Consider the following 56,327-nt stretch of genomic DNA (forward strand, 5'->3'; position numbering starts at 1 on the left):
TCGTACATGGCTAGATTGGCTCCTTCGCCCGATGGCGCCATTAGGTGCGCCGCATCGCCAAGCAGCGTCACGCCGGGTACCCGGTTCCATCGGTGTTCGCACGGAAGCGAATAGATTGGGCGAGGCACTGGCGCTGTTTCGCCGTCGGTGATGAGCGCAGTCAGTTCGGGGGCCCAGCCATCGAACTGACTGGCAACGCAGGCCACGGCGACCGCTGGATCAGAGAAGTCGATGTTGGAGATCCAGTTCTCGGGCTGCTTCAACGCCACGTAGGTATGCAGTACGCCATGGGGCTCGCGATGCGCCATAATGCCTTTTCCCGGTGCCATGGCAAACATCCCACCCCCGCCCACCGCTGCGGCGCTGGCCTTGTGATGCAGGTCGCTGTCGTAAAGGTAAGTCTCGACATAGGTGATGCCGGCATACACCGGTCTTGCCTCGGAAAGCAGTGGGCGGACCTTCGACCAGGCACCGTCTGCTCCAATAAGGAGTTCGGTTGTCGCAGTTGAGCCGTCAGCAAAGGTCAACTCGTGCCGGCCATTGCAGAGTGAAGTCACCACTGTGAGTTTGTGTCCCCACCGCACCGCGTCAGCAGGAAGCGATTCGAGCAATATACGGCGGAGCTCTCCGCGAGGCACCTCGGGACGACCGCCTGTGCCGTCATCGGGGTCATCGAATAGCACGTTGCCCTTCTTGTCGAGGACACGGCTTTGCTGACCGCCAGGATGAATAAGATCAAGGAATTGATCGAAGAGTCCCGCAGCCTTGAGAGCTAACTGGCCATTCTGTTCGTGGATGTCGAGCATGCCGCCTTGAGGACGGGCCGTTGGAGAAGCGTCGGCTTCGTAGACAGTGGCCGCGATGCCGTGAACGTGGAGGACCCGCGCAAGTGTCAGGCCTCCGAGCCCGGCTCCAATAATTGTGACTGGTGTGTTCATCGTGTCTCCTAAAGCCGGACCATAGAGCGGCTGCCATAGGTCCGTGGAACGCAATTCCATTATATGTGGAATTGCGTTCCATTTGTGTAAAGATAGAGCATGGCCAAAAGGGCACGCGTCCCGAAACGAACCGACGAGTCGCTCTCTCGGGAACGCATTATCGAAGCGTCGATTGAGCTTCTGGACAGCTACGGAGAAGAGGGTCTTACGTTCCGGGCGCTGTCCGAACGGCTCGCCACCGGCCCTGGCGCAATTTACTGGCACATCGCCAACAAGAGTGACCTGCTAACCGCCGCCTGCGATGCCGTGATCGCGCGTACGATCCCCGAAAGTTGTACTACGGCGCCGGAAGACGCGATTCGCGCTATAGCGCTCGCCCTGTTTGACGTGATCGACGACCATCCTTGGGTAGGCTCAGCGCTCACCAGCGCCGCGGTGCTGTCGCCCATCGTGCGCATTCTTGAACGCATCGGCCAGCAGATTCGCGCTCTGGGCGTGCCGGACGAACAACAATGGGCGACGGTAGGTGCGTTGATTGCGTTTATCCTCGGGGTCAGCAGACAGAATGCTGCGAATCGCCAGTTCGCAAAGACGCAGAGCCTTGATCGATCTGACTTTCTCGAAGCGATCTCAAACGCCTGGTCACTGCTCGATCCGAAGCAGTATCCGTTTACCCGGAGTGTAGCCGCACAGTTACGAGATCATGACGACCGGGTGGACTACCTTACCGGGATTGATCTCATCTTGAAAGGCATTGACGCACGGCAGCGTCGCTCACGCTCTCAACCCAAACAGACACCTCGCAACGTGTAGACGAGCTTGTCGTGCTGCCTCGTGTCGGCCAGACGCGGTCTCAACGAGTGCCAAATCGCCGATTCACTCAGCGAACTCTGCGAGTTCTTAGGATCTTCCTTCACGCATGACAATGTCCTCTAAATGCTTGGAATTCATTGACGTTCGACCACCGGGCTGCGGAACAATGAACGCCCAGAAATCCAATGCGAGATGCGCCAAGAAAGATCTTCGCGCGTAAGAGGCGATCGAAGGAGGCGCCCCTATATCCTTTCGGCGCTCAGCAGCGCCAAAGCGTGGGGTGGAAATACGGGCAGCTCAGCGGGATGAAAAATATCTACTTGGTAATTGACCGGTGACCCGCTTGAACATAGCAGTGAAAGCCCAGGCTGTTTCATAGCCGAGTTCATCCGCGATTTCTGAAAGAGTTCTATTGTTCGCGATCATCGGAAGAGACACGAAGGTGCGGATTTGATCCCGCCACCTCTGAAAGGAAAGGCCTGTTTCTTTCAGCAAGAGTCTTGCCAGTGTCCGTGAAGAGCAATGAAGCCGCGTTGCCCAATCTTCGAGCGTGCGTGTGCTGCCAGGGTTCTTCGTCAACGTTGCTTCCACAAGCTGCAAACGTTTGTCGTGAAGCCGTGGCAGGCTCACAGGATGGAGCGCAGTCCAGTCGATCTCACCTAAGAAGGTCTTTACGATCTGCCCGTCCTGACCGCCTTCATCATATTCGACGGGCATTTCCATCAGCCGCAAGACCAGTTCTTTGAGGAACGCGGAGACTCCAAGCATTTGCGGCATGCTCGGAGCAGGGGGCGGACAGATGTCCTCCCGAATGTATAGCGTCCGTAATTCAACAGGACCAATCGTGGTTGGTTGGTGCGGATAGTTCGCAGGCATCCAGACCGCCCGCTGGGGAGGAATGATCCAGCGACCGAGGTCCGTGGCGATTTTCATTGATCCGGATACCGCATAAAGAAACTGTGCCCGATCGTGGGCATGCAATGGTGTCTTCGCTCCAGCGGGGACAGAATACGCAAGCGTCGCGAGCGGGCGAGGTACGTGCTTCAAAGACCTGAGATTGGTAGAACGCCGTTTTGCCATTTCAGTCTTGTATTCCGGGGCCAGCGATGTGCATGAGGCGCAACAATCCTCATGCACATCCAGCTTTGGTATGAGGCCCATATCCCCTCACAAGGTTCGCGATAACCTTTGTCTTCAGTTGACTCCTCGCTGATATTCGCTATGCAACCGGGCCGCCGTGGGGGAGTTGAACAAGTTATCGAGACGTGCGCGTGCAGTCATCTGACGAAACTTACCGTGCTGCGTAGGATCACCGGCGTCGTGCATCATATCGGTCATCCAGACTGCGAAATCCTGATAATTCCAAATATGAGGCAGGCACGTTTCGGAGTACTTATCCAAGGCAGCTCTGTTGTGGTCCCGCACGGCGCTTAACAGTGCCTGGGCGAGAACGTCTACGTCGAAGAGAGCAAGATTCATTCCCTTAGCGCTTGTAGGAGGCACAAGATGTGCGGCATCGCCAGCTAGAAAGAGGTTCCGGTATTGCATGGGAGAATGAACGACGCTCCGCAACGGAACGAAAAGCTTGTCATGAACCAAGGCATTCATAATGCTGTGATCGTTGAGCCGTAGCCGCACTTCATCCCAAAGCCGCTCATCCGGCCAGTCTTCGGGGCCATCACTGAGCGCACATTGCAAGTAATACCGGCTCCTTTGAGGGCCGCGAGGAAGCTGCCCAACGAAGCCGTGATCACTGACGCCCATAATCGGATGTCCCGTGACGGGAGCCTCGACGAGCGCGGCCAGCCACGCGTACCCGAACTCATGACTGTACGTAGTCAATACGCCATGCGGGATCGACGAGCGACTGACGCCGCGGTCACCGTCGCATCCTACAATGTAGTCGCAGGTAAGCTCGTGTGAACCACTCGCATCCGAGTATCGAACCTGCGGACGGCGGCCCTCTTCGTTCTGGATCGTTACATCACTGACCTCGAACCGGACATCCCCCGCCATGGAGTCAATGAGTTCTTTCAGCAGGTTATTGATGAGCATCTGTTGGGTACAGAAACGGCCTTCACTGCCGTCGTCTGCGATAACCTCGAAAACGCGGCCTGCCCCGTTGACTCGATAGTCGATTGTTGTGGCGATGGGACCGGCGAGGAGCTTATCTGTCAGATCCCATCGTTCGAACATGCGCACTGCACGCGCATCGACGACGCCGGCTCTCTGCCGTACTGCAATGTAGTCGCGATCGCGCCTCTCCAAAACGACGCAAGCTATTCCAGACTTCTGCAGAAAAGTCGCCAACGTCAAACCGGACACGCCTGCGCCAATGATGGCAACTGCGGTCTCTTCGTGAATCGATGTCATAATCTGTTCCTTCACTTATCTTGATTTCTTGTTTACGAGAGTTGGGCGTAGACGCTGCGCTCTATGCGGTCCGGAGGGAGAGCTCGACGTCCTCTCCGAATGGAATTGAGAGATAGCCGTTGGCCGACTCACGTACGTAAGCTTCGTAGTCCGGACAATAATTCGTGTTGTCCGCGACGATGAGAGAACCTGGGACCAGACGCCTTTCAAGCAAGTTGAGGACTTCCAGGTAGATGCCTTTGGCCCCGTCGAGTAGGATCAGGTCGATCTTCTCTGGCAGGTTGTCTCTCAACGTCAGAAGAGCGTCGCCCTCGCGGAGTTCGACGAGATCGATGAGACCGGCGTCTGTCAGATTTTGCCGGGCGCGAGTAATCTTCGAGGGTTCGAACTCGGTGGCGATGAGACGGCCGCCTCCGTTATCGCGCAAAGCGGATGCAAGAAAGATGGTCGAGATACCGAACGACGTCCCGAATTCGACGATTGTCTTAGCGCGGGACGCGCGCACCAGCATATGGAGAAGGGTGCCGATTTCGCGCGAAACAGCGAGCGGCATATCTTTCATGGACCGATAGAAATCCAGATAGCGCGTTTTGGTACGCACAGGGTGAGCATCGTCATACTGCAATCGACTGTGGTTGCCCGAGGGCCGGATCGATTGGGACGAGGCGTTTGGCAATCCTAAGAGGCCATGCAAAACGTCTGCTACCGGTTTCGAGTCGAGATTTGTCATTTGTGCTTCTCCTGTTTCGTTACACCTGCGCCATGCCGCCGTCGACGTACAGCTCGGCACCAGTCACGAAACTCGATTCGTCGCTAAGTAGGAACATCGCTGCCGCCGCGACTTCTTCCACACGTGCCATGCGACCCAGTGGGATCTGACTCACGATTCCCGCACGCATCTCTTCGGAAAGCGTAGCCATCATGACGGTATCGGTGGGGCCGGGGCTCAGGACGTTGACGCGGATGCCTCGCGGTGCGAGTTCCACCGTCCAGCTGCGTACATAGGAACGTAATGCTGCCTTCGTCGCGGCATAGGTGCCATAGGGAGGCACACCTTTCACATCTGCAATCGATCCCAGAAACAGCGCGGCGCTGCCTGCCGCCATGTGCGGCGCACCGGCCCGCATGGTGAAAAGGGCGCCACGCACGTTTACCGCGAAATGTTGGTCGAAGTGCTCCGGCGTGGTCAGCGCAAGGTCCGCCGGTTCCATCATGCCGGCATTGAACACCAGCGCATCGATGCGCCCACGCTCCGCGACGACTGTCGCGATGACCCGTTCAATATCCTCTGGATCACTCGCGTCGGCCACCAGGCCGCGCGCTTCGTGGCCGGTCTTGGTGACCGCCTCGTCAACGTCAGGCGCGCGGCGGCCCGTCAAGAAGACCGAAGCGCCTTCCTTTGCCAGCCGCTCGGCGATCGCCCTTCCGATGCCACTTGCTCCGCCCATCACTATCGCCACCTTGCCTGTCATCGCCATAGATTTCACGATAAGCGGTATAAGTAATGGCGGCAATGCGAAATCCTGTCAATGAATTCGCAAATGTTGCCAATCTGCGATCGAGCAGGACCGAGATGACGAAAGCACGCGCTGGCGGAGTTCGCATCGGCAGGGAGTTGGATATAGGCGACTCTGATGAAACTTAGGGCTTTCCCGAACGCTCTGCCATATAGCGCGCTGGCGATGTTCCAAGTGCCTTGCGAAACATGGTGACGAAGCTACCGACGCTCTCATAGCCCAGATCGAGAGCGACCTGCTGCACGCTGGCTCCGTTTGCCATCCATTGCAAAGCGAGGATGATGTTCAGATGTTGTCTCCACCGACCGAAGCTCATCCCGGTTTCAGCGGCGATGACCCGCGCCAGGGTCCGTTCGCTAAGACCGACGCGCCTCGCCCAAGACTCGATGGTCCCGCGATCGGCCGGATTTGCCATCATCCTCTGGAAGATTTCGCGAAGCCGAGGATCAGAAGGCATCGGCAAGTGCAGGCCTCCGACCGGAGCTGTCGAAATCTCATCCAGTAGCAGGGTCATAATGTGGGATTCCACTCCACCCCGCTTACAGTCGGTTGGAAACTGTGCGGATCGGATGATCAATTCTCGAAGGAGCGGATTGACGTTGATCGTGGTGCACTTGGAAGGCAGTCCCGTGGCTTCGTCGGGTTCGATGAACACGGCATAGCCTTCGATCTTTCCCGCAGTAGTGACCCGATGCACCATTCCACCAGGGACGAAGAGCGCGCATAGCGGGGGGACAAGCCAGATTCCTCCCTCCGCCTCGCAGGTTCCGACACCAGAAAGAGACAACATGAGCTGTGCCTTCTGATGCGAATGGGACTCTAGTTCCCAGCCCGCTGTCTCCATCTCGACGCCGACCGTAACGACCTTTTGGGGGGTAGCCAATACCTCGCCCATGAGTTCTACGAAATCGATATGTGGATTACGAAGTATCGGCATAGTGGAACATCCAGCATTATGGCAGGATCAGCGAATAGTTTGACAGGATTTCGCATTGCCGCCAAGCCTCTGCTGCCAGTATGTTGAGCGAAGGATGCCAATCATAAGAGACCGGTAGCAATTCCCATAATTCTGCGGTTTGGCATCAGAGCAAGCTTCAACAACCCCAGATCGTGATGACTCCAGTCGTCGAGAGTCAGACGACTCGGAACCGCTGGGACGGGACGGGGCGACCATCGTCTGTAGCCGAAGGAACGAGCATCGCTCCGTTCTTGGAGATCGATAGGCATGCAAGATGAAGAAGCCATAAAGCTTCAACGCGCGACACGGGTCCTTCAGCTCTTGCAAGGTAAATGGACTCTTGAGATTCTCTTCGCAATGCGTGACCGCCCCGTCCGCTTGAGTGAACTAAGAAGAGTTTTACCGTCTGCGTCCAAAAAGGCCCTCACGTCTAGCCTTCGGTCTTTGGAGGCGGGTGGCGTCGTTATACGAAGAGATCTCAGTGCCAACCTGTTGCACGTCGAATACAGTCTGTCGGCAGCGACTAAAGCTTCTGTCATTGCTTTGTTGGACCACATCATTGCCTGGGGTGCAGAGTATGAAGACCGACTTCGCCGTCACTCCTTCGGAGTAGAGTCGCCCGCAGCCATTCCAAAAGCTATGGTGCGTTCGTGGTGAGAACAATCCGAGGAGTTGCGCTGTTAGCCGACCATGCCTCTCCCACCTGGCTTATGGGAAGTTCTCTTGTTGCTATCTGAAAGCCAACCTGGGATGCGGCCTGCATCAGCTTGGAAAGGACCAGAACGATCTCTTCTAATGCGACACTTCCAATTCCGCTACCCATCAGTTGAATCGCCGAAGATCTCAGGACGGCTCCAGGAAGTGTGATCTCGGGAGCGCTCGTAGTTCCAATCTGAACGAAGCGAATGGACGTCGCCCATTTGGCAGCGCTAGCCGCCGCGAGTATTTGCTCGGCACTTGGCCCCCCAGAGATAGTCGAGCACAACATCAATTCTTTGCGCGAACTGCTCTCTCAATTCACCTTCCGATGCCTTGCCGTCGCGATCCAGCGAAATCACCTCGTCAGGCCCGATGGACAACAAGCCAATCAAGACTTCCCGGTTTCGCCCGGTCGCAACAACTTTCTTGGCTCCGAGGTACTTTGCGATTTGAACGGCCATCCTGCCCGTCGATCCTGTCAGACGGTGGTCCTCATGAGCAGCATCAACTCCTACACGCAGAGCTTCGTCATCGAAGAGTAGGCTGTTTTAACGGGACCAGGAGAGCGATCGGCGCAATGCGACCTCGCTGCAAGAAAAGCGGCGCTTGAAGGGAAGGGCTACCGACCCTGATACAGAGCGGTTCGATATTGTTCGACCAGCTCAACCGGCGTTATCGGGAAGGTCTCGATCTCATCGTTCACGGAGCGCGGCCCGAATGATGAGCCGCTCGGATCCTACGAATACGGTAGGATTCACAATCAACGTGCCAAGTGGGCTTCTACAGAGATGGCTTTGGGGACCCGACCCCAGAAAGAGCCTGGTTGCTAGCTGCGTCCTCGGTAGATGACGCAGCTAGCAACCAGGCGTCCAGTCCGAATCGCAAACCGCTTGCGGGCTTCCGCTCTCCAAAGACCTGGTTTGCCTCCAAGGCGGCTGCCCCATGAAGAAAAGCCCAAAGAGCCACGGCTGCCTCGGGAGCTCGCCTTTCTCCTGTAACCTGCTGCACCTGCTCAAGGGTAAAGAGCCATAAGCTATGCCGGGGCGTGGCATCATGCTCGGGCGCACGGTGACTCATCAAGAGTTCGTACAGGTGTCGATGGTTTTTCGCGAAGGCGGCATACGCGCTCGCCATCTGCCGGATAGCTTTCTGCGGACTGCGCGAATTAGCTGCTTTGCGCAAGTCCATCTCTAACTGGTCGGATGCCTCATTTGCCAAAGCCACTTCCAGAGCCGCGCGATCCGGAAAATAGCGATAGATCGCATTCGATGCAAGTCCCAGGCTAGCGGCCACGTTCCGTAAAGAGAGATCGCGAATCCCTCCTGTTGCAAGCTGCGCAGCGGCCACAGCGAGGATGGCTTTTGAGTTGGTCTTCGATGGGTAAGGCATGAAGATCACTGTACATCTTGACGCAGGCTGGAGAAAACCGTAGAGTCGTCTGTATTGAAGGTAATCAGTGATTACCTTCAGCGGGGCTACGAGAAACAAGGAGGAATCATGGCTGCAACAGTGCTCATTACGGGGTGTTCATCAGGTATAGGAAAATCGACCGCGCTGAAGTTTCGGTCGGCAGGCTGGAATGTAGTGGCGACTATGCGTGATGCGGACCGCTGGACGGAGCCGGCTATCGACGGGCTCCTGCCTCTCTCACTCGATGTGTGTGACGGGGATTCCATCAGTGTCGCTTTGAAAACGGCCTTCGAGCGATTCGGCACGATGGATTGCGTGGTGAACAATGCTGGAGCCGGCCTCTTCTCCGTATTCGAAGCGACCCCAATGCAGACGATGCAGGACGTCTTCGAAACCAATTTCTTCGGGCCATTAAAGGTCATGCGTGCGGCTATCCCTTATTTCAAGCAGAGCGGTGGTGGCCGATTCATCAATGTGACGTCGGCATCGTCGATCTCACCAGACCCGCTGATGACGATTTATGGAGCAAGCAAAGCCGCGCTGGATTCCTTCAGCGAATCTCTTCGCTACGAATTAGGACCCTCGAAGATCGATGTCAAGGTGGTGATTCCCGGTTTCGTTCCGACCACATCGTTCATTCGACAGACCCAAAGCGCAGCTGAAAGCATTCCGATTCCTGAGCCTTATCAAGGCTATGTTCACCAACGCCTGCAGGCGTATACGACCAAACTTTCTTTCACCCCGATCAGCGAGGAAGACGTTGCGACCGCGATCCTCATCGCGGCTGCGGATGATACGGACCGGTTACGATTCACCGTCGGAGAAGATGCCGAAATGATGGCGCACATGCGCTGGGAGACATCCGAGAAGGCTTACAACGAATGGACCAACGCTCGGTTTTCTCCGACGTCCTCGTAATGAATGATCAGCGGAGTTTTGGCGGAGCACGGCTTACGTAGGGACATGCTCCCGCCTCCAAAAGAGCTATGCAGACTCAGCCGGTTTTGCTTCAGTATCCGTGCGAGTGACGGGCCAACTTTCCGGGGACTTCCACGCTGAAAGCGCGTGATATCTGGTCGTAGAAGTGGCGCACCTGTGCAAAGCATGGAAGACGCCGGTTAAGCTCGCTCACGGAGGACGGCCTTGTAAGCAGCACCGTCTATCCGACCATTCCGCCGCGCGTCGACTACGAACTGACCGAACTCGGAATCGGTCTTCGAGCAGCTCTTATCCCGCTGAGAGATTGGGCCTCGAAGAACATTGGCGTTCTATCCGCTTGCAGGTCAAGGAATCGGGATCAAGGCCCGCAGTTCTCGTAAATGGGCTTGTCGATAGAGACGGCGCTTCAGATGACAATCACCGAGTCAGTCGTTGAGGCAGATGGGCTGGAAAGGCGCATTACACCTTTCGAACCCCATTTCCGTCGGCGTCCCTTATTCGTCATAAAGTGAGTGCGGCCAAAGCTGTCGGATGCATGCCGTGCCACTCCTCGGGCTGAACCAGACAAATCCAGGTTGTGGCAGTGGATTCCTTCAAGAAGAGGCCGAGATTCGAGAGTGCGAACCAGATACCCGGTTGCCGAACATGAGCGGCCAGCACCGGTATTAGGCTTCGGTCACACGGGAAACCTTCAGCATCTTCCACCCAGTGCTTCGCTTCGCGACGGAAGATCGAGGCTCCGCCCTCCACGTGGGCCCTTTGTGGGCTCTGCGAGGCTGCTATACGAACATCCTCGGGATCGCTGGGGTGAATGGCAAGGCCGTACAAATATGGCGCCGTTTCCAAACCCTTGCCGGAGTAGATCCATGTGTCTCCACCGTCCAGGCTTTCAGCAAAGGATCTTCCTTGCCTCAGCAGTGCATCACCCAGGGCCGCGTAGAGGCGCCATGGAGCGAGAGGATGAGTGAGCAGCACGTGTGTATCCACAGGGCTATCGGGCAACCGGTCTTCAAATGTCCTGCCGTTATCGCGGGAGCGAATCATAGCACCCGCCTCGATAGCCACATGCATGCAACCGTCGCTGGTGTGGGCGATGCACTGGACGTGGTGAGTTCGCGGGCGTGGAGGAAAGGACCAGCTACCACGGGACGGCAAGTCGAGAGTGGACACAAGTTCAAACGTGTCGCCATGATCCGTCGAACGGTATAAGCTACTCGGCTCCGTGCCGACCCACACAGCATGCCGGCCATCTGGCCCAGGAACGGGATCGACCGACACGGCGGTCGTCTCGCGCGGCTCAATCGCACCGCCCGCCGGGCCGCCAAAGAAGCCCTGCGGGGTTCCGACAGGACACCACGTCTCACCCGCATCCTCGCTGCGCCAGAGCCCCCGGTTGTAGGTAGCGCAATACACTCGTGCAGGCTCCCCCGGGTCTATGGCGAATGCGATCGGCTGGAGGCCGGGAAGTTTCGGCTTTATACCTCCGCTCGTACCCAAATCGAATGTATAAAGTCCGCCCGTAAGTCCAATCAGCAACCTAGTCATCATCTACCTCTGAATTCCACCATGGGATAGGAATTCCCCGCCATTTCCCCTTATGGACAAGTCGGCCAGCAGGCTCGGACCGCTGGGAGTCCAGGCGAGTTTCCGACGAGTGAGCTCCCCAGATGCGGCGAGATCGAGGGTCGCGAGTTGCGCCAATGCGCCGAAGTATTCGCTCGCCTCGCCTGGCGTGATCGATTTTACCGGCATGCCTAGGCGGTCACCGATTGCCTCCGCGATTTCGCGCATTGCGATGCCTTCCTCGGCTACGGCATGGTAACGCGCCCCAGCCTCGCCCCGTTCCAGCGCAAAACGGAAGAGCTGTGCGGCATCGGAAACATGAACAGCGGGCACCCGGTTTGCTCCGTCACCGATGTACGCAACCCACCCTGTCTTTCGCGCCAACTCTACATGCAGCGAGATCCTGCCTTGCTTCAGAGTGTCATGCACCTGCGGAAGCCGAACCACGACGACATTCGCCCCGTCCTCTATCAGGGCATCCGTTGCCTCCTCAGTCGCCGCGCGCGCAAATTGGGCCGATGTGAAATGGGGATCGGTTTCGAGCGCGATGCCACCACTCGCCGAGTGAACCAGGCCCGTGCCCGAAGTGACAACGAGTCGGCGGCCCGTCCGCTTCAGCAAATCGCCAAGCGTTTCAATGACTTTGCGGTCATTTTCACTGCTCTCCTTCAACTTGGAGAAGTCATGATTGAAGGCCGCATGGATGACCGCGTCTGCCGACTGTGCGGCAGTGCGCAGATGATCCAGGTCATTGACGTCACCACGAGAGACCTCTACGCCCGCACGAACGAGCGCTTCAGCGCCTGCGTCTGAGCGGCAAAGCCCGACAACATGGTGACCGGCCTGGACCAGTTGTGGAACAAGAGAGTAGCCAATGAAGCCGGTTGCGCCTGTAACAAACACTCGCATGATTGAACCTCCTGGATGTAGAAACCGCGTCCTTCGAGTGCGGCATTCTCGATCCTTAGTCCAGTAGATGGGTGGCACCAGGTGGACGATCTATATTCATAGTCCAAATGATTGGTTCGATCGTCTCACCGCATAAAACTTCGAGACCGGAAGAGCGACAGGCTGCACCAGAACCAGCTGCCTTTGCGAGCAAACGCAGTATGGACCCGCTCTCCGACGTTCTTGCACTCATGAAGCCGCAGCCGTATGTCGCCGGCGGCTACCCGATTCCGGCCGACGTAGCGATCCAATATCCCAAACACCCCGGGATTAAGTGCTACGCGATGCTCGCCGGTGCCTGCTGGTTGATCGTCGAAGGTGTCTCCCAGCCAGTGAAGCTGAACACTGGCGATTGCGTGGTGCTGGCGCATGGGCGCCCCTTTCGATTCGCAGCAGAGCTCACACTCAAGCCGATGGATCGCGCTGAGGTCCATGCACGTAGAACCTCCGGAAACGGACCGCTTGGTACGCCGAACGCGCCACGCTTTATTGCAGGAGGCCATTTCGCGCTTAAAGGGGGACCTGCGCGGTTACTCCTAAGTGCGCTGCCGCCGGTCGTACATATCCGCAACGAAGTCGGGAAAGCCGTGATGCGATGGTCGATCGAGCGCATGGGCGAGGAGCTCTCTCAAGCGCAGCCGGGCAGTTCGCTGGTGACACAGCACCTCGCATCCATGATGCTCATCCAAGCTCTTCGTCTGCACATGGCGGATACCTCTGAAGTTCATCGAGGATGGCTAGCTGCACTGGCGGACAAGCAACTGAGTGTGGTCATCGCTAATATGCACGACAATCCTGGTCGTCCCTGGACGGTGCTTTCGCTCGCGGGGAGTGCCGGCATGTCACGCGCCGGATTCGCACGGCGTTTTAGCGACGTCGTTGGTACTGGGCCGCTCGAATACCTTACCCGTTGGCGGATGCTGCTGGCCGCGGATCGGCTGGAAAACTCTGCTGAGAGTCTGCTTGCAATTGCGCAGTCGCTGGGCTACGGGTCTGAGAGCGCCTTCGGGAAAGCATTCCGAAGGGTGATGGGTTGTTCTCCTCGACAGTACATCTTGTCGCCCTCCCAGGGTCGAGTTAGCGGGGGACCTAAGTGAGGTCAATGACGATTTTCGCAGCGGATACACCCCTCCTCTGAACATCGAAGGCGGTTTGGATGTCGTGGAGAGACTTGCCCACGACCTGCGCCGGGGGCGCCGGCCGAAAGCTACCGGAGGCGAGCGCTTTGCCAAGATATTCCTGATAGATGTAACGGCCAATCTCGTTATCAATCATCGAGCTAGCATCATAGAACTTGACCGTGATCCCGTGGCGGCGCGACTTCAACCAATTTTTGACACTCGAACTCAGCATTGCCGGGACAAGCTTCAAAATAACCCCGAGAGTCATCCGTCTACCCGCAGGTATGGCATCGAAGGATATCGGTGAACTGAGGTTGGCCACAAACTTCCGACCCTCACAAAGAGCAAGGATATCGATACAGGCGGAGGTCGATCCGGCGCCAATCGACAAAGCGCCCGCGACGTTTTTGCCCTTCAGCGCCGCGACAACATCGTGAACAAGATTTCTGCTGTTGTAGTCGAACGCGAGGGCAGCGCCAAGCGACCTTACATACTCGAAGTTCTTTGGCGAAGAGGTAGTCACAACAATGTAGCCGGCGGCTACAGCGAGTTGGATCGCGTTGCTGCCCACGCTCGTCGCTCCTCCCGCGATGATCACCCATTGGTCGAGTGGCTCCGCAGGTATGGACGGCCGCTTCAGAGCAAGAGCATTGCTTTGAAACAAGCCGCAAGCCGCAGTCGTCAGGCCGAGGGGAACCACGGCTGCGTCGACAAAAGAAATATGTTCGGGGATGATCGTTGTGAGTTGCGGCAAGACGATCGTATAGGCCTGGAACGCGCCTTCACTCGCCCGGTTCCGTGGTTTGGCGGCCCCGGCAGCCATGGCCAGCACACGGTCGCCGATCTGTACATGGGTGACGTCACTTCCTACTGCTACCACCTCCCCCGCCAGGTCAGAGCCCAGGACGAAAGGATATTTAATCCAGGAAAACAGTCGCTTCCCAAGGTACTGGATCATCCAGTCGACTGGATTCACGGCGACCGCGTGGTTCTTGACGAGGATTTCACCGGCTCGGGGTTCGGTATAGGGTGCCACTTTCACCTCAAGAGGTTCGTGTTCCGCGACCAACCATGCGGCTTCATTCTTAGGCATAGGCGTCCTTCTTATCGTTGTTTGGTGATATGTAATTTAGGGTCTATCTTCAGCTCCGGTCATTGGACCGTTTCGCCGCCGAGGGGCAGCAAACATATCTCTACTAGACAAGCTATGCCTGCGGGATATGCTAGTAAAGTAGTGACGTTATCGTAGTAAAGAGGCTAATAGGATGAGCGATCAATCGGCGGAGAAGTTCCTTGGAACCTATTTGAAGGAACGCCGAGCCAGGCTCGATCCCGCTGCTTTTGGCTTTCCCGCTGAGCGTCGTCGGACTCCCGGCCTCCGTCGTGAAGAGGTCGCACAACGGGCTCATATCAGCACGACCTGGTACACGTGGCTCGAGCAAGGGCGTGGGGGCGCGCCCTCATCTGACGTCTTGGATCGAGTTGCCCGCGCTCTCATGCTCACGGACGTGGAGCGCGAACACGTGTTTCTGCTCGGTCTAGGCCGACCACCGGAAGCCCGCTATGAAAAGAACGATGGAGTCACGCCTCGATTGCAGCACGTGCTCGATGCCTTGGATCCCAGCCCTGCGTTTATTAAGACCGCGACATGGGATGTGATCGCTTGGAACCGGGCGGCGAGTGCGATGTTGATGAACCCAGAGTCACGGCCACCCGACCAGCGGAACTTATTGCGTGTCATGTTCCTGGATGCCCGCGCCCGCGTTTGGCATGACGACTGGGAGAGCATGGCCCGGCTCGTCGTGGGTGGGTTCCGGCTGGACGCGGCCCGCGCAGGAGCCTCGGAGAACGTAGAGGCTCTTGTCAACGAACTATGCCAACGTAGTCCCGAGTTCAAAGCAATCTGGCATGCGAACGATGTTCCGGCCGCACACAACGAAACAATCAAACACCTTCACCACCCCGTGTTCGGATCGGTCTCGCTCGAATACTCCGGCTTTGCGGTGGATGGTCGTCCGGACCTAATCCTGGCGGTCTACAATCCGGCGACGGCAGAGGACAGGGGACGCATCGCGTCCCTGCTGTAACGCCATTAGCCATCATTCGCTAGATAAGGTCAGCAACGGATAAGGGGCTCTGGACAGTAGTCCTGATCATCCGATGATAGGTAGATCTCAATGGCCCATCCGGACGCTCACCCTCGAGCAGCCCGGACGGCCAGGTCTGCTGTGATCGAGGCCGGAAAGCAGCTATGCGATGGTCGATCGAGCGCATTTGCGAAGAGCAGTCTCAAGTGCAGTCGAGAAGTTCGCTGGTGTCAAAGCACCTCGCATCTACGTTGCGCATACAGGCACTTCGTTTGCGCCGTAGCGGATGTGCCTCCTTCAATTCAATCTGCCGTGCCTTTTTGCAACATGGACAATGCGCCGGAGCAGACCTCGTTGTCGTCCTCGAATGAGCCTCCGGCAGCACTGATCGCACCGATGACCTGGCCATCGAAAACGATGGGATGAGCGCCGCTTACGGGCGTCACGTTTGGCATCTTGAGGAATGCATAAATGCCGGAGTTGAGCATTTCCATCCACCATTGTGTGGGTTTTCTGGTGATTGCCGCGGTTCGGGCTTTGGCAATCCCTATCTCGACGGCGGCCGGTTCGGCGCCACTCGAACGCAGAAGAACGATGAGGTGTCCACCATCGTCAACGACGCTGATCACCATATAGTCGATTTTCTTTTTCGCGGCGGTTGCGAGAGCGCCCTCAGCGAGGATGAGCGCAGCTTCCAGAGTGAGAACACGCTTTGTAGGTAAGGTACTTAGGTCGATGTGGTCCATTCGGTTCCCTCCAGTACCAACCTAAACCTTGACACTAGTGTCAGGGTCAAGCGATGGTATGAGGATGTTGATCGGTGAGATCTCGGCGCTGACTGGAGCCAGCGCCCGCTCCTTGCGTCACTACGAGCGTTTTGGCCTGCTCCAGACGCATCGCAACGACAACGGCTATCGTCGTTACCCCGCGGAAAGCCTTGAAGTTGTCAGGGCTATCCGTTTTCTTCTCGCGTCGGGACTGACGTTGGCGACCATCGCTGAGATCTTGCCCGCAATGATGTATCAGCACTGCAAACTAGCCGACCCCCACGTCCGATCAGCCATCGAGCGTGAAGCAGACAGAATCAAGTCAAAAATTGACCAACTCAATCGGAGCTACAAGGTTCTGACGGACGCCCTTAGCAAGGGACACATCCGCCGGGACCAACGTGCAGATTAATGTCTCCTTTACCATTTGTTCCGTCGCGAATTTGATGAGGACCGTGCGGAGCCACTATTGAGTACATTCGAGCGAACTAAATAGCAGCAAAGGGACTGCGCAAGGAGCTTTGCTCCGGCCTTGCGCAACTGGTCACTTCGAATCGCTAGTGAAACCTAAGCTTGATGATGGCGTCGCGGATCCGCGTAAAGGAGCAAGTGCCGAAGGGTGAAGTGCCCCAGTGCCAAGCCGGGCCAAGGGAGCCAAGCCATCATTGGGTGCCAACAGCAGTTCATTCTCGCGCTCGCGATACCCTCGGAGCTTCACTTCTGGCATAGCCGACGAGCAGAGGCAGGAAGATCTGCCTACTGAGGGACACAGGGAGAAACCAGCATGGTTCGGGAGTGCGTTCGGGGGGTTGCGCGTATGCGCCACGCCCGCTTACGTGTAGCTTTCCATTTCCGTCTACGCGATGGTGACAGCCTCGGAGCGTACGGTTCGTGCCTATCTCGACGAGTGCATTGGCCTGATGTAAACAGTCGAGGTATGCATTCGCTTCTCCAATTGGCGAGGCGGCGCCTTACTTCACCTCACCGAAATCCTCAAATTGATCCGAGAGGTCACGGTAAGTGATCAGCGCCGCAGCTTCCTCTACCGAACCATCTCCGCCTAAGAATCCGCCCCCGACCCGGATCGCCTGAGCCATAGCCCCATGCGGCCCGATGCCGATGATAGGCCCTAAGCATCGCAGTACCCGCTCCACATCGTGCGTCTCGATTGTTCGTTCGGGCCCTGCATCGATCTGGAAGCGAAATGTGAATGGGTCCGCCGGCATGCGATGCCGGTCAGCCTGCCAACGAAAGGTAACCATAACCGCAGGATATCAGGGCCTAACTCGCTGGTTTCATAAACTCAAGCACCTCAGCACAGATGCCGGGATCGCCCAAGTCGGCAACGAGATCATCCTGAGCATCTCCAACTTCTTCTCCAAACGCCCACCTGAGTGCAGGATGATGTTCCGGAAGGATTTGCGCTACCTTCTTCGCCAGCGCCACGTCCCTTTCGCTCAACTCTCGAATGATCAGCAGAAGCAGGACGCGACGCTTCGCATTTGCGGCGAGTTGTTTGGCAACGGCATACACCTTATCCAAACTCGCAGTCCCGGCCAATATGAGCGTCAGCAGCGTCGCCACGCTTTCGATGCGAGATTCCAATAAGCCTGGGACGATCCGTTCAATCACTTCCAACGCAAGGCGTTCGCGCGATAGCAAGAGAGCCCAAGCGACAGCTTTGCGGACCGATGTTCTACCTGGCGTGATCGCCAAGGTTAACAGCCGTTCTTGTATATTCCGATCAGCTTGAACACCTAGCAGATCGAAAATGGAAGTTCGGAGTTTGGGATCGTCGGTTTCGTTCCCAATTGTGAAGAGTTCGGCCAAGGTTTCGGCAGAGAGAGGCCCGTACTTCGCTAACCCCTCTATCGCTGCTCTCGCGATGGGATAGCTATCCGGCCCCCCGTAATACGATGAAAGGTCTGAGATCTTGTCGTGAGCAAGCCTGAGAAGGATCGGCTCGTGTGCTGGATGAGACTTCTCGGATAGCAATGCAATCAGAGCCTTTTTCACCCTGAAGCCTTTGTCGACTACAAATGCGAGGAGACGAGACGGCAAAGGGGTCGACGCGTTTCGACCAAGCGTCTCCAGGGCCACGGCTCTTACGTCTGCGAATTTATGTGCCAAGCCAGCTTCTACTACGTCGTTCAGCCCGGCGTTTGCGGCGGACATAATTCCCTCAGCAGCAATGTCGGAATTTTCTGAGTTCAGCAAGGATTGGACATCGGCACGAACCCGCTCTCCTGAATCCACATTGGCAGCGAGGCGTAGCCGTTGCACGTCGGCACTCCGATACGATGTCTCCTGCAAGATCTTACGTGCGGGTTGATCCAGCGCTGGGGTTCGCTGGTTATACAACTCAAGGTAGGCATCACTGATCGCTGGCCACGGGTACGGAAGAAGCGACACGGTGGCAGCAGTTACATCTTGAAGCTTATCCCCGGAAGGCATCCGCCGGTCGCGGAGGTGTGCGGTCGCGGCGGCAATCTCAAGCATCTGCTGCTGAGAATCGGGTGAGTCCGGTTGCGTCGCAATTTCATGTAGCAGGCTGGGAGCATGGCTTACCGCGCAAGCAACAGCAGCGATGAGTACCTTCTGGGAGGATGCCCCAACCAGTAAACGGTGTCTGAGCGATGGAAGGTAGCGTTCGTCCCAGTAGCGAAGAAGCACATACCAAAGCTCCTCTTCCTCTGCCGTGTTGAACGCAGACCGGAAGACACCTGCGAGTTCGTCTTCGCTTAGCAGCGCACCGTCTTCTCCCTTATGGATGGAGCGGAGCCAGTATTCACGAAGCCGACTAATCTGCCGATGCTCCGCAATCCGCTTCCAACCGACTGTGGCGCGCACACGCACCACATAGGCTTCGAGGTATTCGGACGCTGTGTAACCGTCGTCGTTGTCAGCGAGATGCTCTGCGTAATGATCGCTATACTCCCCGTTCACGAGTGCGAGGTGCAACTCCTCTTGCTTCGCACGGTCTTTTTCGGAAGTCGTTCGCACCTCCACTGCGGCATCGACTATTTTTTCAAAGCCGTCCAAGTCATCGAGGGCGCCTTCGGCGATTGCATCATCGGAAGAAATGCACCCCCAACCAACCGTCCTGTTGGCTGCTTCCAGGAAAGCATCGGAAAGGTCCGGTGCCAATCTCTTCCGATCTTTAGTAAACGCGACCCGATAGTACATGTGGGTGGTCGGTAAGATTTCGCGCACAAACCGCTGGATCAGCGGGCGAACGGCGGAAGAGTTCCTCAAGGTCTCGTACCAGGCATCAGGCTTGCCGGGACGATCCCAATGGCTGACACCCCAATTGGGCTCTGCATCATGCAACAGGTAGCGGGCGAACTCTGCGTGAGGAAGCGCAGACGAGCCGGCAGCAGCCGCAAGCTTCAGGCTGGCTTCGAAGTTCTCGCCGGCCTCTTCAAGGTGCGCTGCCAGCCACGTATCCACTTTCGCAGTGGCAACTGGTCGAGGGTTCACTTCAACCTTGCCGGAGTCGCGAACAGCCGCGATAAGTCTCGCTGCTGCGCGGGCGCCCCACTCCTCGCCTGGACCATCAGGCGACGTGAGTACGTCCACCAGCAACCGAAGCATTCGCTTCACTACGAGCTTGGAACGTACAAGGGCCCGCTCGATCCCGGATTCCACGCGCGGGTGGTAATACGTGATCAAGTCTTCTGTCTGGCGAAGATTGCGGGAGGCAACGAAGAACCCTACGAGTGAACTCGCTTCGACGACCATTTGTGGCTCGTAATCCGCGAGTGCCTCCTCAATCTGTCGCAGCATGGGTAGAGAAAGCTTGTTGGTAACTTTCAACAGGCCCCAGATCACTGCGGCTGCTCTTACGCCGCCCTCACGCTGCTCGATCTGATCGACGACGGTCTGCTCAATCGAATTTTGATGGGCGCGGCCTATTGCATCGTTGACGAAGTGCTCTGGGTTTCGCAACCCATCTCGATCTAAGGTCGGTAGCGCATCGAAGAACTTCTGAATTTCCAGTGGGGTTGAGAGTTCCTTCAAGACCATCAATCCGGCTCTGGTCGCGGTCACCTGTAGTTCGCGAGGAAGGGCACTAATTCGAGAGCGGTACAACTGTGTGCGCTCTGCCTCGCCATAATTTTCTGACTCTAAGCTCACCATCCACTGCTCGACCGTGTTCAGAGCGCCCGAGCGCTGACCGACGTCGAGCCGAGTTGTCGCAACAAGAATCCGATCGTGATTCGCTCTGGAAAAGCTTTGGGAGAGCTGGTCGTTCCAAGGACGGCTGTTCGGCTCAAAGTCGAACCGGCCCCATGGATCTTCGATGTCGTAGAACACGGGAGGTGAAGTCCGATCTGCATTGAGTTCGGCGGGACCTCTTGTGATGGCGACTCGGGCGAGCCCAGGAATCTCTTTGCGCAATTCGTCATAGAGCTTCTGGGCCGCCAAAGTCTTACCGGTTCCCGATTGTTCGATGATCAGCGCGGCATGACGTTCTTCAACCGCCTGATGGAGTTCCTTCCAGTTGTTGGGGAAGACATACGAGGCAAGCTCCGGAGAGCTGGCAATGTAGCCCTCGTGTTTTTTGATTACGGCTTCGAGGTCTTCCCGTCTCCATACACCGGAGCCTGCGCCTCCGATACGGGCGCGTGCGTCATCGCGTAGTTGTCTCCAACACTCTTCCCAGCGTGCGTTTGGAACGCGAAAGTTATCTCGGAGCAAGTCTCGAATATCCGTCTTTAGCCGTTCCTGATCCTTACTACCGATGATGGCGACTCTGCCGGACGAATTTGGCGGCAGAACTTTCTCGATAGCCACGGGCATCTTTACAGGCTTGGGCCAGACACCCGGTTGTGCCACCTGTAGATTCTTCGTGCCTCCGTTCAATGCTGCACTCGTCACAAGGAGGTAACGGACACTCAGGTCTCTCAGGCGATCCCGAGCTGAAGTGCGCCGCTTGCCGTGACGGAGGAGCTCTTGGATGTTCGCCACGGTCCAAGCATCGCCGGTTCGAAGCTTGGCTTGAACGACCAACCTGTAGCTGGTCAATGTGGCGTCCCCTGTGACGATCCCCGGCTCGAACTCTTCAAGTTCTGCCTCAAGATCTTCCTGTGATGCGGGCTCGAGAAACATCTCCCTCGCTTGCTTGCTGCCTAGCAGAAGATCAAGGGCCAGCCACACTGATACATCGATCTGGTACTCATACCCGGCGAGGCTTCCACCCCCGGCTCCATGGTCCGTATTTGGCTCGTTTCGGTCACTCTTCTTCACGGAATCAGGATATTCGAAGCCCCTATGCGGATGTTCCGATGGGGATTTGCTAATAGTCATAGTTGCGTTAGTTGGAGAGGGCTCGGAGGAAGCGAAAGGGCGCGAGGATGCCATCGTTTGATGCCAGAATCTCGGCAACTCGGAAGACTGGCGTCCCTGTTGGCGGTTCACGCCAAAGCGCCAACTCACTCAAACACGCGAAATTAGTAATGGGAGTCGGCTTGGCGTCAGCAATCTGTCTTGCAAATACTGGTCGGTGAGTTTCGTACAGGCTCGGAGCGCCTTCTGCCGCGCAGACCGCCCTCCAGCGTCCCTGGGCCGAGGCCTTAGGACGCGGACTTCCGACCAAACGCATCGCTTACGCTGTCGACCTGCTCCCGACCCTGTTTGCGCGACTTTCTGACTGTCGCAAACCGGGGTGTTCATGACGGTCCCCGATAGGCCAGCCCGTTACTGCTGGACAGAAGCTAGCCAGTGCAGGGCTTCGTACTTGAAGCGTCGTCCAAATCGTAGTATGGGTACCACTGGACGATAATCTAAAAGCTTGATCGTATTTCACTTTATGAGCATAATCGTAGCGAGGATACGATTATGGAGAGCAAACTAAAAAGGCTCTATGCTCACTATCCCCAAGGAACTCCTCTGACTTCCCAGGATCTTTCAGGCTTGGGAATATCGGCGGACCTCGCCGTTCACTATGTTCGCGCCGGGTGGCTCGATCGCTTGGCCCGGGGTGTCTTTTCTCGTCCGGGGGAAGCCCTGTCTCTTTACCCCGCGTTACGACTCCTGGAGCGAAGCATCAAGGGACTGCACGTGGGTGGAAAGTCTGCGCTGGATTGGTACAAAGTTCGGCATTACGTTGAGCAGAACTCCACGTTGCATCTGTACGGCTCAACCTCAACGAAACTACCAAGCTGGTTCTTGCAGCGTTTCCCGCTGATTATCACCAAAAGAGGATCTTTACTGAGGACGCTACCGGGTTGATGTACGTCGCGCCTTTTGAGAGCATCGCGGACGCTCCACAGACCTCTGCACCGGAACGCGCTTTGCTTGAACTCTTGAGCGAAGTGGGGGTGCGCCAACCTCTACAGGAGGTGCGAGAGCTCATGGAGAGTACCTACACGTTCCGAGCCGACGTTCTCCGCAAATTGCTCTCAAACTGCTCCAACGTGAAGACTGTACGACTCTGCTTGCAGCTCGGCCAAGAACTCTCCTTGCCTTGGGCTGCCAAACTCGATCCGAAAACGCTTCCCACCGGCAGCAAGCGTGCTTGGGTAGGGCAGTCGCCCGATGGACTCTTGGTGCTCAAGCCATGAACCAGGTCTACATAGACATCGCACGCATGATGACGCAGGTTGCACCCTTCGTCTTCGAAGGGCAGGCATTCGCTCTGAAGGGTGGCACAGCGATCAATCTTTTTCTGCGAGATATGCCCCGACTGTCGGTCGACCTCGATCTCGTCTTCCCCGACTACACACTACCCCGAACGCAAGCGCTGACCCAGATCACGGAAGCTCTTCGACAGACTGCCGAGCGCCTGCAGGCCAACGGGTTTCAAACCCGAGCCACCGCAACTGCCGACGGAAGCGAAACCAAACTGCTTGTTCGTCGTGGTGGCATTGAGGTGAAGATCGAAGCCAATTTCGTGATGCGAGGCACTTGATTCTGGCACTCTAAATTGGCCCAGTACGGCGGTTTAAGTTGGCCCACCCTTGGGCAGTGCGAACTCTACTCTGTTTCTCAGTGATATGAGAGGCGGAGGGCGAGTTGGATTGGAGAGCCAAGGTGGAGTTATACGAGCAGATTCGTCGGGAGTATGAGTTCGGCGTTGGGTCGGTGATTGGTGTGGCGCGGAAGTTGGGCGTGCACCGGCGCATGGTGCGTGAGGCGGTGCGCAACGCAGTTCCTACTCAGCGGAAGAAGACGGAACGTCCAGCTGTGAAGATGGCACTGGCGGTGTCATTGATCGACTCGATTTTGGAGTTGGACCGCAAGGCTCCGCGCAAGCAGCGCCACACATCGCGGCGGATCTATGACCGCATCCGTGCCGAGATCCCAGGATGCACGCCAGCCGAGCGAACTGTTCGGCAGTATGTAGAGCGGCGCAAGCAGGCTCTGGGTCTGGCTGAACACGAGGTGTTCGTTCCGCAGAGCTACGACTGGGGCGTCGAGGCGCAGGTCGATTGGTACGAAGCGTATGCCGATCTGGACGGTGAACGGATCAAGCTACAGGTTTTCGAGATGCGCTCGATGGCGAGCGGTGCGGCCTTTCATCGGGCCTATCCATGTGCGACGCAGCAGGCTTTTCTGGAAGCGCACGAACTTGCCTTCGAGTATTTCGAAGGCGTCTTCCGGCGGCTTCGCTACGATAACCTGTCGAGTGCGGTGAAGAAGATACTGCGCGGTCAGCAGCGTGAGTTGACGGCACGGTTCATCGCGTTCCGTTCGCACTGGCATTACCAGGCCGAGTTCTGCACCCCAGGTGAAGGCCATGAGAAGGGCGGTGTGGAGGGCGAAGTTGGCTACTTCCGCCGCAACCACTGGGTTCCTGTGCCGGTAGCCGCCGATCTTCAGGCGTTGAACCGGAAGCTGCTGGAAGACTGCCGCGCCGATGAGGCCCGGATCATGTCAGGCCATACCGAGTGTGTCGGAGCCCGGCTGCTGACGGAGAAGGAGCATCTTCTGCCACTGGCCACCGAGCCCTTCGATCTGGCCGAGGTCAGCTTCCCACGCGTCGACCAGACGGGATGCGCGAAGGTGCGGACGAACTCCTACTCCGTGCCGTTGAAGCCGGGCTCGATCGTTGAAGCACGTGTCTATTCCTGCACGGTCGAGTTCCGGCACCATGGCAGCCGGATCGCCAGCCACGAACGCTGTTACAGCCGATTGCAGAAGATCTTCGATCTGGAACACTACCTCGACGTGCTGGACCGGAAGCCCGGAGCGTTGCGCGGGTCGACGCCGCTGGCGCAGTGGCGAGCACAGGGCCGTTGGCCTGAGAGCTATGACTGGATCTGGCAGCGGATGATCGAGCGGCAAGGACGTCAGCCAGGCACCCGTGCCATGGTGACGCTCATCCGCATGGGTCGCGAGTTCGGCTATGAGAGCCTGACGGCTGCCGTAGAGCAGGCACTCGATCTGGGCTGCGAAGACGTTGCTGCGATCCGCCATCTGCTCATGTCCGATCAGTTGCAGCACACCGTTGGCGAGCCGATCGAGATCGGTCCGCTGTCCGCGTATGAACGCCCGCTGCCGACCATGATCGAGTACGACCGGCTGTTACAGGCGGTGCAGGTATGAGCCTCCAGATCGCAAGTATCGCTCAGAACTGCAAGGCGCTGCGACTGCCATCCGTCGGTGCGCAGTTCGCATCGCTTGCCGAAGAAGCCGCCCAGCGCAAGCACTCGCATCTGCACTATCTCGAAGCCCTGCTCCAGTCGGAGATGGAAGACCGGGAACGACGCAGCATCGAGTTGAGGATGAAGGAGGCGCACCTGCCCAGGATCAAGACGCTCGAGGAGTTCGACTTCGCTCAGTCGCCGCACATCCCCGCCGCCCGCATCCGCGCCCTGGCCGAAGGCGGCTACCTCGAACGCGCCGAGCCGGTCCTACTGGTTGGTGATCCAGGTACAGGCAAGAGTCATCTTGCCACCGGCCTGGCGATCGCTGCCTGCCGTCAACGCAAGCGAGTGCGCTTCACCACTGCCGCCGCGCTGGTCAACCAGCTTGTCGAAGCACAACGGGAACAGAGCCTGAGCCGGATGCTGGCACGCTGGTCTCGTGTGGAGCTGATCGTCATCGATGAACTCGGCTATGTGCCGCTTGCCGAAGTCGCTGCTGAACTGCTCTTCCAGGTGATCGCAGAGAGAGCCGAGAAGGCGGCCATCATCGTAACCACTAACCTCCCCTTCTCAGAGTGGCCTCAGGTCTTCACCAACGCCCGGCTCTGTAAGGCAGTGCTTGATCGGCTCACCGACCAGGCACACATCATCGAGACCGGCTCGGAGTCCTATCGCTTCCGTAGAACCTTGCGTAAGAAGACGAAAGAGTAAGCCCTGGGAGTTAGGTTCTGCTTCCGCTACGCCCTCCGGGCTACGCTCCAGCAGAACCCAACTCCCTCAACATCAACGTCCCAGGGGTGGGCCAAAACAAACCGCCGAAGTGGGCCAAGCCAAGTTGCCAAACTCAGCACTCTTTACCCGATCCAAAGAGCCTCGTTGACGAAGGCCGCCCAGGACCTTCTTCTCTCCGATTTGGAACTTCCGATGGCGTCCATGGAAGATATCTATGGAGGCAACTGGTCGCCGCGATGGATCGCCAGCACCCGCGTGACTTGTTCGATGTAATGCAGCTTCTTGCCCATGAAGGGATCACACCCCGAATCCGTCGTGCCTTCGTCGCGTACCTTGCGAGCCATAATCGTCCTGTTCACGAGGTGTTATTCCCCACACAGCGAGACATCACCCAAGACTATGAACGGACGTTCAAGGGTATGACGACTGAGACCGTTCCACTTCCAAGCCTACTTGCAGTCCGCGAAGAACTTTTCGACCAACTACAGAGAGGCCTGGATGACGACGAGCGCCGCTTCCTGATTTCACTCGTACAAAACAGACCCGAATGGAATCTGTTGGGCATTCCCCATCTCGCATTGTTGCCAGGCATTCGTTGGAAGCACCAGAACCTCAGTCAGCTGGAGAAGAGCAATCCGCAAAAGTTTGTGGAACAGGCGGACACGCTTCAACGCAAGCTCGGATAACCCCCTACAACTGTGACTTTCGTTCATCGGAACAGGTAAAGAGCTCGACGAGGGTCTTCATACGCTCTTTCTGCCGGCTGCGTGGAAGTCGTTTGGTTCTGGTGAGCTCGGCAAGGCCGTGGAGGCTTGCCCAAAAGATTTCCGAGAGAAGCTCAGACTTCGAACCTTGGCTCTTAAACAGCTCCATGAGCTGCGCAAAGGCGAACTGCAACTCCGCTGGAGTCGCAGGGTCTGCGAAGGGTACGGCCAGACTGAGCGAAAACATCACTTCATACAATGCCGACGACGACGACGCGAACGCCAGGTATGCGGACGCGAATGCTTCTACCGCATCGTCATCCTTCGCACGCTTTTGTGCCTTTTCTAAGACAACGCCCAGTTCGTGAAACCCTTCGAGAGCAACTGCGGCGAGGATGCCTTCGCGGCTTCCGAAGTGAGCATACAAGACAGGTTGGCTGTACGAGATTTCATCGGACAAGCGCCGGACGGTCACGTTGGGCCAGCCCTCCGTCTCTGCAATGCGGCGCGCCGCACTGATGATCTGCCTTCGTCGCGCCTCCCGGTCGCGCAGTTTCCTTTCCGCAATCCGGCTTGGGGCCGCTGTCGTTTCCATTAACCAATACTAGCACTGCTAGAAAATGTTGCGTAATCCTGAATCGTTCCGAGTTCATCCTGCGTCTTTTATAGCGTTGCTAGATTTTCTAAAGGAGATACATCATGCACACCACGATCCCGCTTTCCATCACCGCCCTCCTCGCGGTCGGTATCATCATCATTGGCAGTCTCTACATCGCCTCCCCTGAAAAGATGACAGGCTCCTTCGGCCTCAAGCTGCCCTCGCCTGATCCTGACACGCGAGCTTGGCTACGCCTCAAGGGCATTCGGGATATCGTTTCCGGTTTGGTTGTCCTGACCCTGATGCTTACGACGAATCCTCGGACCGTGGGAATAGCCCTTCTCGTTGAATCCCTCACCGCATTCGGCGATATGTCGAACGTGCTGGGCTCCGGCGGTTCGAAGCAGGCAGCCTTCACGATCCATGGAGTGACCTTCACGGTCATGGTTATCACGGGCCTGTTTCTGATCAACATTCTCTAAGCCAACGCTGCCCGGTCGTTGTCCAGCAACCCTGGCTGACGACCAGTCAATTCGCAACCCAAGTCGTTGAAGCAAGGAGCCATCCATGAGGACGTTTGAACTTCGCCAATACACCTTGCGGGACCGAGAGGCGCTCGACATCTACATGAACCAGGTTTACCCCAGCCATCTCGATAGCTTTCCACTATTTGGGATTGAGCCCCACGGCATCTGGACCGCAAAGGACAGCGCCGAGCCACAGGCTTTTGTGCTGGTCTCCTATCCGGAGGGCGAAGATCCGGGCGAGGTCGTTCGGCGGTATATGGGGAGTGCGGAGTTTGCCGAGGAAACTAAGGGCTGGGATCGATCCAATATCGTTGCCGTTCAATCGACGATTCTCATGCCTTCAACGAGTTCTCCCCTCAGGTGAGGGAGACCAACAGTTGAGAACCTCATGGGCAACTTCTTCTGGGACATGGGTGTGGTCGTATATCACAATCAATCGGGCTGTCCGCCCACGGATCAGCCCGATTACCCGTAGTTGAATTTGGTAGCATTTTGGTAGCAAATACTGCCGACTGGGCCAGTTTTGCCGGTTTTGCCGACTAATAAATGCCGTACCGTCAATAACTTAGACGTCGACGCACATTATGGCATGGAAGAGGTCATCGGTTCGATCCCGATCAGGTCCACCAAATATCTCAACAACTTCGCGGAACCCCCTTCCAAACGTTTGGCAGCAAATTTCAAACTGCCTTGCAGCCAAGCCATGTCAGTCGTCTCCATCTCCTCTCTGAAGCGCCACGCTTCGGCTGACTTTCCTCTGAATTTGCTGCCCATCAATTCACAATCGCCGTAGATTCGGCGACGGCCAGCGGTCGCATCTTGCCTTTCGATGCCAGCTTCTTCAATCGTGTCCTGCAGCGCCCGGTGAATGAGCCCACGGTGGCGCGCACGCCCTCAGGCATCTCCTACATGTAGACGTCGGTAGACCTGCTCGCATCACGATGTGGAAACGCAACTCGTTGTCGCGCCAGACCAGCACCGTGCGCGCCTTTCCTATCGTGTCCGGCTGATCGCTCACTTCCAGTGGAACCTGACCTTCGGGAAGCCATACTTCCGTTTGAAGCGAAGGCATCGTGTCCGTCGAGCAGCGGAACGAACTCGCCCCAGTACAGACAACGGCGTGTACAAGTCCCGCTCTTTTTACGATTGCGACCATGAGATTCCCGGAAAGTAAGTCCACCAGCAACACCATTCTCATCACTGGCGGGAGCTCGGCAATCGGCCGTGACCGGAATGCCGGCGCGGGTCGAGAACTCACGGCAGGGTATTGTGGTTATTCATCGTAAGTTGGCAGGCCACACAAGGGTCGAGGGCTGCGATCATCAGGTGTGCCAGGCGTTCGGGCGGAATTGCCGCACGGTTCTCCGTAAGGCCGCGAGCGAAGGCTCCCTGAGGGTGGAAGTTCCATTCCGTGGGCGCCACGATCTGGTAGCGCTGTACACAGCCTTCGGCTATCTCCACACGATGTGCGAGGCGCCCTCTGGCAGCCTCGACGACTCCGATGCCGCTACCCTCGCCGCTGACGAATCCTTGCGGGGCAACGGCACAGATGCCTGCGCCAAGAGCTTCCATCTCTTCCATGCAGCGCGCACTATCGATGGATTGGGCGAGAAAGCGCGCGGCAAGACCGCGCCCATGTCTGCTGACAACCGTTTGCAGAAGCGGTTCGCTGATCCGATGGGATAGCGGCCCTGTCTCTCGCGGAGCTCCCTGCAACTCGGGCCGGGCGGCATAGGATCCATTCTCGTCGGATGCAAGTTGTTGCTCCAGCATATTGTCCTCGAGAGGACCGAGAAGCGCCATGCTACTGACCCCATATCCCGCCAATGCTTCCTCTTGAAGCATACGCAGTAGCCTGGCAGTCGGCCCGGATTCCACGAGCGCGTCCTGCAGGCCTCGGCCATTGGGCTGCGCAGAAAGCCCCGCCTGCTGTAGCGCCGTCGTCGCGGCGATCAGCTTTGACTGTATAGCCGCTTTGTCCGGGGCGAGTCGGCCTCCGCCAGGATGCATCCAGTCGCCATCGGGATACACCGCTCGCCATAAATCCCCGAGGCTGGTGCGCAGGAGCCTCAGCGCCTCAAGCTCCGTTGGCCTCTCTCCCATCAACGCCGGCCAGCTCAATAGCGCACACGTAGCGTGCTCGACGACCGTCTCGCCCTTGATCAGAAGCTGCCGTGCCGCCTGATGCGATGGGGCAACGGTCAGTCCGAGGGCCCGTTCGACGGCCATGCAGCCGGCAATGCCCTGCGCGATGCGGCAGATTGAGAAGAGCTGGGTGATGCGTCTTAGAGCCTCGTCAGGCGCATTGCCGATGAGAGAGGAGGCGAGCCCCAACGGACGATGATTCGCAATGGCGACCTCAACGATAGAATCGCCTGCGGTGGTCACGGCGATATCTATGCCGCGTTGAGCCGCATGCACACCACTCATGGTGCGCAGCCATCTTCTGATTCGTCGAGTGATTCATCGAATGATTCGTCCAACGGCTCATCGAGCACGGACTCCAGGTACGCCAGCGATTCCAGTGCCATTTCCTGCGGTATCTTTTCGATGATGTATGCGCCCGCCATGATGGTCACATAGTCGCCCACGTCCAGCGGTTCCGACATCAGCAGGATGCTGACCGTGCGTTGAATACCGAAGCTCTCCACCGTTGCCATCTGTCCGGCGATGGAAAGCACTCGCGATGGAATCGTCATGCACATCGTCGCGCCTCTCAGGCCCGCAGCCGGGCAGGGACTTCACTCTTCGCCAGCTCGACCGCGATCATGCTCGCAACGTCATCCAGCCGCGCCTCCACCTCGGGGGAAAGCTCCATCGCGAGGTCCAGCGTCAAAGGCTGCACCCCGATCAAGACAACGCGGCGCGGGGCTGAACCCTTGAAGGCCAGCGACGCAAGAACATCCGACAGCCCCACCTGGTGTGGCGAAATCTTCGTCTTGAAATACACCGGAACCTGGGAGCCTTCGAGAAGCACAATCGACGCCGGTGGTTTTCCGCATCGCACCGCATCGACCACAATCAGTTCGTCGACTTCCTCAAGCAGCGGCAGCAGCTCCATGCCGGTGGTCCCACCATCCAGGATCTCCACCTCATCGGGAATGTCGTACCGCTCGATGAGCCTCTTGATGGCATGGCACCCCACGCCCTCATCGCTCATCAGCACATTGCCGATCCCAAGCACCATCACCCGGTTCGATCTGCCCTGCATGGTCGATGCATCACTCATGCCATTCCCTTCGCTCACCGAGCGGTGCATCTAGAGCGCCCTGACATGAACGGTGGTTTCATGTTCTGTATCGGTAAGGTGCACCGCGCAGGCGAGACATGGATCGAAAGAGTGAATGGTCCGCAAGACCTCCAGCGGCTGCTCGGTATCGGCCACAGGAGTGCCCATAAGAGCAATCTCATAACTGGCCGGCTGCCCCTTGTCGTTTTTGGGCGCCGCAAGCCACGTCGACGGAACCACTGCCTGATAGTTGGCGATGCGCCCATCGCGAATGACGACCCAATGCGATAGCAGCCCACGTGGTGCCTCGACTTGGCCAACGCCCATGATCTCGCTCTTCGGAAAGGTTGGATGATTGAACGTCGTCATATCTCCCTTGCCGATATTGTCCATGAGCAGCTGCCAGTTAGCCTTCAGGTCCTCATACAGCACGCAGGCGCGAAGCAGTCGTGCGGCATGGCGACCAACAGTCGAGTTCAACGCCGCAACCTTCAGCGGGCTTCCAGAGAGAGCCTGCACCTTATCGCTCAGGCGATTGAGATACATGCCATAGGTCTGATCTCCCACCGCCAGGCCAGCCAGCACTGCGGCAATGGGACCCACCTGTGTGGGCTTTCCATAGAACGTCGGCGACTTGATCCAGCTGTATTTCCCCTCATCCTGGAAGTCCGTATAAGAGGGCGTCGTTTCGCCCTTCCATGGCTCCAGCTTGCTCGCGTCATCCTTATACGTGTACCAGGCATGCTTCACCGCCTCTGCAACGCCGCCAGTAAGATACGGATCGCCGAAGCGCGAGATCGGATGGTACTCCGCGAGATTGCCGTTCGGAATAAAGCCACCCGCCCGCATGAACTGTGTGCCCGTGGTATCGGTAGGCATCTCCGGAGTGGACAGGAAGTCATTATTTCCAGCTCCCAGGGTCAGCCACTCGGGATAGGTTGCCGCGATCGCAGCCACATCGGAGAAATAGCAGTTATGCAGGAAGGAACCGATCTTATCGATATTTTCTTTAATCTGGAGCAGCCGCTCCATCGTCAGCACACTCTGGCTGTCCGTAGCGATCGGGTTGGAGACACCGCCTACAGCAAGGTTCTGAATATGCGGCGTCTTTGAGCCCAGCGTGCTGACAATCTTGTTGGCCCAGCGTTGCGCTTCCAGAGCTTGCAGATAATGCGTCACCGCCATCAGGTTCGCATCGGGCGAAAGCTTCATCGCGGGGTGCCCCCAATAGCCGTTCGTGAAGACACCAAGCTGTCCGGAACCCACAAACGTCTTTAGCTTTTCCTGGGTATCGACCATCACTGCGTGGCTGTTGCCCTCCCAATCGGAAAGGCTCTCTGCGAAACGGCTGGCGCCCGCAGGGCTGCCCTTCAGCGCTGACACCACATCGACCCAATCCAGCGCGGAGAGCTGATAGAAGTGGACGATGTAATCGTGCAGCGTATGCGCACTCAACATCATGTTGCGGATGTATTGTGCGTTCAGCGGAATCTCGAGCTTCAGCGCATCTTCCACCGCCCGCACCGAACTGATGGCATGAACCGTTGTGCACACGCCGCAGATGCGCTGCACGATCGCCCACGCATCCCGTGGATCGCGATCAAGCACGATCTGCTCGATGCCACGCCACATCTGGCCCGACGCCCAGGACTTCGCAACCTTGCCATCCTCAACCTCAACGTCGATGCGAAGGTGTCCTTCGATGCGTGTAACCGGGTCGATTGTGATTCGCTTTCTCATGACTGCTCCTACTTGCTTGCCAGGGCCGCGTTGGCGGTTCCCATGGACGGAATTTCAAGAATGGGGAAGAACTTGACGATCAGGACGTAGCCGAGCACTTCCACGGCAATCATGCCGAACGTGATCAACAGCTCCGAAACCGAAGGAAAGTAATGCCAGCCTGCGCGGTGATACGCAATCAGGTAGCTATCCATGCGGTAGAGAATGCTTCCCGCCAGGATGCACAATGCGGAAATAAACTGGAACTGCGGACTCGCGCGCCGTCCACGCGGCCATAACAAGACCACCGGAGTCACGTACAGAATGTTTTCCACGAGAAACGCGAATCCCAGGCCGCCCGAGGTGAAGATGTACTGCAGCTTCTCGTGGTAGATCAACTCGCCCCAGCGCACCACCAGGAATGCCGCCACCAGCACCATCATGTAGCGCGAGAGACCCGCGAGGATGTGCGCTTCCGAGGGACGCGAGAACCTATCGGATACCAGCGTCGCCTCAAGCATCACAATCCCATATCCAGTCACCAGTGCAGTCAGTAAGAAGAGCAGCGGAAGAACCGGCGTCTGCCACAGCGGATTGACGAGCCGCCCGAACGGGATCAGCATCGTGCCCAGCGACGACTGATGCATGGTCGGCAGCGTGATTCCTAACGCGATGAAGACAAACAACACCTTGTTGAGAACCTTCTCCACCTTTCGCGTCAGCTCATGCAGCGGTCCGCCGCGATATCCAGTCCACTCCACCACCCGCTCCACAACAGCAGGAGCAAACTCGAGGATCAGGATGGTCGAGTACGCACTGATGCATAGCGCTACTTCGATCATCACCGAGTTGAGATTGAAGTAGCCCGGCCAAAGAATGTGCCAGAAGTTCCACCAGCGGCTGATATCGATCAGTACCGAAAATCCGCCCAGCGCATAGCCGAACATACTTGCAAGCACCGCGGGACGCACCAGCGGGTGATACTCGCCTTTGTTCAGTATGTACACAACCAGCGCCACCGCATAGCCGCCGCACGCCACCGCCGTGCCCGCGACCACGTCATAAGCCAGCCAAAGACCCCATGTGGTGCCGTCGTTCAGATTGGTCACAGACCGCAGGCCAAAGCAAAGACGCACAACAACCAGGATCCCCAGGATTCCCACCATGGTCGCTGCAATCGTCGATGTCTTGGTGAGGTATGGCCCACCCAGCTGCTTCATCCTCATCGCTGATCCTTTCCATGCTGCTCGTCTTTGCCCTCATCTTCTGCATCGTTCTCCTCATGCTTCGCGGAGATCCGCGTGCGCAGCAGGAACGTTCCGAACAGTAATGCGGGCGCGATCATGCCCTTGTACAGCGTGTGCTGAATGGTCTCCGATGTCGCCACGTAGGACTTGTCCGGCAGCTCCGGATAGCCCAGTTTGTCGAAGGGAACACCCGCTAACAGCTTCACCTGCGTGCCGCCCACCTGCGTCTCGCCGTATGTCTCTTTCACGTAGTGGGGTGCGGGCTTCTCATGCACGTCGGTGGAATCAACCGTTTTGCGCGGGAAGAAGGCTCGCTCGCCAGGCTTCATCTCATGACGCCGGTCCGCTTCCGCACTCAACTCCTTCACCGTTCCAAACAACGTAGCCCCGGTAGGACACACCTCCGCACACGCCGGGATCTCGCCCACCGCCAGCCGCTCCTTGCATAACTCGCACTTGCGAAGCCGCGGGAACCTGTCCACATAGTCAAAGCGAGGCACACCGAACGGGCAAGCAGCCACGCAATAGCGGCAGCCAATGCACCTGTCCACGTTGTAACTCACGATGCCCGTCTGCGGGTCCTTCGTCATCGCCGTAACCGGGCACACCGACACGCATGATGGATCGACGCAGTGCAGGCACGACTTCTTGACGAACTCATACCCGTTCTCCTCTTGATCCTTTTGTGTTCCTTCGCCTTCGGAGTACGCCTTGATCACCGTCAGCGTATCCGCCGTGAGGTCAAGCGGCGTGTCCCACAACTTATCCTTGGTGCTGAATTCAGGATGCGTGTGATTCGCCTCGCGGCAGGCCGTCACGCAAGCCTTGCAACCGATACACAACGTAGCATCGAAGAGCAGCCCCAGCGCCTTCGGAGGCATGGTCTTCTCTTCGCGAGTCTCAGCCGAGGCGGGTCGTGCGGAGGCCGCTGCACACAAGGCAGCAGCTCCACTCGTAGCCGATCGCAGCAGGAAGTTTCGTCGAGTAACACACATGACGTTTACTCCTTTCCGTCGTATGGAGGCTCTGGCTTGCTTCCCTTGCCGAGGTTGTTCGCCATCGCAGCTGCAGCTCCAATGGCCAGGCCCGCAACTCCAGCCACCACCGCCGCCGAAGCCACACTCACACCATGGCCCTGCTGCTCAATAATCTGCGGATACGAAGCCGGTGGAGTAATGAACTGAATAGTCGCCAGGGAGTGGATCGGCTTTTCAAACCCAATGCCCTTCTGCGTGCAGCCGATGCAAGGATGCCCTGTGCCGACAGGCCAACTCCCACTGCCAGCGTCGCCAAATAGGATCGACGGGCAGTTCGCATAAGTCTCGGGCCCTTTACAGCCGAGCTTGTAGAGGCACCATCCTGAACGATGTCCCGCGTCGCCGAAATCTTGCGCAAAACGCCCAGCATCAAAGTGCGGACGCCGCTCACAGTTCTCGTGGACAAGCCTGGAATAAGCAAACTTCGGGCGGCCCTCTTTATCCAGCGCCGGAAATTTACCATAGGTGATGAAGTGAACCACCGTAGACAGGAAGTTATACGGGTTAGGTGGGCATCCTGGAATATTTACGACCGGCTGATGCAGGATGTCGCTCACTCCCACGCAGCCCGTCGGATTCGGCCCCGTAGCAGGCATACCGCCCCACGAAGCACAGGAGCCAATCGCGATCACCGCCGCGGCATCCTTCGCGCATTCCTTGAGTATCTCGACGGCGGTCTGTCCGCCGACTTTGCAGTAAATGCCATTATCTTTGGCGGGAATCGCTCCCTCGACGACCAGCACATACTTCCCTTTGTTTGCTTCCATCGAGGCTCGTCTGGCTGCCTCGGCTTGGTGGCCAGCGCCCGCAAACAGAGTCTCGTGATAGTCGAGAGAAATGATCTCAAGCATCAGCTTGTCGATCGTCGGATGCTCTGAAACCAGCATCGACTCCGTGCAGCCCGTGCACTCCGCAAAGTGCAGCCAGATCACCGGTGGCCGGCGCTTCGCCACAATAGCAGTCGCTATTGCCGCTTCCGCGCCCTTAGGCAAGCCCATCGTCGCGGCCATACCAACGCAAAACTGAAGAAATGTCCTTCGGGACAGGCCCAATCTTGCCTCTAACGAGGCAAATCCATCATCTTTCAAGTTCAGCACCCTTCCAGGAGTTCGATCCGCTGCTGTCGCGCGGCAATGAATGGCGACGTTGGATTTTGCTTCGTCGAACCAAGGTGTGAGTCATTCTGGAACAGAGAGCTTCATTCCACGTCTCACATCGGGTTCACATCACAATGTTTCCCAAACGCCAATCCCCACTCCATGAATGCTTGCAGCCGCGGCCCACCTGCGATGTGACGAATGTCACGGCGAGTCTGTTGCTATATCAATACTCGGGCGCATACCACGCATCGCAGGACCCTCTGGCAGGGCCCTACTCATAGGATGTCCAAGTGGTCTGCAGCATTCGGCGAGGTCCTCAAGAAGGCACTCACTGTCGACTCCGTTCCGTGGCCATCGTCCTCTACGAGGCTGGCTTACCTGGCTCTACATCCGGTTCGGGGCTGCGACGTAGCTGTAGCTCGGGTTGATTGCTTCTAGCAGCGCTACGGATGCGGAACCTCATCGACCAGCACAGCCGCCGCGAAATTGATCGAAGTGCCTCTGGGGGATGGGTCGTTTCGACTTCAGAACTTACACCCGGGTGCCTTCCAATAGCGCTGTTTCCGTCGAGGGCTACGGAAGCGTTCCAGGTCTTGGAGCGGATTCCCATTGCAGCAACGCAACCGGCTTTCGACACGCAGGAATCGTAATTTCGACCGAGTCGAGTCTGGGGCGACGGCGTAGTGTCCATGGGAGAGGACGGTGAGACGGCCGGGACTCGCTGCGATGCTGCTCACTCTCTCACGAACTCCGTTTGAGAAAGAGGACATGGACATGTATAACTTCTGGTTTACGTGGGCGAATAACGCGGGGCTGCAGTTCCAGACTTGGAGTTTCCTGGACTCAGGCAACTACTTTCGTCTCGCGCCGGCCTCGATGCAGCGCGAACAGAATCAGTTCGACATTGGGGACACCATCCGCGTGCTGGTGGACAACAAGGCGCGCGCGACGATGGTGTTGACCGGCCAGGCTTCTGACGAGGGTGTTCCGCAGTGGATCCTGGTCGAAGGGGGCGACTTGTTCTCCCTGGCGAGAAGCAAGAACACGGTAACTCTCAGCTGCGCTGTCTAAGCGCCTGCGCTCGGCAAGACTTATATGGCCTCGCCTGACGAATGCCCATTCATGAGGCGAGGCCGTCGTGTGCTTGCTCGGCAGGATAGAGTCGCTGGGGACGGGGAGTAGCGTGACGTTCAACCGGGGACGCGCTGCGAAGAAGAAACGGAAGGCGCCTGGCCCGGCGAGGACGCAGCTAGTGCCTGTGGAGCCGAGTCCTATCCCGCCCGTAGTTGCGGCAGCCGTGCATGCGACGGAAGAAATATTGAAGCAGTTGTTGGCTGTGAGTGAGCGCGAGCGCGAGTGGGCGATGAAGATCGGGCCCGCTCCTTACCCGCTGCCATGGAACGCGCCGGCCCCGCAAACCCCTGGGCCGGCAAGGGGCGAGGAGAGCGTGGTGAAGGATGACATGCAACGTGAGCAGGACGTGCAAACAGCCTCTCCTTCGCGCGGACGAGAGAAGAAGCTGCAGCGCATGGTCAAGCGCGGGTGATGACGAGGCGCCGAGCGTGGAGCCGAGCAGGGAACCGAAGTGAGGAGCGGAGTGACGAATCGCTCCACTCCATCGGGCTTGCAGCTTGAGCATCGTAAGTCCTGCCGTATGCCTTATCTAGAACCAGAAGCGAATCGTAAGTTCATCCAAGTCTCCATCGCGAACGTGACTTAGGTTGACGAGGAAGGACAGCGATAGGGCTGAGTAACACCTCATGTCACCCACTGACGATCTACCCACAAACCTCACTTGCGGCAATTGTCGCGGAAAGGGGGATGTGTACCGCAAAGGAGAAAGAGCATGGCGTTTCCAACTTCAGTCAATGACCAGATCACAGATTCCGTAACCCAGGCCAATGTGAAGGTGCTGGCGGATGCGCCAGCAATGGCTCTGGCCAACCTGTACCAGGCAACGGCTCAGGCGTTGGCGAATGCGGCACACAATGCGACGACCGGGCAGCAGCAAAACTCGATCACGGCGCAGGCCGCGACCACGATGGGTGTCACAACGCTGTACTCCATCGACACGGCGACGACGGCCATGGCGACGGACGAGATCCTGACGCCGCCGCCCCCGCGCGGACTCTAACCCGACTGCGGCACGCCGCTCGTTACGAGCGAGACCTTAACCTAGTTAGCCGAACAGTGAAAGGAGCTCCATGTTTCCGACTTCGATCAATAACCAGATCACAGACGCTGTAACGCAGGCCAACCTGAAGGTGCTGGGTGACGCGCCTGCGATGGGGATGGGCAACCTCTACATCGCGACGTCCCAGGCCCTTTCGAACGCGGCGCACAACGCCACCACGCAGCAGCAGCAGTCCGTAACGACGTCGCAGGCTGCGAACGTTCAGGGTGTGACGACGCTCTATAGCCTGGGGACAGGCACGACGGGCAGTGGCACCGGGAAGATTGAGCATGTGCTCGGCTTGTCGTCCTATCCAGCTGGGATGTAGTACCCCGTCCGGGATAGCGGCAATGCGCAATCGCCACGTGATGGCGCCGTGGACGTGTGTCTGTGGCTAAGTGCGAAACGGAGGAGGAGCGATGATTATCCGGCGTAAGGTACGGGCACGCGGTCCGGTGCGCGGACGGCTTTCCCCTTCAGCGGCGCGGCAGGAGTTGGTCCGGGCAAATTTGCGCCGGTTCACCGAACTCGCGACGAATCAGGCAGCAGGCGGCGCGGCGGCGACGCAGGCGACGGGTGTGCCGATCGCGGCTCCTCCTCCGCCGAAGGCGCACGCGCCGGTGGGCGAGATCATCCCCCCCAGCCGCGATGGGAGGGGACTCTCACCGGCGACGCGGCTCGCGGAAGCCAATCGTCACGTGCGCAGCTCAGTGCGGGAAGCGCAATCCATCATCCAGCAGAGCGGGCGGTTGTTTGTGCGGGAGCATGTCGGCACCGGCGATCCAGGAGCAGCCGCGCAGCGGGTCAATGAAGATGCGGTGGTCGGCGTGGGACGCACGGGCCAGAGCGTCCAGGAGGCGATCGCGCTTGCCATGGGCCAGGCGCCGGCGAAGACGTCGTCCGAAGCCAACCCGGAGGGCTCCAGGCCGCAGCCGCAAGACACCCCGGGCGCTGCAGCGGCCAGCGAAGGTAACCGGTGAACGCCTCGCAGATCCGGCTGGCGGCTGCCGGCAGAGCCTACAACGCAGTGGCGCAGTCGGCCGCGATTGCTATCCAGGACGCGACTGACTGCCTGCGCAGCATGAGCACGATCAGTTCGACGGCCGCGGGCATCGGCATGGCCATGGTGATCATCGGGAACGGAAAAGGAACGGATGTAATCAAGGAAGCGCAGAAGCTCGGATCGAACGCAATCAAGCAGTTTTCCGCGGTATGTACGGCCGCAACCGCCGTAGCGACGAATTTCCCATCGAGTTTCGGCTGATGGCCTATCCGACGTCAGTCAATAACCAGATCACGGATACGGTGTCGCAGAGTGCGGTGAGCACTTTGGGTGCGTCACCGGCAATGGCGGCGACGCTGTTGTATCAAATGGTGGCTTCCGCCATGGGCCTGGCAGCAAACAACGCAACCGTGTTGCAGCAGCAGGGCAGCACCGTAACGATCGCAGTGGCAACGACAGCATGTTCCATCATTCTGGCTCAGCAACCACCAGCGAAAAAGTAGAGCGGTGCCGAAACGGAGCGATGTACCTGCTCTTATACGGCGAAAACTCTGGTGCGGGGACGGAGCAGCAGTTCGGAAGATAGTAATTTCGTCCAAGTTACCAGTCAGGAACTCACGTAGGGTTAGCGCATCCGAGTCTAGATGCAGGCCCCTTCACCCACCAGGAGACGAAGATGGCATTTCCAACCGCAGTCAACAACCAGATCACCGATTCGGTGACGCAAGCGAACCTGGAAGTTCTTGGCGTAGCGCCTTCCATGGCGCTCGGCAACCTGTACCAGGCGACGGCGCAGGCACTGTCCAATGCGGCGCACAATGCCACCACCAGTCAGCAGCAGAACATGGTGACGGCGCAGGCAGCCACGGTGATGGGTGTAACGACGCTGTACTCGCTGGATACGGCGACGACGGGCATGGCAACGGCGGCCATCCTGAAGAGCTGAACTGGCGCAGGCTCAGAAAGTTTGCTCAGTTGCTGACGTTTTTGTTCTGCTGCTGAGAAAGATGAAATCAGGCAACTACTTCAATTCCAACTGGAGAGACGATCATGGCATTTCCGACTTCCGTAAACAACCAGATCACCGACGCCGTAACCCAGGCCAATGTGAAAGTGTTGGCCGATGCGCCCGCAATGGCCATGGCCAACCTGTACCAGGCGACCGCGCAGGCGCTGGCGAACGCGGCGCACAACGCGACCACGGCGCAACAGCAGAACAACATTACGGCCCAGGCGGCAACCGTGATGGGAGTGGCCACGCTCTACTCGATCGACACGGCTACGACCGGGGACGCGACCAAGACCATCCTCAATGCCTGAGTGAGGACCTGCGCCGGCGGGCACGTGCGCCGCAATCTGCGGAAGAGCAGCGCGCCCGTCGGCGCTCTACAGTTGGCATGCAACGCCGCGGGGTTTCTGTCCGCGGTTGCTGGGAGGGATTGTGCCTAAGAGCAAGCCCAGACCGATGCCCATCAACGCCGAGCAGTCGGCGCAACTGACGATGGGATTCACGTACGCCGCCGGGGCGCAATCGATTGGCCTGGTGATGTACAACGCAGCCCAGGCGCAGCAGGGATGTCAGCAGATTGAGCTCGCGGCTTTGGGGCTGGTGCTGGCCGACCTGGCTATCGCTGGAGCCAAAGCGCTTGCTGGCTAACCGGCGCGCGATGTAACTCGAGGTGTTCCATGGCATTGGAAGGCAACGTCAACAGCCAGATCACGGACTCTGTCACGCAGGTGATGACGCACGTCGTCGGGCATGCGCCATCAGAGACCAAGGGCATGCTGGATACGCTGATGGCTGAGACCATCGGAATGGCGATGTATAACGCGGTGACTAACCAGCACAATGCGCAGATGGCCAGCAACGCCTCTGTCATTGCCGCGTGTGCGCGGATGCTGAAGTCGCCAACCGCGATGCCGCCTATACCTTTGATGACGCCTCCGAAGATCGCCGTGACGCCGGTGACCGTGCCGGTCAACGAGTTGACGGAGTTCACCATTACAGGCACGAACTACCACAAGTCGGGCCTGTCCATTCTCATTCGACAGAAGGATGAGTTGATGGCCACGCTCTCTGGACAGGAGCAGCTGACGCTTGCTGGGGGAGAAGATGGCGAAGCTCCAACTGTCACATTCAGCTATCTCTTCCCTGCGAATGGCTTGTTCACTGTTCAGGTGCAGAACACAGGGGGACAGGCCTCGAACCGCGTCGAGCTGACCGTCGGTACGGTGACTCCAAAGATCGAGGCAGTGATTCCTACCGCCCAGAACGTTTTTCAGGTGGTTGGCAAACATATTCATCCGGATCACACGCGCTCGTTAGAAGATCTGGATGGCAATGCCATGGACCATAGCGTGCTCGGCCAGATCAAGCCTCAGGGATTCACGCTACGGGTTAACTCGCTAGTACCGTCAGGCGTCTATCGGCTGGTGGTGACCAATCCTGGTTGCACGCCAGTGAGCAAACTCTTCACTGGCGCGGCAGGAAAGGTTCCGGTGGCAACCTACTTCGTGCCGTGTGACAGCGATTCTGAAGCGCAGGGCGAGCCCTGTTCCGAAGACCCGCAGCAACCGTAGCCCCTTGCCTCTGTGCCGAGATAGGCTGGCATGAGGCCGAGATCAGCCAATTCACTCAGGAGTCAGGGCATGACCGATACGCTAACCGTCAATCCACAGATTCTGGACGCGATCCATGAAGTGAGGTCAGTTGTTTCCATTCCCGTCGCAACCTGGGAAACGGGTTCGGCGAAGGCCTTCAATTATGTGGCGCAAGCCGCCGCCATGGCCGTGCAGGATGCCACGGACAATCTACGCAATGTGAGCACATTGAGCACGACTGCCGTTGGCGTGGCGATGACGCAGCTCATCTCCAGCGGCGACATTGAGACGTGGGGACCTGTTGTCCGGGTGGCGCAGGGCCTGGTGAAGACCTGTGCCGACGACTTCCACCATATCGGTGAAACTGCATCCCGCGTGTTGCGCCACTTCCCTCCGGGTGAGCCTCCGCTGGAGAACGTTGAGCAGGGAGATTAGGGATTCGCAGCGAGCTGAGGCTGCGTGAAGCGTTTGAACGTGCGCGAGTCGCTATGCCATGCGAGAGAGTTGACGATGAGCCACCGTTTGAGTTCGCGCCTTTCCTCGGCAATGAGTGGAGTAGAGATGCATCTCCAGCCGCATCCGCTCGCGCCCGGTGCAGAAGCCGTCGCGGAGGGAAATTGCGTGTATCTGGATCTCCGCGGCGACTCCATTGGGTCGGAGCGGTCGCTCCATCTGCTGCGCCATGAGCTTTGCCATGTGCTGCAGCAGCGCCGGGGGCTGGCATTGGCCGAGCGCGGAGCCATGCTCGAAGCAGAAGCTGAATTGTGCGCGACGGACGAGAGCGCAGCCAATGCGATGCTCGCAGAGTTGGCTGCGACGCAGCCGGTCTTGGGCCAAGCTCCCGTGCTGCAGCGCTTCACTCGTATCGGAGATCAGTCGGTTATCGCTGCGCACGAGCTTTCCCCCAAGGCGCAGATCATCCTCGAGATGATCCCGATGGGCGATCAGTGGCTCCGCCGCATGGGATCCGCCGCGCAGCAATACAGCTTTGAAAGCGAACCCGAATTTCTGGTGCAGATCCTGCAGGGAATTCATGCGACTCCGACGTTGCTGTTGCCGGCCCTGCGGTTGATGGTGAGTCCGCGCGTGCTGTATCAAATGCACTATCCCGAACTCGAGCGGATTCGTGCCGTAGAGCAGCATCCGAATGAGAAGAACTTCGATCTGCACATTCGCACCACACTGATCCGGCAGCGTATCTGGTCGGAAGCCGAACTGAACATCGGCGACGAGTTCCTCGAATACACGGGCGTCTCGAAGTCACCGGTATTTTCCTCTCGCAGCCTGGAGGAGCGGATCGCCATCTTTGAGCTGGTCAACGAGGCCAGCACGACGACCACGCTCAATCCCGAGCTGCAGAAGGAAGCGGCTGAGTTCGCGGTCTCTCAGGCGCAAAGCACGATGGAGTTCGTGGACTATTACGCGTTCTACATGGCTCAGATCAAGGATCCGCAAAACTTCCCGCGGCAGCGCGGGCAGCGGCTGCGGGCTGCGGAAGCCTTGTGCTACTCCCTTACATCGTTGCTGTTCGAATACCTCTGGTGCCCACAGTTTGAGCCGCCACCGCGTGGCGACGAGCTTCCGGCGCAGCTGGCGATTTGGTGCTCGCAGGGATATCGTTTGGGCTTCCCACGAATCTCAGCAGCGCTCTCCAACGTTGCGCAGTATGCCGGGCTCGAAGGCGCAACCGGCAAGGCGGCGCGGGAGCTGATCCGGCGGTATATGGACCGTATCCAAGCCACGTGGATCGAGCGCGCGCCAAATGCCGTGCGCTTTTCACAGAGCGGGATCTATCGCGAATACGTGTATCGCGTGCCTGGCGTAATGGCGACGCTGCAGCTTTCACCCGCCGGCAACCTGACAATCGGAAGTTATACCCAGGAGATGCGATTCCTGGCAGGCAGCAACGAAGCGGCCACACCGCTGAGTTAGCCAGGGGAGATAGCGGTTCGATGTCGTCCAAAGACAAGCCTCATCATGACAAGAAAAAGAAGGGGAAGGGCGCCAAGGACACTCGCGAGAAGCCCAAGTCCGCTTCACGGCATGCGCCGCTGGCGGAACGTTCCGCCTCGCCGCGACATCGCGACGCGAAGAAGCGTCACGAGCCCGCGCACTCCAGCGCGCTTGTCATGGAAGTGGAGACCGAGGTCGAGGTCTTCGCCGAGGTTGTCGAAGTGGAGACCGTCTCTCGAGAAGGGGTGGACGGAGACAGGCCGGTGATTGAGCATGGGGGCGACGATCCACTCACTATCGAGGATGTGCGGCAACAAGTGTTGCTTGAGATGGAGTCTGTGCTGGAGGAGACCGAAGACGAGGCGGCTACAGCACCACGACCCGTGCCTGACGTGGAAATGACAGATGAAGGAGTCGATGCCATGCGCTTTCCTTTCTGGGATGAAGTAGAGATGGAGGTTCTCGCCGCTCAAGAGGAAGAACAGATGGCGATGATGGAGGTCGAACTCGCGATGCAGGCCGCGGAGTATATCGAAGACGCGGAGTTGGTCGAGGAAGCAATGGTGCTGGAATCGAACCGCATCGTTGAGCAGTGGCAACACGCGCTTGACCCGTTGGTGCAGGACGAGTCAGAGTGATGCACAGAAATTCAAGAACGACGAACTGGTTGTCACCCTTTCTCCCCACAATTCAGCGTCCTTGTTGAGGACATCGCACCGGCCGTCCCCGGACAGACGATCTCTGGACCGAGGATGGCGCAGCCTTCGCTGGCAAAAGGATCAGGGCAGCGAAGGGAGTAGAGATTGCATAAAGTGATTTTTTAGAGATTGCATAAAGTGATTTTGCCGCGCTTACCGGAGGAGCATGCGGCGTAATAGCCGCGCGCTGGTGGCCCTCGCTGCGCTCCCGCGGCCCGCGAGGACCCTCGTGCGTATGGAGATAGACGCTACAAACAACAAGAGCCAGGCAGAGCAGTGGAAGGATGGATGGCTGACGTGTTGTCTCAACCGAGCTTACAACATGCTGAATCTGTTCCAAGGCGGTCGCATTTTTCCGCCTCATTTGCCCAGCACGCCCTGCGTGGCACGCTGGCCCACATTATGGAGCGCACGGGTGCCATGCATGCTACGGTCGAGGGCTTCGGCCGTGTCTTCGGTCATCCTGAGGAAGCGACCCTGAGTGGCGCCGTCCGCTGGGAATCATCTTCGCTGTGGAACAGGGCCGAGCGGATCGAACCGCGGGGTGGGCATACCGTGGTGTGGCCCATGGCGGCACAGCGAAGCGAGAGTGAGTCTCGGGCGGCGCGTGAGATTTTTCCGTTGGTCTATGGCGGCCGCGATGTCGGCGTTCTGACGCTGACCTTTCCGGAACGACTCTCACGGGACGCCTTCGCGGAGATCGCAGCCGGCGAAGCAGTACTGGCTGCACTGGCGCTGATGCGCGAGCAGCTGACGAATCGCGCATGGAATCTCTTCAATCTCGAGCTGCTTCTCTCCGGCCAAAGCCGCGCCGAACAGGTGTTGGAGATGGAGATCGAAAAAGTCAGCAGCGCGGCGTATCCAGTGGTGCTTGAGTGCGCCTTCGGTTGCAACCCCGTGCGGATGGCCGCGGCCATTCATCTTGCTCGATGCGGCGAGGACGAATCCCTGATCGTTGTGGATGGGGCCTATCGTGACGCGGCCAGCGTCGCCCGGGAGCTTGAGCAGGCGCTCGAGCAGGCCAGCGGAGGCACGTTGTTGCTTGCTGACGTCGACCTGCTCGACACGGCTGCGCAACGGCAGGTATTGCGAGTGTTGCGGCAAATGGGATCTGTCCCCGGCCGCACAACTCCGGTGCGCATCCTCGTTTCGGCATCTGCGCCATTGGACGAGCTGGTGCGGCAGGATCGTTTCTGTGCGCTTCTTCAGGCGGAGCTCGACTACCTGCATGTGCGTGTCCCGCCGCTGCGCGATCGGCGCGAGGACATTCCGCTGCTCATGGCGGAGTTGCTCGAGCTGCGGTCGGCCGAGGGCGCCACGCGCCGGCTCTCGCGCGAGGCTGAAGCGGCCTGCCAGCTTTACGACTGGCCGGGCAACGAGCGCGAGCTCGAGCGAGTTGCTGCGCGGCTTGCGGTGATGAGCGATGGGCCCGTGATCGGCATGGAGCAGCTGCAGCGCGTGGTTCCATGGGTATCCGATCGGGCCCGAGGCGACCGTTGCGGGTCCGCCCTGCCGACGCTCGAAAACACCTCAGCCGTGGACTACAGCGGAGATGTCCTCGGCGGTGTGCTGGAGGTTGAACGGCGCGCTCTCAGCGTGGAACGGTCAGCAGCCGACGCTGTCGAAGAAGCGATGGTTGACTTCGACCTCGTTATGGCGGGAGCAGTCGCTTCTGTGGAATCGGCTGCCCTGCAGGTGGAGGACTCTGCTGCTGAGTTGAGCGTTGCCGAGACGCAAGGCCTGGGAGATCTCCCGCGCAAACTCGCTGCACGCGATTACAGCGATCTTACGGTGCATGGCGTGGGTGTACAGAGGGCGTTGCGATTTGTTGGCAACCACTACACGGAGGACATTTCGCTCGGGCGGCTGGCACGCGAGTCCTACATCAGTTCGTCGCATCTCTCGTTCCTGCTGAAGCGTTCGTTGGGGGTGCCCTTCAAGTCGCTCCTGGCGGCGGTGCGAATCGAGCGGGCGCAGCAGATGCTGACGCAGTCGGAGCCGAGCATCACTGAGATTTCCCTCGAGGTTGGCTTCGGGGATCTAAGCCACTTCGAGCGCACATTCAAGCGAATCGTGGGGGTAAACCCGCGCGAGTATCGCAGACAGCAACTCGAGCTGCAGCGCCAGACCGGGTCCCCCACAGCACGCGCACAAAGCTCGGAGATCTTTCGAGATGGGACTCGCTATTGACTGCACAAGGCCATCGTTGCGTGGAAAGAAGTTTCATAAGATTCGCTGAGTTTTCAGGACCGCGTATGCATAGTGTCTTCGATATCGAAGCAGGACCGCAGATCCTGGAGGAAGCCAACGGATGAGCCAGATTATCTACAACCTGACGAACGGCTCCCGGCTGGGTTGCATGGTTCCTCCCATGTACCAGGGCGGCGCCTGGGGCAACGCCACGCTGCCACTCGGACTGGCCGGGCAGGGGATGTACATCATCGTCAACCAGGGCACCAATAACCGTTATGCCGGGACCTCCACCAATCTGACGAAGCGATTTTCATCGCGCATGGCCACGGTCACCGAGATGGGTTTCAGTGAGCAGGAGATGAATCAGATCATCGTCTTTTGGGGGACAGTCTCGACCCAGAACACGCCAGGCTATATGGGTAATCCGAATCCCGCCTTCAGCATCGTCGGAAACTATGCGCCCCCCGTGGACGCGCAGCTTGACGGAGCCACCGTGAACCTGGAACGTCTGCTCATCCGCTACATGCTGTTGCATCTGGGAGCTGGCGGAACGGTCTCGAACAACCTGCTGGCGTACGCGCCCTACACGAATCCGACAGCTTCCGCAGTCACCGTGACCCTGAATTGGACTCCCGGCTATTTCACCACTTCGACGAGCTCGGTGGTCTGGGGCGTCAATCAGGCCTGGTGAGGGCCGGTCGCTATTCGTCGTTTTCCTCATCCTCGTAGTCTTCATACTCGACCGGATGTGTCTCCTCGGCTGGCACTTTGGTGTGTCTGCTAACGAAGGCGTCTTCAGCTCTCCTGGCGCCGGCGACCGAATCCGGCCTGAATCCCTCCAGCACCTTATTCACTAACTCGGCGTGGTAAGGGCTATGGTGCTCGCGCTGAAATCGTATGAGAGCGGGCAGGGCCGCTGTCTCCCTGCGCTCGCCGAGATAGAGCAGCACGGCGGAGATCTTCCAGGCCGGCCAGTTGCTCTGAGTCATCAGGCGGGTGGCAAGCAAAGGAACAGGCTCGGACCCATAGAGTGCTGCGATGTCGTCGGCCAGGCCATCAGCGCGCGGCACATGCCGTTGTGTTGCGTGGGCGCGCGCCTCTACGCTATCCATATGTGCCAGTGAACCTTCAAAGCTCTTCGAGGCATCGCTGTGCCAGCCAGAAAGGGTCTGGTTCATCAAAGGGATGACGGGGTCGTCCCGATAGGCGGAGCGTTGAGCCTTTGCCTCTTCGAGAGTCGCCCGGTCTGTTTGTCGCAGGGTCTGCTCCGCTGAGATATGCGCGGCGTCTTTGCCGCTATAGTAGCGGTCCAGAAGACGAGTAAGTGACCGGGTCATGTTGCCTCCAGATATTTTTCCGCCGCCGAGACCGGCCATCAGGGATTGAACGTCCACCACTTTGTCTTATCGCCCTGGAGCCAGCGGTCCAGATCCTCTGGACGCCGCAGAGAATTGGTCCCGCAGTGAATTTCACCTTCCCTATCGTGATAGGTATACCAATCGTTGATGAACCTGAGCATTGGCGGATTGGCCAACTTATCATTCAGACCATCTGCCAGCGCTTTTTTGAACTGGTCCGCACCGCGCAACAGCGGACCGAAGGGCGATGGAACGAGGCAGCGGTCTTTGAGGATCAGCATATTCACCATATCTGCGGTGAGTGCGCCGCACATCGTCCATGCGGGATTGACGGGCGCGAAGATAACGGGCACTGGGATAACATCCGCATCCCGATCGAGATCGATTTCGGTTTCGAGAGCGGTCAGAACACCGTTCAGCCGATTCTGAATCGTGACTGTATTGAACGTTCTAAGGTCCGCGCCGCTGATGTATGTGGCGGTATTCATTGGATTGGGTACGGGAGTGTCCGCATTCAGGAAGGTGTCCACGGTGCATTGCAGCGCCTGATCGGCGCCACTGAGCTCCATGTGGCGGTTCCTCAGCATGATCGATGCCGGATCGGAGCCGTGGACATTGTCAAGAATCTCATAGGCTTTTGCCGGGCTCGCGATCAGCAGCTTCCACTTCTTCCAGGGTCCGCCATTCGGGTCGTGAAGAAAAGCCATCATCTCATCGACATGCCCCACCGCGAGCCAGTTGGTGTCGAGCGTAAAGGGTTCCTGTACGACCTGACGTCTCAGAAATGTGGCTACAGATGGATTGAACTCCACACCGAGCCTGCCTTCTCCGAAGTAGATGCGGCCCCACGGGAATTCTTTCCCATCCCCCCGCCGCTTGACCGGAGGAGTCACTTCCAGGTTGCCGAAGGAGTCGAAGGTCGAACTTGGTGCAAGGATGTCGGCAAACGCGTTGCAAAAGCCGAACTCCCTGGCGGGTAGGGTTGGAGGGAAATCGAACAGGTCGCCATCACGTAACGCCCGGGTCGTGCAGGCGACCCGATGCGCCGTGCCCTCTTTCGGAAGCAGCGAATAGCCGACCTCCATGCAGTCCTGCATCCATCGGTCATTGCCAGCGGTGGTCTGCCATTCAGCCCCAGACTGCGCCACCTGAGTCCTGACGCGGTCCAGGAACTGCCCGTTGTCGCCCGCGCTTACAGCGTAGACCCTGACTGCGTCCTCATCGGGGCCTGGCATGAGCCAGGGAGCCACGCGCACCCTGGCGATACTGCGATACGACTTCTGCTGTGCTTCGCCGTAGGACTCGTTCTTCTGCACGCGCAGTTCGATGCGAGCGAAGCCATCCCAATCCTCATTGGCGAACTGCAGGGCTTCCATTCCCAACCTCTTGACCGTTAGCAGGTGCGGATCTGGAAGAACGTGAATGTTATCGCCTGGGCCAACGATCTGTCGGGAGTCTCCCCTTTGGCCATCGAAGATGCGAACGTACTGATTGCGACCTGCAAGGACGGAGAGTTCGAGTATCCAGTTATTGGATGCTGGCGCGTAGCCGCGTCGCCTGATCTCGAGCGGGGCGATGTCGGGGAGATCAGCGCGTGTATTGATGCGGTCATCTTCCGAATCGACGTGTGGGGCGGGTTGAGCGTCATCGCGGTCCATGTTGCAGAGAACCACGGCGCCGTAGCTGTTTCGTCCCCATGTCCACTCGTCCCGGGCCCTTTCGCGATCGATACGGCCATCCCGGTTTGCGTCCACGTGGAGGTAGAATCGCACTTCTGCCAGCTCCGCGTTAACATTGCCAGCGCCCGCGGGGATATGGGTCACTTCATAGGGCTCAGGAACAAACCAGTCTTTGTAGCAGCGGATCCTGTACTCCGTGCCGGTCAACATGGTGAAGGAGGCGACACCGTGTCGGTTCGTCCAACGTTCCTGCTTATAGCGAGCGCCGGATGTGATCACCACCAGTGCATTTTTGATGGGTCTCCGACCTGGCGGTGGACGCCTGACGGTCACAGTCACCGTGACCGGATCGCCGAGCCCCACAAGCACGGGAGGCTGCCCCGGGGGGACGGAAGGTCTAACGGCAGGGGCGTTCGAGGCTGGTTCAAGCACGTCGGGCGAATAAAGGGAGACCTGATCGTCGTCCTCGTCCTCGTCATCACCCTCTGGATCCATGAGAGTCGGAGAGGAGAAGGGTGCAGGCAGCGATGCTGCGTGCGGCGCTTGCACGGAAGATGGCGCAGGCAGCGCGGGTCTCTGGGAGCCGGGTTGTGCATATTCCCGCCAGCCTGAGACGGCCGCACCCGGGGGCAGCGCCCGAAGCTCAGGCTTGCGGTGAACTACCGATTGCCGCTTGCGGCTAACTTTGCGCTTGATGCCCAATCCAGCGTCCCCCTGCAATAGCCGAATGGGGCAAGCCTAGGTCGCCGCGGTACAGCAAACTCGGAGAATCTTACGAATCACCATGAGCCCCGCAGTATCAGGGATTGTGCAGCGTGCGCGCGTGGCCCCGTGAGGGCGCGCCTAGGAATGGATAACAAGTAAGACGACTCCATGGGGTGCGACGAGCAACGCCCTTGAGCCCTGTATCGGAATTAGATCTTTGTGTTGCCACATGTCTCGCACCTTGGTCGCGCTATCAAATCCAAGCAACTTGAGGTCAAGGGGAATGTCCACTGCTCCCAGGTTTCGGTTGAAAAGGCCGACTGCCACTGACCCATCGGCGAAAGTTCGAGCCCAAACCTCCAATGGTCCCTCATTCCAAACACGGGTGCCCTGGTGACCCGCGGGGTCCTGGTCGATTCGCAGAACCTCGCGATTATTGAGGATATTCATGGAATCAGAATCCATCTTTGATAAGTCGTTGCCAGCGAGAAGGGGCGCTGCCAGCAACGACCACAAACTCATCTGAGTACGCGCCTCATCGGACGTTAGTCCACCATTGCCAATCTCCAGCATGTCCGGATCATTCCAGTGGCCTGGGCCAGCAAACCGGGAGAGCCCTGCCTGGGCAAAGCCAATCTCCGTAATGCTGAGATAGTGGTCACGTACATCGTCCCCCGTGCGCCACAGGTTTGCGCCTGCTCGATTTGCCCATGCCCAACCCCGCGAAAGTCCGTGCTGGCTCAGGCTGTAGACGATCGGCCGTCTCGCTGCCTGAAGTGCAGCGTGCGTTCGTTCAAAGACCGCGAACGTCCCTTCGCAGGCGCGCCTAGGGAAGCAAAGCGGTGAGGAGTCGTGCCACTTGAACCCGCTTGAGACTTGTTGTGCACGATACGTGTGAACGGAACGGGTGTTCATGCCGCAGCAGCTTCTCCGTCTTCCCCAGGGAGGATTGCGGCCTATAGACGGGTGCGGCTACCGTGACGCTCTCGCTTCTGTTAGGTGAGTCGCCCGAAGGATTGATTTACCCAGGATTCACGCGGAATTGACAGTCGCGATACGAAGTAGACTCCGCCCGAGGACAAAATGGGTCACTGGTATCAATTCCTGCTTGAGGCAAATCTTTCATGCGTAAGTCGTATGCCCTTCTTTCGTTCGCGATCCTCATTCTGGCAGGATGCGGCTCGTCGAATCCGCTCCAGCCGTATACGCCGCCTGCCGCAATTGTTGCGACGACTCCGCAAGCTGCCATCAAGCACGTGGTCGTGATCTTTGGTGAGAACATCTCCTTCGATCACTACTTCGGGACCTATCCGAACGCCGCGAACACGGGCGGGACGACGTTCACGGCTGCTGCCGGAACGCCGACCAACATCAACAACTACATCACCAATCCCACGCTGCTGACCCAGAACCCGAATCTGACTTCGGGCAACAACGCCACCGTCGCGAACCCCAACTCGATCCCCGCTGCTCCGTTCCGCCTCGCGCCGGAGCAGGCCGGTACGGAAGACCAGGATCACAACTACGGTCCCGAGCAGCAGGCGTTCGACGGCGGCAAGATGGATCTTTTCCCCTTCTATGTGGGCTCCCCCGATAGCGCTGAGACGGCCGTCCCCAACGAAGCCGCCGCCACGGGAGCTCCGCTGATCGCGAACACCAATGCCCTGACCATGGGCTACTACGACGGCAACACCGTCACCGCGCTGTGGAACTACGCGCAGCACTATTCGATGAACGACCACTCCTTTGGCACGACCTTCGGCGCCTCCACGCAGGGCGCGATCAACCTGGTATCGGGCCAGACCAATGGCGTGGTGGTCGGATTGCCCGGCGGCGCTGGCGGCACGGTTGCCGATGGCGGAACGCCAGCTGGGTTGACGTTGATCGGCGATGTAGATCCCGCCGGGGACGTTTGCTCGTCTACGAGCGCAACCGTCTCCATGACCGGCAAGAACATCGGCGACCTCTTGAATGCGGCCGGCGTGAGCTGGGGCTTCTTCGAGGGCGGTTTCAACCTGACGCTGACCAACACCAACGCGAACGGTGTCATCGCCTCCGGCACGGGCTGTCTCCCGAATGAGACGACCCCTGGCAGCCGCGCTACCGGTGCTGTCTATATCCCCGGCAATCCGCTTAAGGCCGATTACATTCCCCACCACCAGCCGTTTCAGTACTATGCTTCGACGGCCAACCAGAACCACGTCCGGCCTGCGTCCGTAGCTGCAATCGGGACTGACACCTACACCGGCAGCCACGCCTCTCCCAGCACCACCGCCAATCACCAGTATGACGCTCTGGACTTCAACGCCGCCCTCGCGGCTGGCAACCTTCCGGCCGTCAGCTACCTGAAGGCTTCTGGCTATCAGGACGGTCACGCGGGCTACTCCGATCCTCTGGATGAGCAGGCGTTCGTGGTGAGTGAGATCAACGCCATCGAAGCTTCACCCTTCTGGCCCAACACCGCGATCATCATCGCTTATGACGACTCCGACGGTTGGTATGATCACGTCGACAACCTGCTCAACGGCTCGAAGACAGCGTCCGATGCGGCGTTCTGCAACGGCGTTTCGCCCACACTGACCGGCGTAACCAGCACCACCCCCGTGCAGGGCCGTTGCGGCTACGGTCCTCGTCTGCCGCTCCTGGTCATCTCGCCCTGGGCCAAGTCCAACTACGTCGACAACACGGTGACCGATCAGACCTCGATTCTCCGCTTTATCGAAGACGTCTTCCTGGGCAGCGCTCGCATCGGCGGCGGTTCCTTTGATAACTCGGCCGGCACGTTGATGAACATGTTCAACTTCACCAACGCGGCACTGCCTCCCAACCCAACCCCCGTTTACCTGAGCCCGACGACAGGCGCAGTCTGCTCCTCGGCCACCTGCAAGTAACCTCATCACCGCTTCGTTACACTAGGCCTGTACCCAGGCGGCACGCGCTCGATTCATGGGCGCGTGCCGTTCGCTTTACCCCGGAGTTTTTCTTTTGCCTTCTGATCGCCGTTTCTTCCTGCAGCGCGCCGCAGCCTTCACTCTCGTAAGCGGATCGCCCCGTATCTTCGCACAACAGACCATGCATGACATGGGCTCGATGACGGTCGTCAGCGGCCAGACGCCTGCGGGACAAAGTGTCGCCGCCGCTCCGCCACCCCTGTTGCGCGCCGCCACACTCGCACCTTTCGTCGATCCGCTGCCGCTGCCCAAACGCATCCACGGCGGGCACGCAATCGTACGTATCGCGATGCGCGAGGTATACACGAAGGTCCATCGCGACGTACCCGAGACTCGTATGTGGGTCTACACCGATGCGGCTGACCGTGCACCTGGCTCTCTCTCTCCGTTGATCGAGGCCCGCAGCCACCACCCCCTGAAGGTGGAGTGGATGAATCAACTGCCTACCAAGCATTTCCTTCCCGTCGACTTCAGCCTCCACGGCTGTGGGCGCGAGCTGCCGGAGGTGCGAACCGTAGCGCATCTTCACGGAGCCAAAGTCCCTTCCTCCGACGATGGCTATCCCACGGACTGGTTCGCATCCGGCAAGTCGCGCACCTGCACCTACCCGCTTGAGCAGGATGCGACAGCGCTTTGGTTTCACGACCACGCGATGGGATTGAATCGGCTCAATAGCTATGCCGGGCTGGCAGGTATGCTCCTCGTCCGCGACGGGGAAGAGGACAGGTTGCATCTGCCGTCTGGCGAATATGAGTTGCCATTGATCATCGCCGACCGCGTCATCGACAAACAAGGGCAGCTCTACTATCCCGTCTCCGGCGACCCTGACCACCCTTGGGTGCCGGAGTTCTATGGCGATTCAGTCCTCATCAACGGAAAGATCAAGCCGTATGTCGAGGTCGAACCGAGACTCTACCGGCTGCGCATCCTGAACGCCGCGAACAGCCAGTTCTTCGCACTCGGGCTGTCTAATAAACAGCCGCTCCATGTCATCGGTTGCGATCAAGGATTGCTCAGCCAGCCTGAAGCGGTTCCTATGTTTCTGCTCGCCCCAGCAGAGCGTATGGACGTTCTTGTGGACTTCGCCCAATGCGCCGGCCAGCAGATACAGTTGCGGACCGGCTTTCAGGATCTGATGCAGTTTCGTGTAAGTTCAGTCGCTGCGAAGGCGCCGGTCACAACCGTACCTCAGACGCTACGGCCGTTCGAGGTGATTCCCGAGTCTTCTGCTACGGTGACGCGCACCATTACGCTCAATGAAATCCGGGACGGCAGGCAGAATCCCATGGTGATGCTGCTGAACCACAAGCGTTGGCATGAGCCCGTCACCGAGACCCCGAAGCTCGGCAGCACAGAAATATGGGAGTTTGTGAACCTCACCGAGGATACGCACCCGATGCACATGCACCTCGTGCGTTTTCAAGTACTCGATCGCCGCACGTTCGAGCCGTTCGCTTATGAGACGTCCAAAGAGCGGAAGTATCTCGCGGCAGCAATGCCTCCGGAGCGCGTTGAGCGTGGATGGAAGGATGTCGTCCAGTGCCATCCGGGCATGATCACGCGCATCATCGTGAAGTTTGATGGCTACGCAGGCAAGTATCTCTACCACTGCCATGTGCTCGAACACGAAGCGAATGACATGATGCGCCCTTTCGAGGTGATGGCGACTTAGGGCGCGCGCTTCTTCTGGCTGCCCCCGTGGCCTATCGTTCCTCGATCTCCACGACTCCGGAAACATCTTTCTCCAGGACCCACCACGATCCCTCGCGATGTGCTTTGACCCGCTTCCCGGCGCACCGAATCTCGCTTGAGCCCGGCAGGACGGGCAATTCGACCCTGGCGGTCATGCCGTCGGGAATATCGAGTTTGAGAAGAAAGCTGCTCTCTTTCGTCCAGCTCACGGAGAGTTCTCCCCTGGGAGTTGGCATCCTGCCTTCTGCGTCGCGGAGATCCCCTGGATGCGGGCGAATCAATGCTCTGGCCCAGCCGGGCGCAAGAGGTTGCGCGCCCAGGACAAATCGTGGCAATAGGTTCGCCGGCGCGGCGCCCCAGGCGTGCGTCCAGTCCTGATTGGGTTTGTACTTCTGATCCCAGGCCTCCCAGGTAACCGTCGTACCCGCCTCCACCATGTGCCTCCAGCTTCTATCTCCCGGAGCCGTCATCAGCTTCAATGCGGCGGAGTCTTCATCGTTCTCAAAGAGACCTTCCAAGAGATATTGAGCAGCGTAGACCGAACCCGCCATCCCGCGACCTGCCAGCCAGCTCGCAATCTTCTGCCTGTTTATCTGCGGAACAATGCCAAAGGCCAAGGGGAACAGGTTTGCGTGAAGAGAGGTGTGCTCGGTTCCAACACCATCGCGATAGAGCCCGCGCACGGGGTCAAAGAGCCTTCGCTGAAAGCTGGCTTGCGCTGTTGCTTCCTGGTCCTGGAATCTCCTGGCCTCCTCCTGCTTGCCCAATGCTTCAGCGAGGCGAACCATATTTTCGAGAGCACGAAGATGGAAGGCGTTGACCACTGTGTTGACGCTCGTAAAGACATAACCGTCTCGCTCGTGCGGGGGCCAATCGACGATGTCCCCGCGCCTGATCTGCTCGGGCGAACTCATCACCAAGCCGTCCGCGCCGAGGCGCTCGTTCAGGAGCTTCAGCTTCAGGCCTTCGTAATGCGCTTGCAGCCACTCCTTGTCGCCAGTCTGCATCCAGTCCGCGTAGGCGATGAAGACCATATGCGGAGCCCACTCTGACGGCCAGGTGGGCAGCTTCATCAACCTGTCAAAGGTAGCCCGCGGCATTCTTGGGTCGGTATCCCCGGCGTAATAGCCCAACTGGTCTAGAAAGGCGTCCGCCTCATAGGGAAGCCGCTCGCGATCCCCGTCGACGAAGACTCCGGCAAACGTTGTCGCCTTGATCGAGTAATGGCAAAGATCCCATATGTCATCGAGCATCGGATCGGAGGAGTGGAACGTCGCGGCATCGTCCGACCATGTACTGTCGAAGGCGGCGCGGCGGTGGATCTGGTCAGGTCGCAGTTGTGCCGGCCAGCCTTCTACCTCGACCCAGCGAAAGGGAAGGAGAACGCCCCACTGCGGCGGAGTCAAGACGGCAGGGAACTTCGTGTTGAAGTCATTGGCAGGAGGAGCGACCACCAATGGCGCGCCACCTCTTGGCATGACCGTTACTTCGGAATAGCGGACCGCGCCAGGGGGGCGTCTATCCACGCGCCCGTTCTTCAGGGCCTCGCCGAAGCGCACCGTGATCTTTTCCTCTCCGCCCGTCGGCTTCTTCACAGGCGGCAGCAGGAAGAGATTTCCGAAGGCGACTCGGCCGAAGTCCACCAGGAAAACACCGGGGGCGACCTGGCTGATTTGTGTGGGCGATTGTTCCACAAGACGTACC

The 56,327-nt window shown here is 58.5% G+C and carries 57 protein-coding genes and 1 pseudogene (1 of these 58 running past the window's edge); 33 read left to right on the forward strand and 25 right to left on the reverse strand.

Features of this window, described 5'->3' with window-relative positions; translation table 11 throughout:
* Window positions 1–938 (reverse strand): FAD-dependent oxidoreductase (locus tag AC5E6W_RS05970; protein WP_491751352.1); only part of this gene is annotated, 938 nt, incomplete at its 3' end.
* A 99-nt stretch (window positions 939–1,037) separates the two neighbouring features.
* On the opposite strand from AC5E6W_RS05970, the gene AC5E6W_RS05975 reads away from it, so the two are divergent.
* Complete coding sequence (locus AC5E6W_RS05975) at window positions 1,038–1,751, forward strand: TetR/AcrR family transcriptional regulator (RefSeq protein WP_491751353.1); 714 nt, start codon at window positions 1,038–1,040, stop codon at window positions 1,749–1,751.
* 297 nt (window positions 1,752–2,048) lie between these two features.
* Here the strand turns inward: AC5E6W_RS05975 and AC5E6W_RS05980 are convergent, their stop codons facing one another.
* From AC5E6W_RS05980 to AC5E6W_RS06000, 5 genes are all read right to left on the reverse strand, one after another.
* Window positions 2,049–2,912: an AraC family transcriptional regulator gene (locus AC5E6W_RS05980; protein ID WP_491751354.1), complete on the reverse strand. Its 864-nt coding sequence runs from the start codon at window positions 2,910–2,912 to the stop codon at window positions 2,049–2,051.
* Window positions 2,913–2,945: 33 nt separating this feature from the next.
* On the reverse strand, window positions 2,946–4,139 hold the full coding sequence (locus AC5E6W_RS05985) for a 4-hydroxybenzoate 3-monooxygenase (RefSeq protein ID WP_491751355.1): 1,194 nt from the start codon (window positions 4,137–4,139) through the stop codon (window positions 2,946–2,948).
* Window positions 4,140–4,185: 46 nt separating this feature from the next.
* Window positions 4,186–4,854, reverse strand: coding sequence for an O-methyltransferase (locus AC5E6W_RS05990; protein ID WP_491751356.1), 669 nt, complete (start codon window positions 4,852–4,854; stop codon window positions 4,186–4,188).
* Window positions 4,855–4,873: 19 nt separating this feature from the next.
* Complete coding sequence (locus tag AC5E6W_RS05995) at window positions 4,874–5,602, reverse strand: SDR family NAD(P)-dependent oxidoreductase (protein WP_491751357.1); 729 nt, start codon at window positions 5,600–5,602, stop codon at window positions 4,874–4,876.
* Window positions 5,603–5,765: 163 nt separating this feature from the next.
* Window positions 5,766–6,578, reverse strand: coding sequence for an AraC family transcriptional regulator (locus AC5E6W_RS06000; RefSeq protein WP_491751358.1), 813 nt, complete (start codon window positions 6,576–6,578; stop codon window positions 5,766–5,768).
* A 288-nt stretch (window positions 6,579–6,866) separates the two neighbouring features.
* Between AC5E6W_RS06000 and AC5E6W_RS06005 the strand changes: the two genes are divergently transcribed.
* Entirely contained in the window at window positions 6,867–7,256 is a 390-nt protein-coding gene (locus AC5E6W_RS06005; RefSeq protein ID WP_491751359.1) for a winged helix-turn-helix transcriptional regulator, read from the forward strand.
* Between the two features lie 272 nt (window positions 7,257–7,528).
* Here AC5E6W_RS06005 and AC5E6W_RS06010 read toward each other — a convergent pair whose 3' ends face one another.
* A complete protein-coding gene (locus AC5E6W_RS06010) occupies window positions 7,529–7,759 on the reverse strand; it encodes a hypothetical protein (protein ID WP_491751360.1) in 231 nt (76 codons plus the stop codon).
* Between the two features lie 319 nt (window positions 7,760–8,078).
* The gene (locus AC5E6W_RS06015) at window positions 8,079–8,786 is read right to left on the reverse strand and encodes a TetR/AcrR family transcriptional regulator (protein WP_491751361.1); all 708 of its coding nucleotides are present in this window, start codon (window positions 8,784–8,786) and stop codon (window positions 8,079–8,081) included.
* A 9-nt stretch (window positions 8,787–8,795) separates the two neighbouring features.
* On the opposite strand from AC5E6W_RS06015, the gene AC5E6W_RS06020 reads away from it, so the two are divergent.
* Window positions 8,796–9,626 (forward strand): SDR family oxidoreductase, encoded by an 831-nt coding sequence (locus AC5E6W_RS06020; protein WP_491751362.1) that lies wholly within the window; start codon window positions 8,796–8,798, stop codon window positions 9,624–9,626.
* Between the two features lie 206 nt (window positions 9,627–9,832).
* Window positions 9,833–10,027, forward strand: a pseudogene (locus AC5E6W_RS06025) (winged helix-turn-helix transcriptional regulator); the annotation flags it as partial.
* A gap of 121 nt (window positions 10,028–10,148) precedes the next feature.
* On the opposite strand, the gene AC5E6W_RS06030 reads toward AC5E6W_RS06025, so the two are convergent.
* Complete coding sequence (locus AC5E6W_RS06030; RefSeq protein ID WP_491751363.1) at window positions 10,149–10,691, reverse strand: sialidase family protein; 543 nt, start codon at window positions 10,689–10,691, stop codon at window positions 10,149–10,151.
* Between the two features lie 504 nt (window positions 10,692–11,195).
* The gene (locus AC5E6W_RS06035) at window positions 11,196–12,119 is read right to left on the reverse strand and encodes an SDR family oxidoreductase (protein ID WP_491751364.1); all 924 of its coding nucleotides are present in this window, start codon (window positions 12,117–12,119) and stop codon (window positions 11,196–11,198) included.
* Window positions 12,120–12,319: 200 nt separating this feature from the next.
* On the opposite strand from AC5E6W_RS06035, the gene AC5E6W_RS06040 reads away from it, so the two are divergent.
* Window positions 12,320–13,255 (forward strand): AraC family transcriptional regulator, encoded by a 936-nt coding sequence (locus AC5E6W_RS06040; RefSeq protein ID WP_491751365.1) that lies wholly within the window; start codon window positions 12,320–12,322, stop codon window positions 13,253–13,255.
* Here the strand turns inward: AC5E6W_RS06040 and AC5E6W_RS06045 are convergent.
* Window positions 13,248–14,372: a zinc-binding alcohol dehydrogenase family protein gene (locus AC5E6W_RS06045; RefSeq protein WP_491751366.1), complete on the reverse strand. Its 1,125-nt coding sequence runs from the start codon at window positions 14,370–14,372 to the stop codon at window positions 13,248–13,250. The genes AC5E6W_RS06040 and AC5E6W_RS06045 overlap by 8 nt on opposite strands.
* 172 nt (window positions 14,373–14,544) lie before the next feature.
* Between AC5E6W_RS06045 and AC5E6W_RS06050 the strand changes: the two genes are divergently transcribed.
* Window positions 14,545–15,366 carry a helix-turn-helix transcriptional regulator gene (locus AC5E6W_RS06050; protein ID WP_491751367.1) on the forward strand — a complete coding sequence of 274 codons (822 nt, stop codon included), beginning with the start codon at window positions 14,545–14,547 and terminating at the stop codon, window positions 15,364–15,366.
* 302 nt (window positions 15,367–15,668) lie between these two features.
* Here AC5E6W_RS06050 and AC5E6W_RS06055 read toward each other — a convergent pair whose 3' ends face one another.
* Window positions 15,669–16,112, reverse strand: a complete 444-nt coding sequence (locus tag AC5E6W_RS06055) for a GlcG/HbpS family heme-binding protein (protein ID WP_491751368.1) — start codon at window positions 16,110–16,112, stop codon at window positions 15,669–15,671.
* Window positions 16,113–16,170: 58 nt separating this feature from the next.
* On the opposite strand from AC5E6W_RS06055, the gene AC5E6W_RS06060 reads away from it, so the two are divergent.
* Window positions 16,171–16,545 carry a MerR family transcriptional regulator gene (locus AC5E6W_RS06060; protein WP_491751369.1) on the forward strand — a complete coding sequence of 125 codons (375 nt, stop codon included), beginning with the start codon at window positions 16,171–16,173 and terminating at the stop codon, window positions 16,543–16,545.
* An 869-nt stretch (window positions 16,546–17,414) separates the two neighbouring features.
* Here AC5E6W_RS06060 and AC5E6W_RS06065 read toward each other — a convergent pair.
* Entirely contained in the window at window positions 17,415–21,383 is a 3,969-nt protein-coding gene (locus AC5E6W_RS06065; protein ID WP_491751370.1) for a HEAT repeat domain-containing protein, read from the reverse strand.
* A 591-nt stretch (window positions 21,384–21,974) separates the two neighbouring features.
* Here AC5E6W_RS06065 and AC5E6W_RS06070 point away from each other — a divergent pair.
* The 6 genes from AC5E6W_RS06070 to AC5E6W_RS06095 all read left to right on the forward strand — a co-directional run bounded on the left by AC5E6W_RS06070 (window position 21,975) and on the right by AC5E6W_RS06095 (window position 26,142).
* A complete protein-coding gene (locus AC5E6W_RS06070; protein ID WP_491751371.1) occupies window positions 21,975–22,367 on the forward strand; it encodes an AbiEi antitoxin N-terminal domain-containing protein in 393 nt (130 codons plus the stop codon).
* Window positions 22,298–22,699, forward strand: coding sequence for a type IV toxin-antitoxin system AbiEi family antitoxin domain-containing protein (locus tag AC5E6W_RS06075; protein WP_491751522.1), 402 nt, complete (start codon window positions 22,298–22,300; stop codon window positions 22,697–22,699). The genes AC5E6W_RS06070 and AC5E6W_RS06075 overlap by 70 nt, the downstream gene beginning before the upstream one ends.
* Window positions 22,696–23,046, forward strand: coding sequence for a nucleotidyl transferase AbiEii/AbiGii toxin family protein (locus AC5E6W_RS06080; protein ID WP_491751372.1), 351 nt, complete (start codon window positions 22,696–22,698; stop codon window positions 23,044–23,046). The genes AC5E6W_RS06075 and AC5E6W_RS06080 overlap by 4 nt, the downstream gene beginning before the upstream one ends.
* A gap of 173 nt (window positions 23,047–23,219) precedes the next feature.
* The gene (gene istA / locus AC5E6W_RS06085) at window positions 23,220–24,683 is read left to right on the forward strand and encodes an IS21 family transposase (RefSeq protein WP_491751373.1); all 1,464 of its coding nucleotides are present in this window, start codon (window positions 23,220–23,222) and stop codon (window positions 24,681–24,683) included.
* Window positions 24,680–25,435, forward strand: a complete 756-nt coding sequence (istB, locus tag AC5E6W_RS06090) for an IS21-like element helper ATPase IstB (protein ID WP_491751374.1) — start codon at window positions 24,680–24,682, stop codon at window positions 25,433–25,435. The genes istA and istB overlap by 4 nt, the downstream gene beginning before the upstream one ends.
* A 293-nt stretch (window positions 25,436–25,728) precedes the next feature.
* Complete coding sequence (locus AC5E6W_RS06095; RefSeq protein WP_491751523.1) at window positions 25,729–26,142, forward strand: hypothetical protein; 414 nt, start codon at window positions 25,729–25,731, stop codon at window positions 26,140–26,142.
* A 4-nt stretch (window positions 26,143–26,146) separates the two neighbouring features.
* Here AC5E6W_RS06095 and AC5E6W_RS06100 read toward each other — a convergent pair whose 3' ends face one another.
* Window positions 26,147–26,755 carry a TetR/AcrR family transcriptional regulator gene (locus AC5E6W_RS06100; protein WP_491751375.1) on the reverse strand — a complete coding sequence of 203 codons (609 nt, stop codon included), beginning with the start codon at window positions 26,753–26,755 and terminating at the stop codon, window positions 26,147–26,149.
* 104 nt (window positions 26,756–26,859) lie between these two features.
* Here AC5E6W_RS06100 and AC5E6W_RS06105 point away from each other — a divergent pair, with 104 nt between their 5' ends.
* Complete coding sequence (locus tag AC5E6W_RS06105; protein WP_491751376.1) at window positions 26,860–27,240, forward strand: DUF4267 domain-containing protein; 381 nt, start codon at window positions 26,860–26,862, stop codon at window positions 27,238–27,240.
* Window positions 27,241–27,325: 85 nt separating this feature from the next.
* The gene (locus tag AC5E6W_RS06110) at window positions 27,326–27,649 is read left to right on the forward strand and encodes an NIPSNAP family protein (protein ID WP_491751377.1); all 324 of its coding nucleotides are present in this window, start codon (window positions 27,326–27,328) and stop codon (window positions 27,647–27,649) included.
* 890 nt (window positions 27,650–28,539) lie between these two features.
* Here AC5E6W_RS06110 and AC5E6W_RS06115 read toward each other — a convergent pair.
* The 7 genes from AC5E6W_RS06115 to AC5E6W_RS06145 are packed head-to-tail and all read right to left on the reverse strand — an operon-like array spanning window position 28,540 to window position 35,605.
* Window positions 28,540–29,715, reverse strand: a complete 1,176-nt coding sequence (locus tag AC5E6W_RS06115; RefSeq protein WP_491751378.1) for a nickel-dependent hydrogenase large subunit — start codon at window positions 29,713–29,715, stop codon at window positions 28,540–28,542.
* Window positions 29,712–29,984 (reverse strand): HypC/HybG/HupF family hydrogenase formation chaperone, encoded by a 273-nt coding sequence (locus tag AC5E6W_RS06120; protein WP_491751379.1) that lies wholly within the window; start codon window positions 29,982–29,984, stop codon window positions 29,712–29,714. Before AC5E6W_RS06120 ends, AC5E6W_RS06115 begins: the two co-directional genes overlap by 4 nt.
* A gap of 17 nt (window positions 29,985–30,001) precedes the next feature.
* Window positions 30,002–30,514: a HyaD/HybD family hydrogenase maturation endopeptidase gene (locus tag AC5E6W_RS06125; RefSeq protein ID WP_491751380.1), complete on the reverse strand. Its 513-nt coding sequence runs from the start codon at window positions 30,512–30,514 to the stop codon at window positions 30,002–30,004.
* A gap of 30 nt (window positions 30,515–30,544) precedes the next feature.
* Entirely contained in the window at window positions 30,545–32,254 is a 1,710-nt protein-coding gene (locus AC5E6W_RS06130; RefSeq protein WP_491751381.1) for a nickel-dependent hydrogenase large subunit, read from the reverse strand.
* 8 nt (window positions 32,255–32,262) lie between these two features.
* On the reverse strand, window positions 32,263–33,459 hold the full coding sequence (gene hybB / locus AC5E6W_RS06135; protein ID WP_491751382.1) for a Ni/Fe-hydrogenase cytochrome b subunit: 1,197 nt from the start codon (window positions 33,457–33,459) through the stop codon (window positions 32,263–32,265).
* Window positions 33,456–34,475, reverse strand: a complete 1,020-nt coding sequence (gene hybA / locus AC5E6W_RS06140) for a hydrogenase 2 operon protein HybA (RefSeq protein ID WP_491751383.1) — start codon at window positions 34,473–34,475, stop codon at window positions 33,456–33,458. Before hybA ends, hybB begins: the two co-directional genes overlap by 4 nt.
* Before the next feature lie 5 nt (window positions 34,476–34,480).
* The gene (locus AC5E6W_RS06145) at window positions 34,481–35,605 is read right to left on the reverse strand and encodes a hydrogenase small subunit (protein WP_491751384.1); all 1,125 of its coding nucleotides are present in this window, start codon (window positions 35,603–35,605) and stop codon (window positions 34,481–34,483) included.
* Window positions 35,606–36,319: 714 nt separating this feature from the next.
* Between AC5E6W_RS06145 and AC5E6W_RS06150 the strand changes: the two genes are divergently transcribed.
* The 16 genes from AC5E6W_RS06150 to AC5E6W_RS06225 all read left to right on the forward strand — a co-directional run bounded on the left by AC5E6W_RS06150 (window position 36,320) and on the right by AC5E6W_RS06225 (window position 46,929).
* Window positions 36,320–36,688, forward strand: coding sequence for a hypothetical protein (locus AC5E6W_RS06150; protein ID WP_491751385.1), 369 nt, complete (start codon window positions 36,320–36,322; stop codon window positions 36,686–36,688).
* A gap of 247 nt (window positions 36,689–36,935) precedes the next feature.
* A complete protein-coding gene (locus tag AC5E6W_RS06155) occupies window positions 36,936–37,163 on the forward strand; it encodes a hypothetical protein (protein WP_491751386.1) in 228 nt (75 codons plus the stop codon).
* Between the two features lie 300 nt (window positions 37,164–37,463).
* On the forward strand, window positions 37,464–37,751 hold the full coding sequence (locus AC5E6W_RS06160; protein WP_491751387.1) for a RebB family R body protein: 288 nt from the start codon (window positions 37,464–37,466) through the stop codon (window positions 37,749–37,751).
* A gap of 70 nt (window positions 37,752–37,821) precedes the next feature.
* Window positions 37,822–38,118 carry a RebB family R body protein gene (locus AC5E6W_RS06165; protein ID WP_491751388.1) on the forward strand — a complete coding sequence of 99 codons (297 nt, stop codon included), beginning with the start codon at window positions 37,822–37,824 and terminating at the stop codon, window positions 38,116–38,118.
* Window positions 38,119–38,299: 181 nt separating this feature from the next.
* On the forward strand, window positions 38,300–38,770 hold the full coding sequence (locus AC5E6W_RS06170; protein ID WP_491751389.1) for a hypothetical protein: 471 nt from the start codon (window positions 38,300–38,302) through the stop codon (window positions 38,768–38,770).
* Complete coding sequence (locus AC5E6W_RS06175) at window positions 38,767–39,054, forward strand: hypothetical protein (RefSeq protein ID WP_491751390.1); 288 nt, start codon at window positions 38,767–38,769, stop codon at window positions 39,052–39,054. The genes AC5E6W_RS06170 and AC5E6W_RS06175 overlap by 4 nt, the downstream gene beginning before the upstream one ends.
* Complete coding sequence (locus AC5E6W_RS06180) at window positions 39,054–39,296, forward strand: RebB family R body protein (RefSeq protein WP_491751391.1); 243 nt, start codon at window positions 39,054–39,056, stop codon at window positions 39,294–39,296. Before AC5E6W_RS06175 ends, AC5E6W_RS06180 begins: the two co-directional genes overlap by 1 nt.
* Before the next feature lie 173 nt (window positions 39,297–39,469).
* On the forward strand, window positions 39,470–39,739 hold the full coding sequence (locus tag AC5E6W_RS06185) for a RebB family R body protein (protein ID WP_491751392.1): 270 nt from the start codon (window positions 39,470–39,472) through the stop codon (window positions 39,737–39,739).
* A 104-nt stretch (window positions 39,740–39,843) separates the two neighbouring features.
* The gene (locus AC5E6W_RS06190; RefSeq protein WP_491751393.1) at window positions 39,844–40,113 is read left to right on the forward strand and encodes a RebB family R body protein; all 270 of its coding nucleotides are present in this window, start codon (window positions 39,844–39,846) and stop codon (window positions 40,111–40,113) included.
* Window positions 40,114–40,234: 121 nt separating this feature from the next.
* Window positions 40,235–40,450 carry a hypothetical protein gene (locus AC5E6W_RS06195; protein ID WP_491751394.1) on the forward strand — a complete coding sequence of 72 codons (216 nt, stop codon included), beginning with the start codon at window positions 40,235–40,237 and terminating at the stop codon, window positions 40,448–40,450.
* A gap of 29 nt (window positions 40,451–40,479) precedes the next feature.
* Entirely contained in the window at window positions 40,480–41,373 is an 894-nt protein-coding gene (locus tag AC5E6W_RS06200; RefSeq protein ID WP_491751395.1) for a RebB family R body protein, read from the forward strand.
* Between the two features lie 69 nt (window positions 41,374–41,442).
* Complete coding sequence (locus tag AC5E6W_RS06205) at window positions 41,443–41,829, forward strand: hypothetical protein (protein ID WP_491751396.1); 387 nt, start codon at window positions 41,443–41,445, stop codon at window positions 41,827–41,829.
* Window positions 41,830–41,904: 75 nt separating this feature from the next.
* Window positions 41,905–43,326 carry an eCIS core domain-containing protein gene (locus AC5E6W_RS06210; RefSeq protein WP_491751524.1) on the forward strand — a complete coding sequence of 474 codons (1,422 nt, stop codon included), beginning with the start codon at window positions 41,905–41,907 and terminating at the stop codon, window positions 43,324–43,326.
* Between the two features lie 20 nt (window positions 43,327–43,346).
* Window positions 43,347–43,985 carry a hypothetical protein gene (locus AC5E6W_RS06215; protein ID WP_491751397.1) on the forward strand — a complete coding sequence of 213 codons (639 nt, stop codon included), beginning with the start codon at window positions 43,347–43,349 and terminating at the stop codon, window positions 43,983–43,985.
* Window positions 43,986–44,465: 480 nt separating this feature from the next.
* Window positions 44,466–46,235, forward strand: coding sequence for a helix-turn-helix domain-containing protein (locus AC5E6W_RS06220; RefSeq protein WP_491751398.1), 1,770 nt, complete (start codon window positions 44,466–44,468; stop codon window positions 46,233–46,235).
* 121 nt (window positions 46,236–46,356) lie between these two features.
* Window positions 46,357–46,929, forward strand: coding sequence for a hypothetical protein (locus AC5E6W_RS06225; protein ID WP_491751399.1), 573 nt, complete (start codon window positions 46,357–46,359; stop codon window positions 46,927–46,929).
* Between the two features lie 10 nt (window positions 46,930–46,939).
* On the opposite strand, the gene AC5E6W_RS06230 is transcribed toward AC5E6W_RS06225, so the two are convergent.
* From AC5E6W_RS06230 to AC5E6W_RS06240, 3 genes are all read right to left on the reverse strand, one after another.
* Entirely contained in the window at window positions 46,940–47,632 is a 693-nt protein-coding gene (locus AC5E6W_RS06230) for a hypothetical protein (protein ID WP_491751400.1), read from the reverse strand.
* Window positions 47,614–49,557: a protein-arginine deiminase family protein gene (locus AC5E6W_RS06235; protein WP_491751401.1), complete on the reverse strand. Its 1,944-nt coding sequence runs from the start codon at window positions 49,555–49,557 to the stop codon at window positions 47,614–47,616. The genes AC5E6W_RS06230 and AC5E6W_RS06235 overlap by 19 nt, the downstream gene beginning before the upstream one ends.
* 561 nt (window positions 49,558–50,118) lie before the next feature.
* Window positions 50,119–50,895 carry an alpha-galactosidase gene (locus tag AC5E6W_RS06240; protein WP_491751402.1) on the reverse strand — a complete coding sequence of 259 codons (777 nt, stop codon included), beginning with the start codon at window positions 50,893–50,895 and terminating at the stop codon, window positions 50,119–50,121.
* A gap of 209 nt (window positions 50,896–51,104) precedes the next feature.
* On the opposite strand from AC5E6W_RS06240, the gene AC5E6W_RS06245 reads away from it, so the two are divergent.
* Window positions 51,105–52,871 (forward strand): phospholipase C, encoded by a 1,767-nt coding sequence (locus AC5E6W_RS06245; RefSeq protein ID WP_491751403.1) that lies wholly within the window; start codon window positions 51,105–51,107, stop codon window positions 52,869–52,871.
* A gap of 94 nt (window positions 52,872–52,965) precedes the next feature.
* Entirely contained in the window at window positions 52,966–54,603 is a 1,638-nt protein-coding gene (locus AC5E6W_RS06250; RefSeq protein ID WP_491751404.1) for a multicopper oxidase family protein, read from the forward strand.
* 31 nt (window positions 54,604–54,634) lie between these two features.
* Here AC5E6W_RS06250 and AC5E6W_RS06255 read toward each other — a convergent pair whose 3' ends face one another.
* Window positions 54,635–56,327, reverse strand: partial view of a family 78 glycoside hydrolase catalytic domain gene (locus tag AC5E6W_RS06255; protein WP_491751405.1) — the 3' portion only. 104 nt of this gene lie beyond the right edge of the window; the window shows 1,693 of its 1,797 coding nt (coding positions 105–1,797); its start codon lies beyond the right edge, outside the window — the gene reads right to left on this strand; it ends in the stop codon at window positions 54,635–54,637.

Source organism: Bryocella sp., assembly GCF_058498515.1.

What these genes read in the sequence shown, in the direction of transcription:
- AC5E6W_RS05975 (WP_491751353.1), top strand. Translation starts at nt 1,038, where the DNA reads ATGGCCAAAAGGGCACGCGTCCCGAAACGAACCGACGAGTCGCTCTCT.
- AC5E6W_RS05980 (WP_491751354.1), bottom strand. Translation starts at nt 2,912, where the DNA reads ATGGGCCTCATACCAAAGCTGGATGTGCATGAGGATTGTTGCGCCTCA.
- AC5E6W_RS05990 (WP_491751356.1), bottom strand. Translation starts at nt 4,854, where the DNA reads ATGACAAATCTCGACTCGAAACCGGTAGCAGACGTTTTGCATGGCCTC.
- AC5E6W_RS05995 (WP_491751357.1), bottom strand. Translation starts at nt 5,602, where the DNA reads ATGGCGATGACAGGCAAGGTGGCGATAGTGATGGGCGGAGCAAGTGGC.
- AC5E6W_RS06000 (WP_491751358.1), bottom strand. Translation starts at nt 6,578, where the DNA reads ATGCCGATACTTCGTAATCCACATATCGATTTCGTAGAACTCATGGGC.
- AC5E6W_RS06005 (WP_491751359.1), top strand. Translation starts at nt 6,867, where the DNA reads ATGCAAGATGAAGAAGCCATAAAGCTTCAACGCGCGACACGGGTCCTT.
- AC5E6W_RS06010 (WP_491751360.1), bottom strand. Translation starts at nt 7,759, where the DNA reads ATGGCCGTTCAAATCGCAAAGTACCTCGGAGCCAAGAAAGTTGTTGCG.
- AC5E6W_RS06020 (WP_491751362.1), top strand. Translation starts at nt 8,796, where the DNA reads ATGGCTGCAACAGTGCTCATTACGGGGTGTTCATCAGGTATAGGAAAA.
- AC5E6W_RS06030 (WP_491751363.1), bottom strand. Translation starts at nt 10,691, where the DNA reads ATGATTCGCTCCCGCGATAACGGCAGGACATTTGAAGACCGGTTGCCC.
- AC5E6W_RS06035 (WP_491751364.1), bottom strand. Translation starts at nt 12,119, where the DNA reads ATGCGAGTGTTTGTTACAGGCGCAACCGGCTTCATTGGCTACTCTCTT.
- AC5E6W_RS06040 (WP_491751365.1), top strand. Translation starts at nt 12,320, where the DNA reads ATGGACCCGCTCTCCGACGTTCTTGCACTCATGAAGCCGCAGCCGTAT.
- AC5E6W_RS06045 (WP_491751366.1), bottom strand. Translation starts at nt 14,372, where the DNA reads ATGCCTAAGAATGAAGCCGCATGGTTGGTCGCGGAACACGAACCTCTT.
- AC5E6W_RS06050 (WP_491751367.1), top strand. Translation starts at nt 14,545, where the DNA reads ATGAGCGATCAATCGGCGGAGAAGTTCCTTGGAACCTATTTGAAGGAA.
- AC5E6W_RS06055 (WP_491751368.1), bottom strand. Translation starts at nt 16,112, where the DNA reads ATGGACCACATCGACCTAAGTACCTTACCTACAAAGCGTGTTCTCACT.
- AC5E6W_RS06060 (WP_491751369.1), top strand. Translation starts at nt 16,171, where the DNA reads ATGAGGATGTTGATCGGTGAGATCTCGGCGCTGACTGGAGCCAGCGCC.
- AC5E6W_RS06070 (WP_491751371.1), top strand. Translation starts at nt 21,975, where the DNA reads ATGGAGAGCAAACTAAAAAGGCTCTATGCTCACTATCCCCAAGGAACT.
- AC5E6W_RS06080 (WP_491751372.1), top strand. Translation starts at nt 22,696, where the DNA reads ATGAACCAGGTCTACATAGACATCGCACGCATGATGACGCAGGTTGCA.
- istB (WP_491751374.1), top strand. Translation starts at nt 24,680, where the DNA reads ATGAGCCTCCAGATCGCAAGTATCGCTCAGAACTGCAAGGCGCTGCGA.
- AC5E6W_RS06095 (WP_491751523.1), top strand. Translation starts at nt 25,729, where the DNA reads ATGCAGCTTCTTGCCCATGAAGGGATCACACCCCGAATCCGTCGTGCC.
- AC5E6W_RS06100 (WP_491751375.1), bottom strand. Translation starts at nt 26,755, where the DNA reads ATGGAAACGACAGCGGCCCCAAGCCGGATTGCGGAAAGGAAACTGCGC.
- AC5E6W_RS06105 (WP_491751376.1), top strand. Translation starts at nt 26,860, where the DNA reads ATGCACACCACGATCCCGCTTTCCATCACCGCCCTCCTCGCGGTCGGT.
- AC5E6W_RS06110 (WP_491751377.1), top strand. Translation starts at nt 27,326, where the DNA reads ATGAGGACGTTTGAACTTCGCCAATACACCTTGCGGGACCGAGAGGCG.
- AC5E6W_RS06115 (WP_491751378.1), bottom strand. Translation starts at nt 29,715, where the DNA reads ATGAGTGGTGTGCATGCGGCTCAACGCGGCATAGATATCGCCGTGACC.
- AC5E6W_RS06120 (WP_491751379.1), bottom strand. Translation starts at nt 29,984, where the DNA reads ATGACGATTCCATCGCGAGTGCTTTCCATCGCCGGACAGATGGCAACG.
- AC5E6W_RS06125 (WP_491751380.1), bottom strand. Translation starts at nt 30,514, where the DNA reads ATGAGTGATGCATCGACCATGCAGGGCAGATCGAACCGGGTGATGGTG.
- AC5E6W_RS06130 (WP_491751381.1), bottom strand. Translation starts at nt 32,254, where the DNA reads ATGAGAAAGCGAATCACAATCGACCCGGTTACACGCATCGAAGGACAC.
- hybB (WP_491751382.1), bottom strand. Translation starts at nt 33,459, where the DNA reads ATGAGGATGAAGCAGCTGGGTGGGCCATACCTCACCAAGACATCGACG.
- hybA (WP_491751383.1), bottom strand. Translation starts at nt 34,475, where the DNA reads ATGTGTGTTACTCGACGAAACTTCCTGCTGCGATCGGCTACGAGTGGA.
- AC5E6W_RS06160 (WP_491751387.1), top strand. Translation starts at nt 37,464, where the DNA reads ATGGCGTTTCCAACTTCAGTCAATGACCAGATCACAGATTCCGTAACC.
- AC5E6W_RS06165 (WP_491751388.1), top strand. Translation starts at nt 37,822, where the DNA reads ATGTTTCCGACTTCGATCAATAACCAGATCACAGACGCTGTAACGCAG.
- AC5E6W_RS06180 (WP_491751391.1), top strand. Translation starts at nt 39,054, where the DNA reads ATGGCCTATCCGACGTCAGTCAATAACCAGATCACGGATACGGTGTCG.
- AC5E6W_RS06185 (WP_491751392.1), top strand. Translation starts at nt 39,470, where the DNA reads ATGGCATTTCCAACCGCAGTCAACAACCAGATCACCGATTCGGTGACG.
- AC5E6W_RS06190 (WP_491751393.1), top strand. Translation starts at nt 39,844, where the DNA reads ATGGCATTTCCGACTTCCGTAAACAACCAGATCACCGACGCCGTAACC.
- AC5E6W_RS06200 (WP_491751395.1), top strand. Translation starts at nt 40,480, where the DNA reads ATGGCATTGGAAGGCAACGTCAACAGCCAGATCACGGACTCTGTCACG.
- AC5E6W_RS06205 (WP_491751396.1), top strand. Translation starts at nt 41,443, where the DNA reads ATGACCGATACGCTAACCGTCAATCCACAGATTCTGGACGCGATCCAT.
- AC5E6W_RS06210 (WP_491751524.1), top strand. Translation starts at nt 41,905, where the DNA reads ATGAGCCACCGTTTGAGTTCGCGCCTTTCCTCGGCAATGAGTGGAGTA.
- AC5E6W_RS06215 (WP_491751397.1), top strand. Translation starts at nt 43,347, where the DNA reads ATGTCGTCCAAAGACAAGCCTCATCATGACAAGAAAAAGAAGGGGAAG.
- AC5E6W_RS06220 (WP_491751398.1), top strand. Translation starts at nt 44,466, where the DNA reads ATGCATGCTACGGTCGAGGGCTTCGGCCGTGTCTTCGGTCATCCTGAG.
- AC5E6W_RS06225 (WP_491751399.1), top strand. Translation starts at nt 46,357, where the DNA reads ATGAGCCAGATTATCTACAACCTGACGAACGGCTCCCGGCTGGGTTGC.
- AC5E6W_RS06240 (WP_491751402.1), bottom strand. Translation starts at nt 50,895, where the DNA reads ATGAACACCCGTTCCGTTCACACGTATCGTGCACAACAAGTCTCAAGC.
- AC5E6W_RS06245 (WP_491751403.1), top strand. Translation starts at nt 51,105, where the DNA reads ATGCGTAAGTCGTATGCCCTTCTTTCGTTCGCGATCCTCATTCTGGCA.